23 protein-coding genes are annotated in these 43,805 nt (G+C 68.1%); 16 read left to right on the top strand and 7 right to left on the bottom strand.

Annotated elements, in window-relative coordinates; translation table 11 throughout:
* The 6 genes from RTO53_RS02110 to RTO53_RS02085 form a co-directional block, all read left to right on the top strand.
* Positions 1-424, top strand: a 424-nt coding sequence (locus RTO53_RS02110) for an ATP/GTP-binding protein (RefSeq protein ID WP_312236235.1), incomplete at its 5' end; no start/stop codon positions are given.
* A 31-nt stretch (positions 425-455) separates the two neighbouring features.
* The gene (locus RTO53_RS02105; protein ID WP_312236234.1) at positions 456-905 is read left to right on the top strand and encodes a roadblock/LC7 domain-containing protein; all 450 of its coding nucleotides are present in this window, start codon (positions 456-458) and stop codon (positions 903-905) included.
* Positions 881-1,240 carry a hypothetical protein gene (locus RTO53_RS02100; protein WP_256776593.1) on the top strand — a complete coding sequence of 120 codons (360 nt, stop codon included), beginning with the start codon at positions 881-883 and terminating at the stop codon, positions 1,238-1,240. Before RTO53_RS02105 ends, RTO53_RS02100 begins: the two co-directional genes overlap by 25 nt.
* Before the next feature lie 456 nt (positions 1,241-1,696).
* On the top strand, positions 1,697-3,418 hold the full coding sequence (gene aceK / locus RTO53_RS02095; protein ID WP_312236233.1) for a bifunctional isocitrate dehydrogenase kinase/phosphatase: 1,722 nt from the start codon (positions 1,697-1,699) through the stop codon (positions 3,416-3,418).
* Between the two features lie 56 nt (positions 3,419-3,474).
* Entirely contained in the window at positions 3,475-4,350 is an 876-nt protein-coding gene (locus RTO53_RS02090; RefSeq protein WP_312236232.1) for an energy transducer TonB, read from the top strand.
* Between the two features lie 59 nt (positions 4,351-4,409).
* Positions 4,410-4,814 carry a hypothetical protein gene (locus RTO53_RS02085; protein WP_312236231.1) on the top strand — a complete coding sequence of 135 codons (405 nt, stop codon included), beginning with the start codon at positions 4,410-4,412 and terminating at the stop codon, positions 4,812-4,814.
* Between the two features lie 64 nt (positions 4,815-4,878).
* Here the strand turns inward: RTO53_RS02085 and RTO53_RS02080 are convergent, their stop codons facing one another.
* The 3 genes from RTO53_RS02080 to RTO53_RS02070 form a co-directional block, all read right to left on the bottom strand.
* Positions 4,879-6,447 carry a sensor domain-containing diguanylate cyclase gene (locus RTO53_RS02080; protein ID WP_312236230.1) on the bottom strand — a complete coding sequence of 523 codons (1,569 nt, stop codon included), beginning with the start codon at positions 6,445-6,447 and terminating at the stop codon, positions 4,879-4,881.
* Between the two features lie 169 nt (positions 6,448-6,616).
* Complete coding sequence (locus tag RTO53_RS02075; protein ID WP_312236229.1) at positions 6,617-7,633, bottom strand: cupin-like domain-containing protein; 1,017 nt, start codon at positions 7,631-7,633, stop codon at positions 6,617-6,619.
* A 122-nt stretch (positions 7,634-7,755) separates the two neighbouring features.
* Positions 7,756-10,752 carry a TonB-dependent receptor gene (locus RTO53_RS02070; protein WP_312236228.1) on the bottom strand — a complete coding sequence of 999 codons (2,997 nt, stop codon included), beginning with the start codon at positions 10,750-10,752 and terminating at the stop codon, positions 7,756-7,758.
* Positions 10,753-11,176: 424 nt separating this feature from the next.
* On the opposite strand from RTO53_RS02070, the gene RTO53_RS02065 reads away from it, so the two are divergent.
* Positions 11,177-12,454: a sugar MFS transporter gene (locus RTO53_RS02065; protein ID WP_312236227.1), complete on the top strand. Its 1,278-nt coding sequence runs from the start codon at positions 11,177-11,179 to the stop codon at positions 12,452-12,454.
* A 15-nt stretch (positions 12,455-12,469) separates the two neighbouring features.
* On the opposite strand, the gene RTO53_RS02060 is transcribed toward RTO53_RS02065, so the two are convergent.
* Positions 12,470-13,477, bottom strand: coding sequence for a LacI family DNA-binding transcriptional regulator (locus RTO53_RS02060; protein WP_312236226.1), 1,008 nt, complete (start codon positions 13,475-13,477; stop codon positions 12,470-12,472).
* Between the two features lie 378 nt (positions 13,478-13,855).
* Between RTO53_RS02060 and RTO53_RS02055 the strand changes: the two genes are divergently transcribed.
* Positions 13,856-16,393 carry a glycoside hydrolase family 3 N-terminal domain-containing protein gene (locus RTO53_RS02055; protein ID WP_312236225.1) on the top strand — a complete coding sequence of 846 codons (2,538 nt, stop codon included), beginning with the start codon at positions 13,856-13,858 and terminating at the stop codon, positions 16,391-16,393.
* A 169-nt stretch (positions 16,394-16,562) separates the two neighbouring features.
* Here RTO53_RS02055 and rho read toward each other — a convergent pair whose 3' ends face one another.
* Positions 16,563-18,350, bottom strand: coding sequence for a transcription termination factor Rho (gene rho, locus RTO53_RS02050; RefSeq protein WP_312236224.1), 1,788 nt, complete (start codon positions 18,348-18,350; stop codon positions 16,563-16,565).
* Between the two features lie 221 nt (positions 18,351-18,571).
* The gene (trxA, locus tag RTO53_RS02045; protein ID WP_256776683.1) at positions 18,572-18,901 is read right to left on the bottom strand and encodes a thioredoxin; all 330 of its coding nucleotides are present in this window, start codon (positions 18,899-18,901) and stop codon (positions 18,572-18,574) included.
* Positions 18,902-19,467: 566 nt separating this feature from the next.
* Here trxA and rhlB point away from each other — a divergent pair.
* The 5 genes from rhlB to ung all read left to right on the top strand — a co-directional run bounded on the left by rhlB (position 19,468) and on the right by ung (position 24,572).
* Positions 19,468-21,177, top strand: a complete 1,710-nt coding sequence (gene rhlB, locus RTO53_RS02040; protein WP_312236223.1) for an ATP-dependent RNA helicase RhlB — start codon at positions 19,468-19,470, stop codon at positions 21,175-21,177.
* 207 nt (positions 21,178-21,384) lie between these two features.
* Positions 21,385-22,071: a cell division ATP-binding protein FtsE gene (gene ftsE / locus RTO53_RS02035; protein ID WP_256776681.1), complete on the top strand. Its 687-nt coding sequence runs from the start codon at positions 21,385-21,387 to the stop codon at positions 22,069-22,071.
* Positions 22,068-23,018 carry a permease-like cell division protein FtsX gene (ftsX, locus tag RTO53_RS02030; RefSeq protein ID WP_312236222.1) on the top strand — a complete coding sequence of 317 codons (951 nt, stop codon included), beginning with the start codon at positions 22,068-22,070 and terminating at the stop codon, positions 23,016-23,018. The genes ftsE and ftsX overlap by 4 nt, the downstream gene beginning before the upstream one ends.
* 7 nt (positions 23,019-23,025) lie before the next feature.
* On the top strand, positions 23,026-23,868 hold the full coding sequence (locus tag RTO53_RS02025) for a response regulator (RefSeq protein ID WP_312236221.1): 843 nt from the start codon (positions 23,026-23,028) through the stop codon (positions 23,866-23,868).
* Complete coding sequence (ung, locus tag RTO53_RS02020; RefSeq protein WP_312236220.1) at positions 23,865-24,572, top strand: uracil-DNA glycosylase; 708 nt, start codon at positions 23,865-23,867, stop codon at positions 24,570-24,572. Before RTO53_RS02025 ends, ung begins: the two co-directional genes overlap by 4 nt.
* Positions 24,573-24,625: 53 nt before the next feature.
* On the opposite strand, the gene RTO53_RS02015 is transcribed toward ung, so the two are convergent.
* A complete protein-coding gene (locus tag RTO53_RS02015) occupies positions 24,626-24,982 on the bottom strand; it encodes a helix-turn-helix transcriptional regulator (protein ID WP_312236238.1) in 357 nt (118 codons plus the stop codon).
* 376 nt (positions 24,983-25,358) lie between these two features.
* On the opposite strand from RTO53_RS02015, the gene RTO53_RS02010 reads away from it, so the two are divergent.
* From RTO53_RS02010 to RTO53_RS02000, 3 genes are all read left to right on the top strand, one after another.
* Positions 25,359-27,464: a hypothetical protein gene (locus RTO53_RS02010; protein WP_312236219.1), complete on the top strand. Its 2,106-nt coding sequence runs from the start codon at positions 25,359-25,361 to the stop codon at positions 27,462-27,464.
* A 116-nt stretch (positions 27,465-27,580) separates the two neighbouring features.
* Complete coding sequence (locus tag RTO53_RS02005; protein WP_312236218.1) at positions 27,581-39,901, top strand: Ig-like domain-containing protein; 12,321 nt, start codon at positions 27,581-27,583, stop codon at positions 39,899-39,901.
* A 3-nt stretch (positions 39,902-39,904) separates the two neighbouring features.
* The gene (locus RTO53_RS02000; RefSeq protein WP_312236217.1) at positions 39,905-43,594 is read left to right on the top strand and encodes a TonB-dependent receptor; all 3,690 of its coding nucleotides are present in this window, start codon (positions 39,905-39,907) and stop codon (positions 43,592-43,594) included.
* Positions 43,595-43,805: the final 211 nt, after the last annotated feature.

The raw sequence follows: 43,805 nt of genomic DNA, 5'->3' as shown, positions 1-43,805 counted from the left end.
CAAGGCGTCCACCACGGTGGCGATGGACTACGCCGACATCGACCTGCCCAACGGCGATCGCCTGCGGCTGTACGGCACGCCGGGTCAACAGCGCTTCGACTTTCTGTGGCCGATCCTGCTGCAGGGAGCCAGCGGCGTGGTGCTGCTGCTGGATGCCACCCGCGGCGGGGCGGTGGACGAGCTGACGGCGTACCTGGCGGTACTGCAGCAGCATGCGGCGCAGGTGCCGGCGGTGATCGGTGTGTCGCGGCTGGACCTGGCTCCGCAGTTCGACCTGGACGCCTGCGCGGCACAGGCCGGGCGCGAGGGCCGTTGGCTGCCGGTGGTGCCGGTGGATGCGCGTGATCGCGAACAGGGGCTGTGCCTGATGGACGTGCTGATGAGCGAAATGGAAACCGGTGCGCTGGTGGCCGCGCATGGCTGACGGACACGATGCGCGCCGCCTGGAGCCGGCAGTGCGCGAGCGCCTGGGGTTGCACCTGCGCGGTTTCGCCGATGACATCAACGGGGTGCGCAGCGTGGTGCTGGCCAGCGTGGACGGGTTCGCGCTGGTGCCGGCGGCCGGTACCCATGGCAACGGCGAACGACTCGCGGCAATGACCAGCGCGATGCTGGCGTTGGCGGCCGCGGTCGGGCGGGAGCTGGCGCTGGGCGAGCTGGAAGCACTGATGCTCGAAGCCGATGGCGGCAAGGTGTTGATGCTGGCGCTGCCCGCGACGCCGTCACCGCTGTTGCTGATGACCGCGTGCGACGCGCGCTGCGTGATCGGCAAGGTGCTGTGGAGTGCCAAGGAATGTGGCCGCAGGATCATGGCCGAACTCAGCGGATCACGAGCCGATCCGCAGGGGAAAACGGGGCTCGATAACCAACGGGGTGCAACATGGCAGGACTCGACGATACCTTGAACGCGCTGATGACCATCGACGGCGCCCAGGCAGTGGCGCTGGTCGATTACGAGAGCGGCATGCTGCTGGGGGAGGCCGGCTCGGGGATGGACATGGAGGTGGCGGCAGCAGGCAACACGGAGGTGATCCGGGCCAAGATGAAGACGGCGGCCTCGCTCAATCTCAACGACACCATCGAAGACATTCTCATCTCGCTGGGCAAGGCGTACCACATCCTGCGCCCGGTCTCGCGCAAGAAGGGGCTGTTCCTGTACCTGGTGCTGGATCGCAACAAGTCCAACCTTGCCCTGGCACGACGCAAGGTGCAGGACGTCGAGGCCGATCTGGCGCTGTAGATTCCCTCCGCCGCCGGTTGCGGTGTGGTGGCGACCGGCGGCACTTTTTTTTTGGTTCTTCTTCCATTGCAGGGAAGCGTCCTGCTGGCGGCCTCCTCCTTGATTTTGCCCAGGCGCCTACCGGCCGCTACGGCGCTCGGTTTGCGGTACGCAGGCAGAAGCCAGGCTTTTCTGGCGGGTCGGTGGATCGGGCGCTGGGCCCCCATGCCCTTGGAGGCGAAATAAAGGAGGAGGGGGCGGCCGCAGGCCGACGCCGGGGGCGTCGCCGGAAAGGGTATGGGGGCCCAGCGCCCGACCCACCGACAACCGCGCCAAAAGATCCACGGCGCTTCATGCTCGCCTCGCGGAGGGCAGAAGAACCTTTCCATTGACCCTGCCGCCGAATACCGGTTGGCGCTACCCGGGCTCGTGTGTGGTGTCGTATGGTTGAGACAGGTCTTTGATGGGTCTGCCTGCATGCGTGGTACCGAGTGCGATGCGGAAGTGCTGGCCGAACTCATCCGCGATGGGTTCGAGGCCTACCATGCGCGCTTTGCGGCAGTGACGCGGCGGGCGCGGGTGCGCTTTGAGACGCGTGACTGGGCCGGCGCGCGGGGCGACGCGGTCGAGCGGATCGGGTTGTATGACCAGTGCATCGCGCAGACCGTGGATGCGTTGCGGCGCGCCGCCGGCGATGCCGTGGGTACCCGCGCGTTGTGGCTGCGGATCCGCCAGGCGTACGCGCTGCTGCTCGACGGACTCATCGATGCCGAGCTCTACAAGACCTTCTACAACACTCTGGCGCGGCGTCTGTTCGCCACGCAGGGCGTGGACGCGGCCATCGAGTTCATGGCGATGGATGTGGAGCCCTCCGATGCGATCACCCATCCGGTGGCGCGGCACAGCTATACGGTGTCGGCCAGCCGCCCGGCCGAAGCCTTGCTGCGGGTGCTGGGCGACTATCGCTTCGATACGCCCTATGCGCACCAGCTGCGTTGCGCGGCGGCGATTGCGGTGCGGCTGCAGGATGACCTGGCTCACTGGGGCGATTACCCGGTGCGCAGCATCGAACTGCTCGATACCGTGTTTTACCGCGAGCGACGCGCCTACCTGGTCGGCCGCGTCTTCGGCGAGCACCGCTTCTCGCCGTGCGTGATCGCGCTGGTCAACGATGGAAAGGGCCTGCGGGCGGAGGCGGTGCTCACCGGTCGGCGTGACGTGGCCCATCTGTTCGGGGTCTCGCGCAGCTATTTCCAGGCCGACCTGGCCACGGTGGGCGACGCGGTGGTGTTCCTGCGCAGCCTGCTGCCGGCCAAGCCTATCGATGAGATCTACACCGTGCTGGGCCGCGCCAAGCAGGGCAAGACCGAGCGCTACCGGACCTTCTTCCGGCACTTCCAGGACCATCCTGCCGAGCAGCTGGTGCATGCCGACGGCACCCCGGGCATGGTCATGGCGGTGTTCACCCTGCCCAGCTATCCGCTGGTGTTCAAGCTGATCCGCGACCGTTTCGCCTGGCCCAAGACGATGACCCGCCACCAGGTGGAAGAGAAATACGCGCTGGTGTTCAATCTGGATCGCGTGGGTCGCCTGCTCGATGCGCAGCCTTATCGCTACCTGCGCTTTCCACGCGCGCGGTTTGCCCCGGCGCTGCTGGAGGAACTGCTGGGCCAGTGCAGCGCCAGCGTCAGCGAAGACGGCGACGAGCTGGTGATCGCGCTGTGCTACGTGCAGCGCCGATTCCGTCCGCTCAACCTGTACCTGCGTGAGCAGGGCAGCGATGGCCGCCGCAACGCCGCGCTGGACTATGCGCAGGCGATCACGGACATGGCGCGCAACAACATCTTCCCCGGCGACATGCTGCCCAAGAACTTTGGCGTGTCGCGGCATGGGCGCGCGGTGTTCTACGACTACGACGAACTGTGCCTGGTCAGCGACTGCAACTTCCGCGCGTGGCCCACGCCGCGCAACGAAGAGGAAGCCCTGGCCGACGAGCCGTGGTTCCAGATCGGGCCGCGCGATGTCTTCCCCGAGCGCTTCTGGATGTTCATGGGTTTGCCGGCAGCCGAGCTGGCCGCCGTGCGCGAGCGCTTCGGGCATCTGTTCGACCCGGCGTGGTGGCAGGGCCTGCAAGCGCGCTTCGCGACGGGCGACTTCCCCGATACGCCGCCTTATGCGGACAGCCATCGGCTGGCCTGATTGGAAGTGTGACCGGGCTGCGTTACGCTCTGGCGCATCCACAAGGAGCAGGTGCGATGCGTTCACTCCATATTCTTGCGCTGGCCCTCGCCGTTGGCGGTGTCGGTATGTCCATGGTTCCCGATGCAGCCGCGCAATCCCGGCGCGAGGTGCGCCAGCAGGCAGAGGCCAGCATGGTGCTTACCGGCCAGATCGATATCGGCACCGAAGGCCAGGTCGAAGGATTCCAGATCGACAAGCGCGGCCAGGTCAACGATGCCATCGCCCGGTTTGTCGAGGGCGCAGTGCAGGCATGGCGCTTCCAGCCGGTGCTGGTCGATGGGCGTGCGGTCAAGGCGCGCAGCCCGGTCAGTCTTCGCCTGGGCGGCAAGATCAATCCCGATGGCGGCCAGCAGGTGACGCTGCTTGCAGCCAGTTTCCAGCAGTACGACCCCGCCGCCACGGATGACGTGACCCGGCTGAAGATGCCCCCGCCGGCGTATCCGGAAGATGTCTATCGTGCCGGCGGACGCGGCGATGTGCTGTTGCTGGTACAGGTCGGCCGCGATGGCAAGGTCATGGACGTGGCGACGGAGCAGGTCAACCTGCGTGTGATTGCCAATGAAGCGGCCATGCGCCAGATGCGCGACAAGCTGTCCCGGGTCTCGATGGCGGCCGCGCGCAAATGGACCTTCAAGGCACCCACCACCGGCGAGCACAAGGAGGACGCGAGCTGGACCGTGCGCGTGCCGGTCACCTTCGCCTTCCACGGTGAAGAGATGCGCTACGGCAAGTGGGATGCCTATATTCCCGGGCCGCGCCAGCAGGCACCGTGGCGCGCGGACAAGGCGCTGGGCGCCGATGCCAATGCCGATCTGCTGCCGGCCGGCGGCGTGTTCATGGCCGATGCTGCCAGCAAGGGACCGCAACTGCTGACCCCGCTCGGCGGCTGATCCGACGGGCTGCGGTCGGCGGGGGGGGGCGCACCGCCGGTCGCGGTGCCGCTGCCGACGTGTTCCTGCTGATCCAGGTCGGGCGCGATGGCAAGGTGCGCAATGTTGCCGCCGAGCAGGTCAACCTGCGCGTGCTGGTGCCGCCGCGGCAGCTCGACACGGTCCGCAACGCGTTTGCCAACAGCGCCATCGAGGCGGTCCGCGACTGGCAGTTCCGCATCCCGATGCAGGGCCCGTTGGCCGATCGCGAGACCTGGGTGGTGCGGTTCCCCGTGCGCTACGCCGACCAGCCTCCCGCGGGTGACGCTCCTGCATGGGAACCGTACCTGCCTGGCCCGCGTCAGCGGGCGGCATGGCAGCAGCCCGAGCGCGTGACGGTAGCCCCGGACGCGCTGGGTGACGGCGTGTTTGTGGCCGGCGACACCCGTGGGCCGGTACTCAAGACGGTGCTCGGCCCGGGCTGAGCCGCCCTTGTCGGTGCCGCTGCGGATCCGCGGCGCCGAGGTGGGTTCGGCGCCGCCCGCAACCTCACGCTTGCGGGTACACCACCGTGCGGTTGCGGCCCTGTTCCTTGGCCATGTACAGCGCCTTGTCGGCCAGGCGCAGCGCCTGCAGCGGGTCGTCGTGATAGCTGGGGTAGTGGGCCACGCCTAGCGACACGGTGACCGAGCCGACCTCTTCGAACACTTCAGCGGCCACCTGCAGGCGCAGGCGCTCGGCGATGCGCGCCGAGGCGTCGGTGTCGATGCCCGGCAGCAGGATCAGGAATTCCTCGCCGCCGTTGCGGCACAGCAGGTCGGTATCGCGCGAGTCGTCGCGCATCAGCTGCGCGATGCGCAGGATCACCGCATCGCCCACCGCATGGCCGAAGCGGTCGTTGATGGTCTTGAAGCGGTCGATGTCCAGCGCGATGATCCCGAACGGCTGCCCGCGTGCCTGCCAGTCCTCCAGCCCCTGCTGCAGCCCGCGGCGGTTCTGCAGGCCGGTCAACGGGTCGGTCATGCTGGCGCGGTTGAGCTTGCCGATGCGGTCCTGCAGCAGGTTGAAGCTGTACAACAGCGCCTGCTTGAGCTGGGCCACTTCGTAGTACCACGCGCGGATGCCGCTGACATGGCGGATGGCGATGCCGGTGTCGCGGTTCTGCACGTTGCGCGCCAGCTGCCACAGCGGCAGCGAGATGCGCCGCGCGAACCACCAGGTGACCAGCAGTGACAGCACGCCCAGCGGGATGGCGTTCCAGATCACCGCCGACATCAGTTGGGACAGCGCCGACAGGGTCGCCTCGGCCGGGCGCTGGGCGACCACGCCCCAGCCGACGATCGGCACCGGCGCATACCCGGCCAGCATCTGCACGCCATGGCTGTTGCGTACCTGCCGGGCACCGGAGTGGCCTTTGCTGACCGCCTGCACCACCGGGTTTTCCATCGCGACCTGGCCGACCCGCGCCGGCTCGATGTGGTACAGGATGCGACCGTTGCGGTCGACCACGTACAGATAGGAACCGTCGCGGTAATAGTGCTTGCCCAGCAGGGTCTGCAGGATGCTGCGCTCGCGCAGGTAGATGGTGCCGCTGACGTAGCCCTGGTACTGACCCTGTGCACTGAAGATCGGGTGCGAGATCGCCACCAGCAGCCGACCGGTGGCGGACTGGTAGGGATCGCTGATGAAGGGCACGCGCCGCGCCAGTGCTTCCCTGTTGCCCGGGCTCTTGAGCACCACGCCCTGCAGGGCCAGGCTCTGCGGCGAGGTGGCCAGCACGGTGCCGGCCGGGTCCACGATCAGCACCGAATTGAAACTGTTGGTCTGCAGCTGCAGGCGGGCCGCCTCGGCCTCCAGTTCGCTGCGGTCGTGCGCCCGCTCGCCCAGCGTGGTGGCGCTGTAGGCCAGTTGCTGCTGCGCGGACTGGATGAAGTTCTGGGTGGTCTCGGCCAGCTTGCTGGCATACACCCGGTTGGCTTCCAGGGTGTTGTCGATCAACTGCTCGCGCTGCACCCGGTAACTGGCGTGCAGGGTATTGGCCAGCGCGATCAGTGCGCTGAGCAGGGCCAGGGCAAGGATCAGCTTGCCGAGGTTGAGGCGGGTCGAAAACGGGCGCATGGGGGCGTTCGGACTGGCAGGGTGCAGCGCCAGCCGCGGGACGGATGGAACGGCAGCGATGGAGCAATCAGGAGCGCACGACTTCCCCGCTCCCGGGCGGACTACGGTCACGGCGCGGATTATTGCGGATTCCGTGGCCGTGTGGGTGAAGCGGTGCGCGCGGCAACGCTCAGCGCTCCAGGCGCTTGCGCAGCACGCTGCGCACGTTGCCGGCCGTGGTGGCATCCAGCGGTGCCAGCACGCCGCGCGCGTGCGCGGGGATATGCGCGCGGGTTGCCTCGTCGGCCTCGAACACGTAGTGATCGAACAGCGCCCGCCAGTGCGCGCGCTGGGCGGGTGGCAGCTCGCGCAGGGCCAGCATGGCCAGCATCAGGGCATTCATCGGTGCATCCATCCACGCCGGCACCGGCCGCCACCAGGTATTGACCAGCACGTTGAAGGCCTCCAGGCCTTCCATGTGGTGCCACCACAACGAGGGAATGAACACGGCATCGCCCGGGCCGAGCTCGGCGACCTGGGCGTGTGCGAGTGCCTGGGGAAAGCGCGGGAAGCGCTGCAGGTCCGGCGCGGCGAAGTCCACCAGGCTGACCGCCTGGCCGGCGGGAGTGAAATCCAGCGGCCCGATGTACAGGTTGTCGATCTGCCCGGGCGGGAACAGCGTCACCCGGCGCCGGCCGGCTGCCACGCAGGCCAGGTTGTCCGGCACGTCCTGGTGGGCGGCGATGCGCGAGCGGTTGCCGATCCAGATGCTGGTCAGCGGTTCGTCCACGCCCAGCGCCAACGGGTTGGCGGCGGCGAAGCCGGGCAGGAAGCTGTCCAGCGTGGTCGAGGCCACGTAGATGGTGGGCGGTGCCGGTTCGGTCTGGTACTTCAGCAGTGTGTCGAGCACCACCTTCAGCGCGATCTGTTCGCGGCGGAAGTTGAAGCCGCTCATGTCGGCGTTGTAGAAGATCCGGCCCTGCGCCTGCGGTGCGGCGGTGGTGGCGGTGACCGGCATCTGGCCGTGGTCGAACTGCTTGAGGTGGGCCACCGCCGCCGCCGCCGAGTCACGTGCGGCGGCCACCATCGGCCAGTGGGCGACCACTCCGCGCAGTACTTTCGGGGTGGTCCACGACGGTAGCAGCGCAGGCAGCTGCGCCGGATCCAGATCCGGGATTTCGTCGATCGGGCCGGGCAGGGTGGACATGGACATCCCGAGGATGAAGTGGATGGCGCCTACCGTAGCGCACGGCAGGCGCGTGGAGCGACCGGTCCAGGCGGAGCGGCCGCTCTTGGCGAGCGACCGACCGACGCGCGAACCGGCTGGGATCAGAACTTGTAGCGCACGCCGAACATGTAACGCGGGCCGGTCTGGGTGGCGTAGCGCAGCATGTTGGTGTGGCGCGAGTAGGTGCGCATGGTTTCATCGGTGAGGTTGATCGCTTCCACGCTCAGGGTGAGCTGGTCGCTGACCGCGTAGCTGATGTTCAGGTCCAGCTGGCCGTAGGCATCGGTGTAGTTCGGGTTCGGGCCCTGGCCGCCGATGCCGTTGAGGAACTTGTCGCGCCAGTTGTAGGCCGCACGCACCTGCCAGTTGTACTTCTCGTAGAACAGCACCAGGTTGGCCGAATCGCTCAGGCCGATCATCGGGTACTGGTCGCCCAAGCTCAGGTTGTCGAAGGTCAGCCCGGACTTCACCTTGGTGTAGTTGGCAGCCAGGCCGAAACCGGTCTGCCCGAACAACTGCTGCACGCTCAGTTCCCAGCCGTCCAGGTGGTCCGAATGCTGGTTGGCCGGCACGGTGATGTCGAACCCGGCCACCGGGTCGCCCGGCTGGCCGACGATGGTGCCGGTGCGCTGCCCGGCCGAGTTGGTGCCGGTGGCGGTCACGCCCGGATCGCCGTCGTGGTTGGCGAAGATGTAATCGCGGATGCACGGCATGTCGGTGACGCCGCAGCCCGATGCCAACGCCTCGTTCCAGTAGGTGCCGCCCACCGGCGTATGCAGCCCGGCGCTGTTGTCGCGCACGATCGTGTTGCTGATGAAGTTCTTGATGTTCTTGCGGAAGAAGCCGACCGAGGCATAGCTGGACTCGCCGTAGTACCACTCCAGCGACAGGTCGAAGTTGTCCGACAGCAGCGGTTCCAGGCCCGGATTGCCGCGCGAACCGGTGCCGCCCTGGGTGCGCACGATGTTGTCGAAGCGCCGGCCGCTGTCGATCTGGGTCCAGCCGGGCCGCCCGATGCTGCGGCTGTAGCTGCCGCGCAGGGCGAGTGTCTCGGACAGGTCCAGCTTCAGGTCCACGTTGGGCAGCACGTAGTCGTACTTGCCCTTGCCGCCGATGAAGGTGCCCTCGGCGGCGTAGCCCAGGTTGAACTCATTGGCCGAGCCCCAGTTGATGCTGGTCGGTACGCGCACCAGCGCGCTCGATTCCACCTCGGTCTGCTCGTAGCGCACGCCGGCGGCCACATGCAGCGGCATCGTCCAGTCGAAGGTGGTGCGGTACTGCAGGTAGGCGCTCTTGGAGGTCTCGGTGGTGCGGATGTCTTCGGTGTACTCGGTGGGCGCCAGGTAGCAGGTCGGGCAGGGCGGCTCGCCGTTGGCGGCGACCTGGCCGGCGCGCTCGCGCAGCCGGTCGAAATCGAACACCAGGAACTGCCCGGTCAGGCGTGGATCGCTGTGGCCGGAGAATGCATCGAAGTACCTGGCCATGTCGTCGGCGTACCAGATGCTGTCGTCGTAGTCGGCCGGGCTGCCCAGGCCGCCCCAGGTGTCGCGCTGCATGATCGCCGAGGCCGAGCGGTTCTGCACCCTGGTGTGGCCCACGCCGAAGTCCAGCGCGGAATAGTCGGCGAACTTGAACGTGCCGCGGCCCTGGTACTGCTGCACCTTGGACTTGTTGTAGCTGTTCTGGAATACCGAGCCGGTGACCAGCGCATCGGAGGCCTGCACGCCGCCGGGCGGCAGCGCGATGTTGATGATCGGCAGGTCGCCGCTGTAATCCACCGTGGTCTTGCCACGCACGAAGGCAGCCACGCCGAGTACGCCGGCCGAGCCGTACGGGCCGTCCGGCTGCGACTCGGCGGTGGAGTTGTGGACGTCGAAGGACAGGTCCAGCGCGTCGTTCACTTCCCAGTCCACGTTGAAGCCCAGCGAGTCCATGGTGTTCTTGGTGGCCAGCTTCATGCCACCCATCGACACGTCCGAGTTGGTCATGTCCTCGCTGTAGATGATCGGCGCCGATATCGGGCCGTTGGTCCAGGTGCTGTCACCGGGCCCATAGTTGAACCACACCGACAGCTCGCTGCGTTGTTGCTGCACCTTGTTTTCCACGTAGGTGTAGTCCAGCGTGGTGGTGATGTTGTCGGCCGGCTTCCACTGGAACGTGGCCTGGCCGTTGGTGCGCTGGCGTTGCACGCCGTTGACGTTGTAGGCGGTGTTCTGCGGGCGCGCGTACACATCGGTCGGGCCGGGCCGGTTCTGGATGCGGTTGGAATAGCCCTGGCCCGGTTGCGGCAGGGCGCGCCAGTCGGTGCTCTCGTTGCCGTAGAACGTGGCCCAGCCTTCGGCCACGGTGGCCTGGTTGAAGCCCGAGTCGCGCTCCTGGTAGCTGCCGCTCAAGGTCACGCCGAAGCGGTCGTCGGCGTAGCGCTGGCTGAAGATGCCCGACAGTTCGCCGGTGACGCTGGCGCCCTGCAGCGTGCGCGGCAGGTTGTCGTTGGAACTGTCGTTGACCGCCTTCAGGCCGAGACTGATCACCGGCTCGGATTCCAGCGGGCGCATCGTCTTGATGTCGATGGTGGCGCCGATGCCGCCGGTGGGATTGTCGGCGCGGGTGGTCTTGTACACCTCCACTGCCGAGATCGACTCGGAGGCGATGTTGGCGAAGTCGAACGAGCGCGAGCCGGACAGTCCGCCACCGCCGTTGCCGAGGTTGGAGGACGGCATCTGGCGGCCGTTGAGCAGCACCAGGTTGAAGTCCGGGCCGATGCCGCGCACGGTCACCTTGGAGCCTTCGCCACTGGACGTGCGGTCGATCGATACGCCGCTGATGCGTTGCAGCGATTCGGCCAGGTTGGTATCGGGGAACTTGCCGATGTCCTCGGCGACGATGCCATCGACGACGCCCTGGCTGTCGCGCTTGAGGTTCATCGACGAGGTGAGGCTGCCACGGATGCCGGTGACCTGCACCGCATCGAGCGTGGTCGGGTCGGGGCTCTGCGCCGGCGGCGCGGCGGCATCCTGCGCCCATGCCGGGCTGGCCAGCACGGCGAGCAGCGCCGAGGTAAGCATCGCTTTGCGAGGTACAACCTTGTACGTCTTCATGAAAGCTCCCTCCCCAGGGAAATCGATAATGGCGGTCCGACGGCGTGATGGAACGGTTCGACTGCACACCCGGCCGGATTGGGAGCCATGGTTGACAGCGTTGTCAACAAACGGCCCGTCCACACGCCATGCCGCTCTGGTGCGCGCCATGTCCAGCGCTGTCGTCGGCGCGCCGGCCAGGGTGCGCAAACGCCTGCGGTGCAGGCCTTGCGGGGCGTTTTCTGCTGCACGCGGCGATGCGGATTCAGCTGCCCGGCAGCGTTGTGCAGTGCAGAACGAAACTGCGCGAACCGCATCCGGGCCTCGCATCAGCACACCGATGCGGCCCGTGACCGATTGGCTGACAGCGCTGGACAATCCATGCCGAAGCGGGTTCCATGTGTGGCCGCCGCGTGGCCGGCAACCCCTTCCGGAAGGACATGCAATGGACAACCCTGCTGCAGTTCGCGGGCAACACGTGCAAGGCAATGGCGTGGCGCTGGCGGTGGTGACCGCGATTTTCTTCATGTGGGGCTTTCTCACCTGCCTCAACGACATCCTGATTCCGCACCTGAAGGCGGCCTTCGCGCTGACCTGGGTGCAGGCGATGCTCGTGCAGTTCACCTTCTTCGGCGCGTACTTCCTGATGTCGCTGCCGGCCGGTCGGCTGGTGGCGGCGGTAGGCTACAAGCGCGGCATCGTCGCCGGGCTGGCCATCGCCGGGGTGGGGGCGCTGCTGTTCTGGCCGGCGGCGCACGCGCACGTTTACGGCCTGTTCCTCGGCGCGCTGTTCGTGCTGGCCACCGGCATCACCGTGCTGCAGGTGGCGGCCAATCCGTACGTGGCGCTGTTGGGCCCGGAGGCGACCAGTTCGAGCCGGCTGACCCTGGCGCAGTCGATGAACGCACTGGGCACCACCATCGCGCCGCTGTTTGGCGGGTTGCTGATCCTCTCGGCGGCGCCGCGTACGGCCGAAGAACTGGCGCTGTTGCCGCAGGCCGAGGCATTGGCGTATCGCGCTGCCGAAGCGCAGTCGGTGCAGGTGCCTTACTTCGGCCTGGCGGTGGCGCTGTTCGTGCTTGCCGTGGCGATCTGGATGTTCCGTCTGCCGACCATTCCCGGCGTGGAGGGCGCGTCGGCGAGCGGCCGTGGGCGCCTTGGCGATGCGTTGCGCCACCCGAACCTGCGCTATGGCGTACTGGCGATCTTCTTCTACGTCGGCGCGGAGGTCTCCATCGGCAGCGTGCTGGTGAACTACCTGTCGATGCCGGGGATTGGCGAGGGGCTGACCGAGCAGGAGGCCACGCGTTACGTGTCGTTGTACTGGGGCGGTGCGCTGGTCGGCCGTCTGCTTGGCGCTGCCCTGCTGACCCGCCTGGATCCGCGTCGCATGCTGGGGGTGTTTGCGGTGATCGTGATCGCGCTGCTCGCGGTGACGATGCTGGGCAGCGGCAACCTGGCCAAGTGGAGCGTGGTGAGCATCGGCCTGTTCAACTCGATCATGTTCCCGACCATCTTCGCGCTGGCCATCGCGCGCCTGGGCACGCTGACCGGGCAGGGGTCGAGCCTGCTGGTGATGGCCATCGTCGGGGGTGCCGTGGTGCCGCTGGCGATGGGCTGGCTGGCCGACCACCACGGCCTGCAGCTGTCGTTCCTGCTGCCGATGCTGTGCTACCTGTACATCGTGTTCTACGCGTGGCGCGGCTCGCGCCTTGCCACCTGAGCGCTGCCAGCTTGCTCAGCGGCGACGCGGTGCGTGGGTGGATTCACGCACCAGCACCGCATGGTCCACGGTGACCATGCGACCGCCGTCCGGGCTGCGGATGCGCTCGATCAGCTGTTCGGTGGCCAACGTGCCCATGCGTGAGGTGGGCTGCCGCACGGTGGTCAGCGCGGGGTAGATGTGCCCGGCAATGGGGGTGTCGTCGAAGCCGCACACCGACAGGTCCTTCGGTACGCGCAGCCCCCGTTGTCCGGCCACGCGGTAGACCGCGGCGGCCATGTCGTCGTTGGCGGCGAAGATCGCCGTTGGCGGTTGCGGCAGGTCGAGCAGCGCGTTGGCCGCCTCGATGCCGGATTCGAACGAGAACTGCCCGCTGGCCACCAGTGCCGGGTCGTAGGCGATGCCATGTGCGCGCAGTGCCTGACGGTAGCCCGCCAGGCGCCACTGGCAGGCACCGTGCGCGCGCGGCCCCTTGATATGGGCAATGCGGCGGTGACCTTGTGCAACCAGGTGGCCGATCAACTCGACCACGGCGGTGGTCTCGTCCATGCGCACGCCGATGCGGCCTTCCGGATGGCGCGGGGCGATGCTCGCGAACGGGATCTCGTGCTCTTCCAGGTAGGCCAGCACCACCGCATCGTCGGTCAGTGGCGGAATCAGCACCACGCCATCGGGGCGCGAGTTTTCGAACAGCGCGGCCAGGTCGGGCAGGGTGCTGCGACCCACGCCCACCGGCCCCAGGATCAGGTTGTAGTGGCTGGCGTGGCAGGCTTCCAGCATCCCGTTCTGGATTTCCATCAGGTAGTTGCGCGAGGGATTGTTGTAGACCAGCGCCAGTGCGTAGGAGCGCTGCCCGGCCAGGCTGCGCGCGGACAGGTTGGGCTTGTAGCCCAGCCGCGCCACGGCGGCGGCCACGCGCTCGCGCGTTTCGGTGCGCACATTCGGCTCGTTGTTGAGCACGCGGGACACGGTCTTGATCGAAACGCCCGCAACCGCGGCGACATCCTCGATTCGACTACGCATGGTGCGGTGGATCCTATGTGGGGGCAGGTCGGCAGATGCCGATGGTAGTGCGGCGGTGTCGAAACGGTATTGCCGATGCAGGCGGATGTTGCCATGCCGCGATGGCTTGTGGCGTCCCCGTCGATTCCGTGCGGCATCGCAACACTGGCAGCATGATCCACCCACGCATTTGAACGCCAGCCCCTGTCGTTGCGGGCCGGACGTCGCCACGTCGACGTTGCGCTGTTGACAGCGCCAGCCGGGCTTTGTATGACAGCGCTGTCAGACAGGGGCGTTGAACCGATCCAAATGTTGTCGGCATTCCGTGCTGCGCGCCGCGCCGTGCGGCCGACGGCGGCAGCGCCCACCCCGATCGCGCGTCATTCCCACCGGAGGTAGATGTCAGTGAACAGCCCCAACAAGACCATCCTTGGTACCTGCCTGCTGTTGGCCCTGGCTGCGCCGGTCGCCGCCGCGCCGGCCACCGGCGAGACGCTCAAGGACTGGCCGCGGGTGACCAGCGCGATCGCACCGGATGCCGCCATCGAAGCGCGCGTGCGGCAGATCGTGTCGCAGATGACCCTGGCGCAGAAGATCGGGCAGATGACCCAAGCCGAGATCAAGACCATCACCCCCGACCAGGTCCGCCAGTACTACATCGGCTCGGTGCTCAACGGCGGCGGGTCGTGGCCGGGCATGGACAAGCACGCCACGGTGGCGCAGTGGCTGCAGCTGGCCGATGCCTACCACGCGGCCTCGCTGGCCACCGACGCGCGCACGCCGGTTCCGGTGATCTGGGGCACCGATGCGGTGCACGGGCACAACAACGTGTATGGCGCGACGCTGTTCCCGCACAACATCGGCCTGGGCGCGGCCGGCGATGCCGAGCTTATCGAGCGCATCGGCCAGGCCACCGCGCGCGCCACCCGCGCCACCGGCATCGACTGGGTGTTCGCGCCCACCCTGGCCGTGGCCCACGATCCGCGCTGGGGCCGCACCTACGAGAGCTTCTCTTCCGATCCCGCCGTGGTGCGCGCGTACGCACGTGCGTACGTCAAGGGCGCGCAGGGCCGCTTCGCCGACGATGCCAACGTCGTGGCGACGGCCAAGCATTACATCGGCGATGGCGCCACCGACAACGGCCGCGACCAGGGCGAGGCGCTGCTCGACAAGGCCGCCATGATGAACGTGCACGGCCAGGGCTACTACGGTGCGCTTGGAGAAGGCGTGCAGACGGTGATGGCCTCGTTCAACAGCTGGAACGACCGCGCCGGCCGCGTCGACTACGGCAAGATGCACGGCAGCAAGGCGCTGCTCACCGATGCGTTGAAGGGCAAGATGGGCTTCGACGGGTTCGTGGTATCCGACTGGAACGGCATCGCCCAGGTGCCCGGCTGCCGCAACGACAGCTGCGCGCAGGCGATCAATGCCGGCATCGACATGGTGATGGTGCCCGACGACTGGAAGGCGTTCATCGCCAACACCACCGCACAGGTGCAGCGCGGTGAGATCCCGATGGCACGCATCGACGATGCGGTTACCCGCATCCTGCGGGTGAAGCTGCGCGCCGGACTGTTCGAGCACGGCCCGTCGGACAGCCGCCATGCCGGCGACGCCAATGCCGTGCAGGATCGCGCGTTGGCGCGCCGCGCGGTACGTGAGTCGCTGGTGCTGCTGAAGAACCAGGACAAGGTGCTGCCGCTGCGCCGCGATGCGCGGGTGCTGGTGGTCGGCAAAAGTGCCGACAGTCTGTCCGACCAGGCCGGTGGCTGGTCGCTGACCTGGCAGGGCACCGAGAACAGCAACGCCGATTTCCCGAATGCCGATTCGGTACTTGGCGCATTGCGTGCCGAGCTGGGCGCGCCGCAGGTGACCTACAGCGCCGATGGCAGCGGGCTGGATGCCGGGACGTTCGACGTCGTGGTGGCGGTGGTCGGGGAGACACCGTATGCCGAAACCAATGGTGACATCCTGTCCTCCGATTCGGTCAGCCACAGCCGCGCCTACCCGCAGGACCTGGCCGTGCTGCGCGCGGCCAAGGCGACCGGCAAGCCGGTGGTAACCGTGTATTTCTCCGGTCGCCCGATGTACACCAACGACCTGCTCAACCTGTCGCAGGCTTTCGTCGCGGCATGGCTGCCCGGCACCGAGGGCAAGGGCGTCACCGATGTGCTGGTGGCCGGCAAGGATGGCAAGGCGGCGCACGATTTCCGCGGCCGGCTGAGCTTCCCGTGGCCCGGCGTACCGTGCCCGGCACCGATCGATCGACCGGATCCGAAGCAGCCGCCGCTGTTCAAGCTGGGGTATGGTTTGAGTTACGGCGCGGCAGCGAACGTCGCGCACCTGCCCGAGGCCAACCCGGACAACTGCGGCGAAGTGACCACGCTGCCGATCTTCAACCGCGCCGACACGCCGCCGTTCTCGCTGCACGTCGCCGCCGCCGGCGCCACCCAGCCGCTGGGCAATGATCTCAACGCCACGCTGCGCTGGCCGACCGCCGCGCCGGTGGTGCAGGTGCGCACCGTGCAGGTGAACACCCAGCAGGACGCCAAGGAAGTCACCTGGCTGGCACCGGCGCAGCTCATCGCCCGCAGTACTTCGCGGCGCAACCTTGGTGCACTGGCGCGCAACCACGGGGCGCTGCAGTTCGATGTGCAACTGGTGCAGCGCCCGGCCTCGCCGGTGAAGGTCACCATGCAGTGCGGTACCGGCTGCGAGGGTGGGGTGGATATCGCGCCGCTGCTGGCCAAACTGACGCCGGGACAGAAACAGACGGTGACCGTGCCGCTGGCGTGCTTCGGCAAACAGGGCGTGGACCTCGGCGCGGTGGAAGCCCCGTTCGTGGTCAGTGCGGACACGCCGTTCGCTGCTGCGTTCACCCAGGTGCGGGTGTCGGTGGATGCGGACAAGGCCGAGGGCGTGGTCAGCTGCCCGTGAAGCAAGGGTAGAGCCGAGCCATGCTCGGCTGGCGGCCCAGGGTGGGCGTTGCACCCCCGGCGGTTCATGCCACGGACCGGAGAGAGCAGCCGAGCATGGCTCGGCTCTACCCCGGCAACAAAAAAGGCCCCGCGGTGCGGGGCCTTTTTCTATGTCGATGCAGCGCCGATCAGCGCTTCATCGAACCGAAGAACTCGTCGTTGGACTTGGTGTTCTTCATCTTGTCGAGCAGGAATTCCATCGCGGCCATTTCATCCATCGGATGCAGCAGCTTGCGAAGGATCCAGATCTTCTGCAGCAGTTCCGGTTCGATCAGCAGGTCTTCGCGACGGGTGCCCGAGCGGTTGATGTCGATCGCCGGGAACACGCGCTTTTCAGAGATGCGACGGCTCAGGTGCACTTCGCTGTTGCCGGTGCCCTTGAACTCTTCGTAGATCACCTCGTCCATCTTGCTGCCGGTATCGACCAGCGCGGTGGCGATGATGGTCAGGCTGCCGCCTTCCTCCACGTTGCGCGCGGCGCCGAAGAAGCGCTTCGGACGGTGCAGGGCATTGGCGTCCACACCACCGGTGAGCACCTTGCCGGAGCTGGGCACCACGTTGTTGTAGGCACGTGCCAGGCGGGTGATCGAGTCGAGCAGGATCACCACGTCCTTCTTGTGCTCGACCAGACGCTTGGCACGCTCGATCACCATTTCGGCGACCTGCACGTGACGGGCGGCCGGCTCGTCGAAGGTGGAGCTGATGACTTCGCCGCGCACGGTGCGCTGCATTTCGGTCACTTCTTCCGGGCGCTCATCGATCAGCAGCACGATCAGGTGCACGTCCGGATGATTGGTGGTGATCGCCGTGGCCACCTGCTGCATCATCATGGTCTTGCCGGCCTTGGGCTGGGAAACGATCAGCGAACGCTGACCCTTGCCCTGCGGTGCCATCAGATCGAGGATGCGGCCGGTGATGTCTTCGGACGAACCATTGCCACGTTCCAGGGTGAAGCGCTTGCGCGGGAACAGCGGAGTCAGGTTCTCGAACAGCACCTTGTTCTTGGACGCTTCCAGCGGCTCACCATTGATGGTGTCCACGATGGACAGCGCGAAGTAACGCTCGCCATCCTTCGGGAAGCGGATGCGGCCGGACAGGTGGTCGCCGGTGCGCAGGTTGAAGCGGCGGATCTGGCTGGGCGAAATGTAGGTATCGTCCGGGCCGGCCAGGTAGCTGGCTTCAGCCGCGCGCAGGAACCCGAAGCCGTCCGGCAGGATTTCCAGCACGCCGTCGGCGGCGACGCCGTCGCCGTGGCGGGTGAGCACCTTGAGCAGGGCGAAAATCACGTCCTGCTTGCGGGCACGCGCCACGCCTTCGGAGATCTGCAGCTGCTCGGCGATTTCCAGCAGCTTCTGCGCCGGCATGCGCTTGAGGTCGCTCAGCGAATAGACCGGGAAGCCTTCAGGCACGTTGGCCTGCTGGCTGCGCACGAACGGCTGCTGCGGTTCGTTGTTGTCCTGCGGCATGCCGTCATCGTTGTAGCGATCGCCACCGCGGTTGCGGTCGCGGCGATTGCGGAAACGATCGCGGCGGTTGCCCTGGCCTTGACCCTGGCCCTGGCCCTGGTTCTGACCTTGGCCTTGGCCCTGGTACGGGTTCTGCCCGCCCTTGGGCGCGTTGTTGCCGTTGCCGTTGTGGTTGCGCTGGCCACCGTCGCCGGTGTCCTGCTGCGCACCGCCCTGGGCAGGCGAAGACTCGCCAGCGTGGGGGGCGGGTGCCTGCGGTGGCGCCGACGGCGCGGCGGCCGGCGCCGGCGCGTCAGGCGCGGCAGCCAGGGGCAGGGCGGATTGATGCGTGGGGGAAGAACCGGTTTCGGCAGCGGTGTTGGCGGCGGCCTTGGCGACGCGCGGCTTGCGCACGCGCTTCTCGGCAGGCGCGTCGGCGCTCCCGGGTTCGGAAGTAGTGATATCGGACAAGTGCTGGATTCCTCGCTAGAAGGTGCGAGCGCCCGGCAGGGCGGCGAACGTTGGGAAAGGATCTGGAAGGAAACAACGTCCAGAAGGTGCGGCGCGCGAATGCGGCCGGATATGCCGACACTAACACCGGCTCGCGGCGACGCGCAAGCCGGGTGGGGCAGAGTCATTCATGCGGGCGCAGGCCCGCGTGGCAGCCGGTGGGTACCGGCTGCCTGCCGGGATCAGGCCAGGGCCTTGTCCAGCATGCCGGCCAGCTGGGCCTTGCCCACCGCGCCAACCTGCTGCGCCTGGACTTCGCCGTTCTTGAAGACCAGCAGCATCGGGATCGAACGCACGTGGTACTTGGCGGCCAGCTCGCGCTGTTCGTCGACGTTGACCTTGGCGATCTTGGCGCGCCCGTTGTAGGCGTCGGCCAGCTCGTCCAGCGCCGGGGCGATCATCTTGCAGGGGCCACACCATTCGGCCCAGAAATCGACCAGCACGGGCTCTTTGGAATCCAGTACTGCGCTTTGGAAGTCAGCGGTGCTGACATGTACAACCTTGTCGCTCATCTTGGTCTCTCGTCTGGAAATGCACCCGGCCGGGCCGGAGGAGGTTGAGGTTGGACGCCACCTGCCGGTGCCGTCCGCGTCTGCTGCCTCGTGACCGCAGGGGCGGTCAGCGGTGCGCCAGGTGGATGCCTGGTCGCTCACGGCGGGCAGTGTACCGCTAACGTCGCGGGCGGGCAGGGGTGGGGTGGAACCGAGCATCCTGTGATTGGCGTCCCGCTTTGATCGGGCAACTGAAGACGATATGCGGGCGCCCGGGCGGCGCTACCAGCGGCTGGCCCGGCACCGTTCAACTGGCGGCAGGCGCGGTGAAACCCGTGAAAAGAGCACCCGGCGACCTCCACGGCGATGGCCAGGGCCGGTCCCGCCGGGCTGTCTCGCCGCTGGCTGCGACGGCAGAGCCCGGTTTGACGCCGACATTGCGCTAAACTGCCCCACTGTGCGGCGCCCTTGGACCTGATGGTCCGGCCCCGCCGATCCCGGCGCAGGGCCCGCAATGGCGACGGTGCCCCCCAAGATTGCAAGCCTCCCGCGCACCACGGCCGGGCAGGCCTTACCAAGACGGACACATGAGCGACAAACCGCTGACCGATTTGACCTTTTCCTCCTTTGAGCTGCATCCGGCCCTGCAGGCCGGCCTTGAAGGAGCCGGATTCACCCGTTGCACGCCCATCCAGGCGCTGACCCTCCCGGTCGCACTGCCCGGCGGCGACGTCGCTGGCCAGGCCCAGACCGGTACCGGCAAGACGCTGGCCTTCCTGGTGGCGGTGGTGAACCGCCTGCTGACCCGCCCGGCCCTGGCCGACCGCAAGCCGGAAGACCCGCGCGCGCTGATCCTGGCCCCGACCCGCGAACTGGCCATCCAGATCCACAAGGATGCGGTGAAGTTCGGCTCGGACCTGGGCCTGCGCTTCGCGCTGGTCTACGGCGGCGTGGATTACGACAAGCAACGCGAGATCCTGCAGCAGGGCGTGGACGTGATCATCGCCACCCCGGGCCGCCTGATCGACTACGTCAAGCAGCACAAGGTGGTGTCGCTGCACGCCTGCGAAATCTGCGTGCTCGACGAAGCCGACCGCATGTTCGACCTGGGCTTCATCAAGGACATCCGCTTCCTGCTGCGCCGCATGCCCGAGCGTTCCACGCGGCAGACGCTGCTGTTCAGCGCCACGCTCAGCCACCGCGTGCTGGAGCTGGCCTACGAGCACATGAACGAGCCGCAGAAGCTGGTGGTGGAGAGCGAGTCGATCACCGCCGCCCGCGTGCGCCAGCGCATCTACTTCCCGGCCGACGAAGAGAAGATCCCGTTGCTGCTGGGCCTGCTGTCGCGCAGCGAAGGCGCGCGCACGATGGTCTTCGTCAACACCAAGGTGTTCGTCGAGCGTGTTGCCCGGTCGCTGGAAAAGGCCGGCTACCGCGTCGGCGTGCTGTCCGGCGATGTGCCGCAGAAGAAGCGTGAGAGCCTGCTCAACCGCTTCCAGAAGGGCCAATTGGAAATCCTGGTGGCCACCGACGTGGCCGCGCGCGGCCTGCACATCGACGGCATCAAGTACGTCTACAACTACGACCTGCCGTTCGACGCCGAAGACTACGTGCACCGCATCGGCCGTACCGCCCGCCTGGGCGAGGAAGGCGATGCGATCAGCTTCGCCTGCGAGCGCTACGCGATGGGGCTGCCGGACATCGAGGCCTACATCGAGCAGAAGATCCCGGTCGAGCCGGTTACCAGCGAGATCCTGACCGCGCTGCCGCGCCCGGAACGCGCCCCGGCCGCGCCGGGTGAGGAAGGCGATGACGAGAATGAGAGCGTCGGCCAGATCTTCCGCGAAGCGCGCGAAGCGCGTGCGGCGGAAGAACAGCGTCGTGGCGGTGGCAGCAGCAATGGTCGCGGCGGCAAGCCGGCCGCCGGCCGTGGCGAGCGTCGCGCGCCCGGTGAGCGCAGTGCCGATGGCAAGCCGCGCCGCGAGCGCAAGCCGCGCGTGGAAGGTGAGGCACCGGTCGTTGTGGCCGATGCCGCAGCCGCGCCGCAGGTTGCGCCGACCGCTGCCCCGACTGCTGAAGGCAGCCCGGCCGTGGAAGGCGAGCGCGCCCCGCGCAAGCGTCGTCGTCGTCGCCACGGCCGTCCGGTCGAAGGCGCCGAGGGTGCGGCAGCGACCGGCCCGGTGACCCCGGTGCAGGTGGCCGCCAAGCCGATGCGCGGCACCCCGGCCGCCGATCCGGGCGCGTCCTTCCTGACCCGCATCGGTCGCAAGATCCGCCGGATGCTGTCCGGTTCGTAAGACCTGACGCCTGCACCGCGCGCTCTCAGGGCCCGCCCCCTTGGCAAGGGGGCCGTCGCGAAGCGACGGGGGATCGGGTGCTGGTGAGTCCGGGCCCACGGTTGGCACTACCTTGGGGCGTTTGGATTTGCGTGGTTGCCGGCCAACGGCCGGCACTACCCGTGCCCCCACCTGCACGTTGTCACCCTCGTCCTGCATAATCAGGGGATGAGCGTCCTGCGTTTTGACAATGTCAGCAAACAGTATGCCGGCGGCCATCAGGCCCTGGTCGATGTCAGCTTTGATGTCGCCCCCGGCGAAATGCTTTTCGTCACCGGTCACTCCGGGGCGGGCAAAAGCACCCTGCTCAAGTTGATCCATCTCGACGAGCGGCCCAGCCGCGGCGCGGTGATCTTCGATGAGCGCAACCTGCTCAAAGTGCGCGGCGGCAATATTCCGCGGCACCGGCGGCAGGTGGGCGCGGTCTACCAGGACCACCGCCTGCTGATGGACCGCAGCATCGCCGAGAACGTGGCGTTGCCGCTGATCCTGCGTGGCACCCGGCGCGCCGACATCGGCAAGCGGGTGCGCTCTGTCCTCGAACGCATGGGCCTGGGCCACCGCGAAAAGGCATTGCCCTCGCAGCTGTCGGCCGGCGAGCAGCAGCGCGTCGGCATCGCCCGCGCGATCGTCAGCGAACCCAAGCTGCTGGTCGCCGACGAACCCACCGGCAATCTCGATCCCACCCTGGCGGCGGAAATCATGGCGCTGTTCGCCGAACTGCCCGATCGCGGCACCAGCGTGCTGGTGGTCAGCCACGACCTGGCGCTGCTGCGGCACATGCGCAAGCGCGTGCTGATCCTGGACCACGGCAAGCTGATCGACGACATCTCGCCGCAGGACCTGGCCGAATGAACGCACCCACCAACAAGGAAGCCGCAGCGCCATCGCGCCTGGGCGTGTGGCTGCACCACCACGGCCACAGCGTGGTGTTCAGCCTGGGCCGCGCCTGGCGCAAGCCGTGGGCCACGCTGCTGACCATCATGGTGATGGCGCTGGCCCTGGCACTGCCGCTGGGCCTGTCGATCGCGCTGGACAACCTCAAGCATTTCGCCGGCAGCGTGCAACAGTCGCGCGACATCAACCTGTTCCTGAAACCGGACATCGCCGCCGCCGCCGCGGGACAGCTGGCCGATACGCTGCGTGGCCGCGCCGACGTGGCCAACGTCACCGTGCAGACCCCCGAGCAGGGGCTGCAGGAACTGCGCGAAGGCGCCGGGCTGGGCGAGGCGATCGATGCGCTGCACGACAATCCGTTGCCCACCCTGCTGATCGTGACCCCGACCGCCGGCACCGATGATGCGCGCCTGGCCACGTCGCTGGAGGGCCTGCCGCAGGCCGACCTGGTCCAGCACGATGCACTGTGGCGCAAGCGCCTGGATGCGTGGCTGGGCTTCGGCACGCGACTGGTGCAGGTGCTGTCGGTGCTGCTGGGCCTGGGCGCGGCACTGGTGGTGGGCAACACCGTTCGGCTGGACATCCAGGCGCGTCGCGACGAGATCGGCGTGCTGCAGCTGCTGGGTGCCAGCGATGGCTTCATCCGCCGCCCGTTCCTGTACCTGGGCGCTTGGTACGGCCTGGGTGCCGGCGCGCTGGCGCTGGGCCTGATCGGCGTGGCCGGGCTGGCGCTGCGCCCGCCGCTGGCCGCGTTGTCGGAAAGTTATGCCAGCCCGTTCGTGCTGCATGGGTTGGACCTGCTGCATTCATCGTTCGTGCTGGTCGGCACCGTGGTGCTGGGCTGGCTGGGCGCGTGGCTGGTGACGGGGCATTTCCTGCGCCAGACCCGACCGACCGAAACCTGAGGCCCGCATGCGCCCGCAAGCCCTGAAACACCTGGTCGACGATGCACCGCGCGTGATGGTGGTCGATGGTTCCAGGCTGGTCCGCAAGTTGATTGCCGATGTGCTGCAACGCGAACTGCCGGATGTGGACGTGGTGGGCTGTGCGAGCATCGAAGAGGCGCGCAGCGCGCTGGCGGCCGGGCCGGTTAACCTGGTCACCACCTCGCTCACGCTCAGCGACGGCGATGGCCTGGCGTTGGCGCGGCTGGTGCGCGAAACCGCCGGCCAGGCCTATGTGCCGGTGATCGTGGTGTCCGGCGACGCGCAGCAGCACCTGGAGCAGCGCCGCTTCACCGAGTACGTCACCGACTATTTCGACAAGGCGCTGGGGCATGAGGCGCTGGCCACCTTCATTCGTGGCTACGTGCAGCCGGAGACCATTCCCGGCGCGACCATCCTGTATGTCGAGGACAGCCGCGTGGTCGCCGAAGCGACCAAGCGCATGCTCGAACGCCAGGGCCTGCGCGTGCTGCACGTGATGACCGCCGAAGAGGCCTTCGCGCTGCTCACCGCCGAATCGCTCGGGCGCAGCAGCCACCGCATCGACCTGGTGCTTACCGACGTCACCCTCAAGGGTGAGCTCAGTGGCCTGGATGTGGTCGAGCGCGTGCGCGTGGACTTCGGCTACGGCAAGCGCCGCCTGCCGGTGCTGGTAATGACCGGCGACGGCAATCCGCTCAACCAGTCCGGCCTGCTGCAGGCCGGTGCCAACGATCTGGTGCAGAAGCCCATCGAAGAACGCCTGTTGGTGACCAAGGTGCTGTTCCAGCTGCGCCTGGCCCGGCTCAACGACAAACCCATGGTGCGATGAACGACGAAGCAACCCCGAGCATCCAGCTCGAAGCGGGCTGGAAGGCCCGTATCGGGCAGTGGCTGCTGCGTCCGGAAATGCGTGAGCTGTCCAGCTTCCTGCGCCAGCGCAAGGCGGCCGGCGCACACGTGTTTCCGCCCGGTCCGCAGATCTTCGCCGCCTTCGACGCCACCCCGTTCGAGCAGGTCAAGGTGGTGATCCTCGGCCAGGATCCGTATCACGGCGCCGGGCAGGCCCACGGCCTGAGCTTCTCGGTGATGCCGGGCGTACCGGTGCCGCCGTCGCTGCTCAACATCTACAAGGAACTGGAAGCCGACCTGGGCATCCCACGCCCGGACCACGGCTGCCTGCTGCCGTGGGCACGCCAGGGGGTGCTGCTGCTCAATGCGGTGCTCACCGTGGAAGAGGGCCAGGCCGGTGCACACCAGAAGCGTGGCTGGGAAGGGTTCACCGACCACGTCGTGGACACCCTCAACCGCGAACGCGAGGGCCTGGTGTTCATGCTGTGGGGCAGTTATGCGCAGCAGAAGGGCAAGGTGATCGACACCGGCCGCCACCGCGTGCTCAAGGCGCCGCATCCGTCGCCGCTGTCCGCGCACCGCGGCTTCCTCGGCTGCCATCACTTCTCGATGGCCAACGAGTACCTGCAACGCCGCGGGCAGACCGCGATCGACTGGTCGCTGCCGCCGCGCGCGGCGCTGTAACCGCCCCGGCCGACGGCACGGATTCGCGGCGATACCCCGTCGCGACGATTATCTCAATCGGTCAGCATTTCCATGATCGCGCGCGCTACCTGGCGTTTGCGTGCGGGCATCCGTCGCAGCAGCGAGAGAATCTCGGTTTCCTGGACGGTGCGTGCCGCCTCCACCGGAACGGGTGCGGGCAGTGGCAGTTCGGCGCCGTCGTCGGGACGACCGGGACCGCGCCCCGTGGCCAGCCATTCAAAATGGACTTGCGTCACAATTGCGATGCATGAAAGATGTTGCACGCTCGGGAATGTTCCGCCTTCCCGTTCCCATTGCGCCACGGCGCTACGGCGTACGCCGGTTTCCAACGCCAACTGTGTCTGGGACAGGCCAGCCGTCAATCGGGCTCGCCGGATTCTGTCGCACATGGCCTGCATTTATTGCCCCCTTTCCCTGTTAGGTAAGCACGGCTTCCCTGAAAGCAATTCTTTTTTACGGTGTACAGAATGGCTTTCGCTTGCTGCTGCAGCAGGGGGATTGGCTGGACGCAGGCCCGCCGGCAAGCGTTGCTTCCCCCGTGTTTCACGCCGCCTTGATTTGACGGACTTTCAGTTGCCCCGCATTAATCACCCCGAACCGGAAATAAACGCATTCCCAAGCGGGAAACGGCACCGGCAGCGAACGATCAGAACGGCGACGGCATAAATCCATCGCCACGGTCGGCCGCTGCTTAAAATCGGCGGGGACGCAGGTATGGTTAATGTGAAAGGCGTGAAAGATTCGTCATTGCGATGGCAGGGATGGGTGCTGATCGCAATACTGGCGGTGCTTTCATGCCTAGGGCGTGCGCAGGCGCAATCGGCCTGTACGGCGGGCGCCTGCGTCAGTGCCGGCCCCCGCCTGGCCTCGGTCGATTCCACCCAGAGCCCCGTCCTCAATCTGTTGTTCGGCGCGCTGCTGCCAGGCACTACGGTCAACCTGAGCGTGGCCGACTGGAACAACCTGGCCGGGGCCAACATCAACCTCAACGCGCTGCTGACCCAGCTCAACGGCGGGGTGGTGGTCAGCGATCCCAGCCAGGTCCTCAACACCAGCATCACCCTGGGACAGTTGCGCGCGGCGATGGTGCAGGTGCTGCAGGCCGACGGCCAGACCGCGGCGGCCAACGTACTCAATGCGCTGCCGCTGGGCGTGGCCGGTACCTCCGGCAGCATCCGCCTGGCCGACCTGCTGCAGATCGCGCTGCCCACCGGCTCGCTGGCAACGGTCAATTTGAACGTGCTCGACCTGCTGACCGGCGGGGTGCAGCTGTACAACTTCCGCAACGTGTTGACCACGCCCACGCCGATCACCGTCAACACCGCCGCGCTCGGGCTCAACGGCGTGGCCAACGTGCGGTTGTGGCTGCAGGTGGTGGAGCCGCCGGTCTACACCTGCGGCGCGGTCGGCGCGGCATTCCACAGTGCGGCCATCCGCATCAAGCTCGATCTGGACCTGGTGCAGGGACTGAACACCGGCACCCTGAGCGCCGCGCTCAGCGGGCTCAACCTGCTGGGGGTGTCCTTGTCCAACACCAGCATCAGCGCCAGCGTGCTGCACCTGCAGGTGTACGCCGACGTGGCCCGCGCCGAAGGCTCGATCTCGGCGATCAACCTGGTGGGCAATGCGGTCACGCTGCAGGCGCGCCCCGGCCTGGTGAACCTGTATGTCGGCCAGATCAGCGATGCCACTTTCTTCAATCGCAGCACGGTGCTGACCTCCACCGCGCTGAGCGCGGCCACGCTGACGTCGCTGAGCGTGAGCGTGCGAGTGTCGGCCAACGTGCTCGGCGTCCTGACCCCCATTGCCGATGTGAGCGTGCCGCTGACGGTGACCATCAGCAGCTACGCCACCGCGACACCGGGCCTGCAGAGTGCGAGCTTCACCGGTCCGTACCCACAGACACGCACGCTCACCGCCGGTACGGTCAGCGCAGCAACGATGGTGTCCACGCTGGTCAACTCGCTGAGCATCCAGGTCACCAGCGGCAATCCGACGGTGACGCTGCTGGCCGGCATCCCCCTGCCGCTGCCGGTGGCCAGCCTGGTCAATGGCATCGTCAACGCGCTGCTGACGCCGATCCGCACCCAGGTCAACGCCGTGGTCACACCCGTGCTGACGGCATTGCTGGGCGGCCTGGTGGACAACCTGCTGGCGCTGCTGGGCATCCGCATCGGCCAGGCGGTATTCACCGTGGAAGGCATCACCCAGGCGTGTGCGGCGACGCTGCAACTGGTCAAGGACCTGCAGCCGACCAGTGACAGCGGGCGCTTCAACCTGTCCATCACCTACAACGGCAGCACCGTCGGCACGGCCAGCAACGTCGGCAACAACGGCGCCACCGCTGCGGTGATCACCGTGCCCGGTGGCAGTTATGCGCTGGCCGAGGCGGCGGCGGCCGGCACCACGCTCACGCGCTACGCCAGCAGCTGGCAGTGCCTGGACCAGAACAATGCGGTGGTGTCCTCCGGTACGGGCGGCAGTTTCACCCTGCAGGCGCCGGCGATGACCGCGACCGCGGTCACCCTGGTGTGCCGCATCACCAATCGAACGCGACAGGCCGATCTGTCGATCACCAAGAGCGATGGCAGCGGCAGCTACACGCCCGGCGGCACGGCGACGTACACGCTGCTGGTGAGTAATGGCGGTCCCGATGCGGTCACCAATGCGGTGGTCACCGACACCCTGCCCAACGGCACCACATTGCGAGGCGCGTGGACCTGCAGTGCGTCCACCGGCAGCGCGTGCGCGGTGGCGACGGGTGGGGCGGTGGGTGATGGCGCGGTCAATGTCGGGGTGAATCTGATCAATGGCGGGCAGGCAACGATCAGCGTGCCGGTGAGTTTCAGCAGCAATCCGGGCGCGTACTGACGCGCACGGCGGTAATGCAGTGGGCGCGGGGATGACCTCGCGTCGGGGATGGACAGCAATCACTGCAGCCGTATCGCCCCGCGCAGGGGCGTCGGCTGTTCTTCGAGGATGAGCGCATGGCAGCAACCGGCAAGCAGAGCAGGGCAGGCAGGGCATCGGCCCGCATCGCATGCGCGATGGCCCTGTTGATGATGCTGCTGCTGCCACCGCCGCTGCTCGCGCAGGGGTACCCCAATCCGCTCAACAACACCGCCACCGTCGCCGCGCCGACGGATGTGTCCGATCCCACGCCGGGCAACAACAGCGCCACCGATACCAACGCGCTGGCGCTGCAGGCGCAGTTGAGCGTGACCAAGACACTGCTCGGCGCCAGCCCGGTCGCCGCGGGCGGGGCCGTGCAGTACCGCATCCAGGTCAACAACTCGGGACCGTCGGCGGCGTCGGCCGTAGGCGTGGTCGACAGCGTGTCCGCGCTGCTCACCAACGTGAGCTGGACCTGCCAGGGCACCACCGCCGCCTCCTCGTGCGCGCAGTCCAGCGGTACCGGCAATGCGATCAACGTGCAGGTCAACGTGGCCGTGGGTGACAGCGTGGTGCTGCTGATCAATGCCACCGCACCGACTGCCACGCCGGCCACGGTCCCGGCCAACACCGTGGCGCTGGTACTGCCGCCGGGCACCACCGATCCAACCCCGGGCGACAACACCGCCACCACGCCGGCGGTACCGGTGCAGCCCAATGCGCTGGTGGCCAACAACGATGCGTTCGCCACGCCGATCTCCTCGACCACCGGCGGCAACACCCCGACGGTGCTGGCCAACGACACGCTCAATGGTGCGCCGGTGAACGGGGCCAACCTGATCATCGCGCTGCAGAATGCGCCGGCCGGCTTCACCATCAACGGCACCGGTGTGATTGCGGTACCGGCCGGCGCGACGGCCGGTGCCACCAACCTGACCTACCAGATCTGCGAGAACGCCTCGCCCACCAACTGCGCCACTGCCATTGCCAGCGTCATCATCGGTCCCACGGCGGTGAACGACAGCTTCAATGCCACCGGTGGCGCGCCTTCGTTGAGCGGCAGCGTGGCCGGCAACGACAACGCACCGGCCGGTGCGCAGTTCAGCCTGACCGGTACGCCGCCGACCGGGCTGACCCTCAACAGCGACGGCAGCTTCACCTATGCGCCCGCGGGTGGTATCGCCGCGGCAACCTCCTTCCAGTACCAGGTCTGCCTGCCGGCACCGAATGGCAGCGTGTGCGCGACGGCGACCGCATCGATCGTGGTCAATGCCAATGCGCTGGTCGCGGTCGATGACACCTTCGCCACGCCGATTCCACCCGGCACCGGTGGGCTCACCCCGAGCGTGCTCGGCAACGACACCTTCAACGGCGGCGCGGTACCCACCGCCCAGGTCACGCTGAGCCTGGTCGGTGCGCCGGCCGGCGTTGCGATCAACCCCAACGGCACCATCCAGGTGCCGGCCACGGCGGCCGCCGGTGCCCTGGCGCTGACCTACCGCTTCTGCGAGATCGCGCTGCCGGCCAACTGCGCCACCGCCACCGCCACCCTGGTGGTCAGTCCCGATGCGGTGAACGACACCGTCACCACGCCCGGTGGCGGTCAGCCGGCGACCGGCAGCCTGGCCGGCAACGACACCATCGCCAGCGGTTCCACCTACACCCTCGGCATTGCCCCGACGCGCGGCACGGCGGTGGTCAATGCCGATGGCACCTTCATCTATACCCCCACCAACGCCAACACCGGGCCGGACAGCTTCACCTACCAGGTGTGTCTGCCGGCGCCGAACGACGGCGTGTGCGACACCGCCACGGTCAGCGTCAACGTGCAGGGCAACGTGATCGTCGCGGCGAACGATACCTTCGCCACGCCGCTGCAGCCGGGTGCGACCAGCCCGGCCAGCCTGCTCGCCAATGACACCCTCAACGGTGCGGCGGTGGTGCCCGGCACGGTCAGCCTGGTGCTTACCGGTGCGCCAGCCGGCTATGCCGTCAACGCTGCTGGCCAGGTCGTGATTCCGGCCGGCGCGGCGGCCGGCGCGGTGAATTTCAGCTACCAGCTCTGCGAACAGGCCACGCCGGGCAACTGCGCCACGGCCAATGTGCAGCTGGTGATCGCCCCCGATGCGATCGATGACACCTTCCCGGCCACGGCGGGCATCGCGTTGAACGCCACCGTGGCCGGCAACGACAACGTTCCCGTCGGCGCGCAGTTCAGCCTGCTGGCCGGGGCCGCGCACGGCAGCGTGGGCGTCAACGCCGATGGCAGCTTCAGCTATACCGCCCAGGCCGCCTACACCGGGCCGGACAGCTTCCGTTACCAGGTGTGCCTGCCGGCACCGAACGCGTCGGTCTGCGATGCCGCGACGGTGACGATCAACGTCAGTCCCGGCGCGATCGTCGCCGGCAACGATGACTTCAGCGGCGCGCCACTGACCAGTGCCGGCGGCCTGACCGCCAGCGTGCTGGCCAACGACACCCTCAACGGTGTCGCCATCCTGCCGGCACAGGCCACGCTGTCGTTGATCAATGCGCCGCCGGCCGGTTACACGCTTGAACCCAACGGCCAGCTGCAGGTGCCCGCCGGTGCGCCGGCCGGCCCGCTCGGCCTGACCTACCAGCTGTGCCAGGCCGGCACGAGCAACTGCACCACCGCGACCATCGCCGTGGTGATCGCCCCTGATGCGGTGGCCGATGCGTTCACCACGCGGGTGGCCACGCCGGTCGACGGCAACGTGGCGGTCAACGACAACGTCGCGGCCGGTACCACGTTCGCCACCACCGGCGCGGTGCCGCCGGGGCTGGTGTTCAACAGCGATGGCAGCTTCCTCTATACGCCGCCGGCGCAGTACACCGGCACCAGCACGTTCACCTACCAGGCGTGCCTGGCCGCGCCGCTGGCGGGTGTCTGCGATAGCGCCACGGTCACCCTCAACGTCAACGCCGGCACCTTGGTGGCCAACGATGACGATTTCCGCGCCGCGATCATCAACCCGGCCAGCGGCGGTACCACCAACAGCGTGCTGGGCAACGACACCCTCAATGGCGCGATTCCGCCTGCGCCTGCCGATGTGATCCTGTCTCTCATCGGTGCGCCGGCGGGGTATGTGCTCAACAGCAACGGCACGATTTCGGTACCGGGTGGTGCGGCGGCCGGCGCGGTCGGCTTCTCCTACCAGTTGTGCGAAGCCGCGCTGCCCGGCAACTGCACCACGGCGGCGGTGCGCCTGCTGCTGGCGCCGGTGGCAGTCAACGACACCTTCAGCACGCCGGTCGGCGTCGCACTTGCCGGCAGCGTTGCCGGCAACGACAACGTGCCGGCCAATGCCACCTTCAGCCTCAGTGGTACCGCGCCGGCCGGGCTGGTGTTCAACCCCGCCGGTGGCTTCACCTACACGCCGCCGGCCGGCACCCAGGGCGCGGTCACCTTCGCCTACCAGGCCTGCCTGCCGGCACCTGACACCACCGTATGCGCCGGAGCCACGGCCACCGTCAACGTCAACGCGGGCACCCTGGTCGCCGACGACGATGACTTCCGCGCCACGCCGATCAATCCCGCCACCGGCGGCAGTACCGCCTCGGTGCTCAACAACGACAGCCTCAACGGCAGCGTGCCGCCGGCGTCGGCCGACGTGCTGCTGAGCCTGGTCGGGGGCCCGTCGGGCTACACCCTGGCGGCCGATGGCACGTTGACGATCGCCAGCGGCGTGCCGGCCGGTGGGGTCACGCTGACCTATCAGCTGTGCGAGGCCGCGTTGCCGACCAATTGCGATTCGGCGCAGATCCGCCTGGTGGTGTCCCCGTTGGCCGCGGCCGATGTGTTCTCCACGCCGGCCGGGCAGTTGCTGGCCGGCAATGTCGGCAGCAACGACAACGCGCCGGCCGGTGCGGTGTTCAGCATTACCGGGGCTGCTCCGGGCGGTCTGCAGTTCGGCCCGGATGGCACCTTCCTGTACACCCCGCCGGTGGGTTTCACCGGGCCGGTCGGTTTCACCTACCAGGTGTGCCTGCCTGCGCCGGACAGCGCCCAGTGCAGCACCGCCAGCGCCACCATCAACGTCAATGCCGGCACCCTGGTGGCACGGGACGATGACTTCACCGCCACCCCGCTCACGCCGGGCAGCAGCAGCGGCACCAGCGTGCTGCTCAACGACACCCTCGATGGCGTCTCCCCGCCGGCGGCCAGCAGCGTCATCCTGAGTCTGGTCGGTGCGCCGGCAGGCTACGCGCTCGATGCCAACGGCCTGCTGCAGGTGCCCGCCGGTGCGGTCGGCGGCGCTACCGTGCTGACCTACCAGGTCTGCGAAAGCGTGCTGCCGAGCAACTGCGCCAGCGCGACCATCCGCCTGGTGGTGACGCCGTCGGCGAGCAACGATACCTATTCCACCGCTGCCGGGCAGGCTCTCAACGGCAACGTGGGCGACAACGACAACGTGCCCGCCGGCGCGCTGTTCACCGTGACCAGCGCCGTGCCGTCCGGGCTCACCTTCAGTGGGTCGGGCAGCTTCAGCTATGTGCCACCGGTCGGCACCACCGGCGCGGTGGGCTTCGATTACCAGGTCTGCCTGCCGGCACCGTATGCGGCGCTGTGCGCGACCGCGCGCGCCACCCTCAATGTCACCGCCGGCACGCTCGCCGCGATCAACGATGACTTCAGCAGTACCCCGATCAATCCGGTCGGCGGTGGCAGCACCACCTCGGTGCTGGCCAACGATTCGCTCAATGGCATCACCCCGCCGGCGGTGGCCGATGTGCTGCTGACGCTGCAGGGTGCGCCGGCCGGGCTGGGCATCACCGCCGAAGGCGCGGTGACGGTGGCGGCCGGTACCGCCGCCGGGGTGAAGTCGCTGATCTACCAGCTGTGCGAAGCCGCGGCACCGACCAACTGCACCACCGCCACGATCCGTCTGCTGGTCGCCCCGTCGGCAGTGGACGATGCGCTGTCCACGCCCGCCGGACAGGTGCTCAACAGTTCTGTGGCCACCAACGACAACGCACCGGTCGGCGCGCGCTTCGAGGTGGTGGGCACCGCGCCCGCCGGGCTGGTGCTGGCCACCGACGGCACGCTGACCTATACGCCGCCGGCCGGCTTCAGCGGCGCGTTGAGCTTCACCTACCAGGTCTGCCTGCCAGCGCCGGATGCGGGCGTATGCGCCACCGTGACGGCTACGCTCAACGTCAACAGCGGCACGCTGGTGGCCGTCGATGACGCCTTCGCCACGCCGATCGCGCCGGGCGCGCCCTCCCCGAGCGTGCTTGGCAACGACACCCTCAACGGCACCACGCCGCTGGCCACCGAGGTGGTGCTGTCGCTGGTCGGCGCGCCGACCGGTTTCAGCATCGCCGGCGATGGCACGGTGAGCGTGTCTGCCGGTACCGCCGCTGGTGCGACCACGCTCACCTACCAGATCTGCGAGGCGGCCGCCTCGACCAACTGCGATACCGCCAGCATCGCGCTGATCGTCGCCCCGGCGCCGGTCAACGATGCCTTCGCCGTGCAGGCCGGGCAGACCGTCAGTGGCAACGTCGCCGCCAACGACAACATGCCGATCGGCGCGCTCTACTCGGCGCAGGGCACCTTGCCGCCCGGGCTGACGCTCAATGGCGATGGCAGCTTCAGCTATACGCCGCCGGCCGGCACCACCAGCCCGGCCAGCTTCGTCTACCGCGCCTGCCTGCCCGCACCGAACGCTGCCGTCTGCGGTACGGCGACGGTCACCCTGAACATCAACAACGGTACGCTGGTCGCCAACGACGACAGTTTCGGACCGGTCGCGCCTGGCAGCAGCACGCCCAGCGTGCTCGGCAATGACGCGCTCAATGGTGTGAGCCCCCCGGCGCCGGCGAGCGTGTCGCTGTCGCTGGTGGGTGCGCCGACCGGCTTCGCGATCAATCCCAACGGCACGGTATCGGTGGCCGCCACCGCGCCCACCGGTGCGATTACGCTGAACTACCAGCTGTGCGAAGCGGCGGCGGCCAACAACTGCGACACCGCCAGCATCGCGCTGGTGGTGCGTCCCGCCCCGGTGGACGATGTGATCGCCGTGCAGGCGGGGCAGACCACTGCCGGCAACGTGTCCGGCAACGACAACATGCCGGCCGGTTCGACCTGGAGCGTGGCATCGCCGCCGCAGGGACTGGCCTTCAACAACAATGGCAGCTTCACCTACACCCCGCCGGCGGGCACCGTCGGCCCCGTCACTTTCACCTACCAGGCCTGCCTGCCGGCACCGGACACGACCGTGTGCGGCACGGCCACCGCAACCTTGAACATCGCCGTCACCGCCATCGTGGCCAACGACGATACATTCGCCACGCCGATCTCCACCGGCTCGGCCACACCCAGTGTGCTGGCCAACGATGCGCTCAATGGCGTGACCCCGCCGGCGGCGGCGAGCGTACAGCTGCTGCTGGTGGGCGCACCGGCCGGCTTCGTGATCAACAACGATGGCACCGTGCAGGTGCCGGCCGGGGTCATGGCCGGCGCCACCACGCTGACCTATCAGCTGTGCGAGGCCGCGTCGCCGATCAACTGCGCCACGGCCACGATCCGGCTGGTGGTCACGCCCGCGCCGCAGAACGACGCGTTTGCCGTGCAGGCCGGTGGCACTCTCGCCAACGGCAGCGTGGCCGGCAACGACAGCATGCCGGCCGGGTCGAGCTGGGCGGTGCAGGGCACTCCGCCGGCCGGGTTGCTGTTCAACGCCAATGGCACCTTCAGCTACACGCCGCCGGTGAACACCACCGGGGCGGTCACCTTCACCTACCAGACCTGCCTGCCCGCACCGAACGCCGGTGTCTGTGGCACCGCGACGGCGACGTTGAACGTCAACCTGGGCACGCTGACCGCCGGCGATGACAGCTTCACCGGCATCGCACCCGGTGGCACCACGCCCAGCGTGCTCGGCAACGATGCGCTCAACGGCGTCAGCCCGCCGACGCCGGCCAGCGTGCAGCTCACGCTGGTCGGTGCGCCGGCTGGCTACGCCATCGCCGCCGATGGCACGATCAACGTGCCGACCGGCGTGACGGCGGGTGCGACCACGCTCACCTATCAAATCTGCGAGACCGCCGCGTCGACCAACTGCGATACCGCCACGGTCGCGCTGGTGATCACCCCGGCACCGCAGAACGATGCGTATTCGGTGCAGGCCGGCGGCACGATCAGCAATGGCAACGTTGCGGCCAATGACAGCATGCCTGCCGGTTCCACCTGGACCGTGCAGGGCACCGCGCCGGCGGGGCTGACCTTCAACGCCGATGGCACCTTCACCTATACCCCACCGGTGGGCACGACCAGCCCGGTGGGCTTCAGCTACCAGGCCTGCCTGCCGGCGCCGAACGCGGCGCTGTGCGGTGTTGCCGGCGTTATCCTCAACATCAACGCCGGCACGCTGGTGGCGGTCGATGACATCATCAGCGGCGTTGCCGCCGGTACCACTTCGGCAGCCAGTGTGCTCACCAACGACACGCTCAACGGCACCAGTCCGCCGCTGCCCGGCGAAGTGGTGCTCAGCCTGGTCGGCGCGCCGGCCGGCTTCGCCATCACCACCACCGGCACGATCAGTGTCGCCGCCGGCGTGGTCGCCGGCCCCACCGCGATCACCTACCAGATCTGCGAAGCGGCCGCGCCAACCAACTGCGATACCGCCACGGTCACCGTCGTCGTGAGCCCGACGCCGCAGAACGATGCCTTCACCGTGCAGGCCGGGCAGACCCTGAGCAACAGCGTGGCCGCCAACGACAGCATGCCGGCCGGTTCGGTTTACACGCTGCAGGGCACGGTGCCCGCCGGCCTGGCCTTCACCGGCAGCGGTGCATTCACCTACACACCGCCGAGCGGCACGGCCAGCCCGGTCAACTTCACCTACCAGGCCTGCCTGCCGGCGCCGAACGCGGCGCAGTGCGGCACCGCCAGCGTGACCATCAGCATTGGCACCGGCGCGCTGCTGGCCGGCAACGACACGCTCAGCGGCGTCGCCCCCGGGACCACCTCGGCGGCCAGCGTGCTGGCCAACGACAGCCTCAACGGCGTGTCGCCGCCGGACGCCGGCAGCGTGCTGCTGACCCTGGTGGGTGCACCGGGTGGCTTTGCGATCACGCCCAACGGCACGATCAGCGTGTCCACCGGCGTCAACGCCGGTCCCACCACGCTCACCTACCAGATCTGCGAAGCCGCCGCGCCGGGCAACTGCACGACCGCCACGGTGACGGTGATCGTCAGCCCGACGCCGCAGAACGACGCGTTCGCGGTGCAGGCCGGGCAGACCCTGAGCAACAGCGTGGCCGCCAACGACAGCATGCCGGCCGGGTCGAGCTGGGCCGTGCAGGGCATGCCCCCGGCGGGGCTGTCGTTCAATCCCGATGGCAGCTTCACCTATACGCCGCCCATCGGCACCGCCAGCCCGGTCGCCTTCATCTACCGCGCGTGCCTGCCGGCACCCAACAACAACCTGTGCGGCACCGCCACGGTCACCCTGAACATCAACAACGGCACTCTGAGTGCGGGCGATGACACGCTGACCGGGGTGCTGCCGGGCGCCACCACCGGCGCCAGCGTGCTCGCCAACGACAGCCTCAATGGCGTGTCGCCGCCGGCCGCGGCCGACGTGCTGCTGAGCCTGGTCGGTGCGCCGGGCGGCTTCACCCTCAACCCGGACGGCACCGTCAGCGTGGGCAGCGGCGTCACCTCCAGTGCCACCACCATCACCTACCAGATCTGCGAAGCCGCGGCGCCGGGCAACTGCGATACCGCGAGCGTCACCGTGGTGGTCACCCCGGCACCGCAGAACGACGCCTTCGCCGTGCAGGCGGGGCAGACCGTGTCCAACACCGTCGCAGCCAACGACAACACACCGGTCGGTGCGGTCTTCACCCTGCAGGACACTGCGCCGGCAGGGCTGGCCTTCAACAGCAACGGCATGTTCACCTATACGCCGGCCACCGGCGTGGTGGGCGCGGTCAGCGTCGCCTACCAGGTGTGCCTGCCGGCGCCGAATGCCAGCCTGTGCGGCCGCGCGATCCTCACCCTCAACATCAACAACGGCCTGCTGGTGGCCGGCGACGACACGCTTACCGGGGTCGCCCCCGGCACCACCTCCGCTGCCAGCGTGCTGGCCAACGACAGCCTCAACGGCGTGTCCCCGCCCGCAGCGGCCGACGTGCTGCTCACGCTGGTCGGTGCACCGGCCGGTTTCAGCATCAACCCGGCCGGCACCATCAGCGTGGCCAGCGGGGTCACCTCCGGCGCTACCCCGCTCACCTACCAGATCTGCGAAGCGGCCGCGCCCGCCAACTGCGATACCGCCAGCGTTACCGTGGTGGTGAGTCCGGCCCCGCAGAACGACGCCTACACCGTGCAGGTCGGACAGACGCTGAGCAACAGCGTGGCCAGCAACGACCGCATGCCCGCCGGGGCGGTCTACACGGTGCAGGGCACCGCACCGGCCGGGCTGGCCTTCACCAGCAGCGGTGCGTTCACCTATACACCGCCAGCCGCCACGCCCAGTCCCGTCGGCTTCACCTACCAGGCGTGCCTGCCCGCCCCGTATGCGGCGGTGTGCGGCACAGCCACGGTGACCATCAACATCAACAACGGCACGCTGGTGGCCGGCGATGACGTACTGACCGGCGTGGCCACCGGCTCGACGTCCAGCGTCAGCGTGCTGGCCAACGACCGCCTCAACGGGGTCAGCCCGCCGCTACCGGCCACCGTGCTGCTCAGCCTGGTCGGTGCGCCATCCGGCTTCAGCATCAACACCGATGGCACCATCACCGTGGGCACCGGCGTGATCTCCGGCGCCACCGTGCTCACCTACCAGATCTGCGAAGCCGCCGCGCCCGCCAACTGCGCTACGGCCAGCGCCACCGTGGTGGTTACCCCGGCACCGCAGAACGACAGCTACACGATCCCCGCCGGCCAGCCGGGCAGCGGCAACGTGTCGCTCAACGACAACGTCCCGCCCGGCGCGCTTTACGCGCTGACCAGCGGTGCGGTTGCCGGGCTGGTGTTCAACGCCGATGGCAGCTTCAGTTACACCCCGCCGTCGGGCACCACCGGGCCGGTGGGCTTCACCTATCGGGTCTGCCTGCCGGCGCCGTATGCCACGCAGTGCGGCGATGCCAGCGTCACCCTGACCCTGTCCGGCTCGGCCAACGTGGTGCTGGCGGTCAACGACGACTTCACCAGTACGCCGGTGGACCCGGCGGTGGGCGGCACCATCGCCCGCTCGGTTTTGGACAACGACAGCTACAACACCGTGTCGCCGCCACCGGTGGGCAGCGTGGTTGCCAGCCTCACCGGCAGCACGCCGGGCTACACCATGAACAACCTGGGCCAGATCATGGTCGCCGCCGGGGTGCAGCCGGGCCAGGTGCAACTGGCCTACCAGTTGTGCGAGAACGGCGTGCCCACCAACTGCACCACCGCCATTGCCACCGTGCGCGTGCAGGGTGCGGTCGGTGCACTGCTGGCGGTGGACGACAGCGGCGGTCCGGTCGGCCCTGCGGGTCAGGCGCGCCTGTTGAACGTGTTCACCAACGATACGTTCAACACCGCGCCGCTGGACCCGACGCAGGTCAGCTTCGCCCCGGTGGCCACCAACGCGCTGAGCTTCAGCGCCGATGGCTGGGTGGATGTGGCCGCCGGCCTGGCCGCCGGGAGCTACAGCACCGTCTACACGATCTGCCTGCTCAACCAGCCCACCGTCTGTGATACCGCGACGGTGAGCGTCACCGTCCTCGCCGCCGCGCCGGGCGTGGATGCGGAAGACGACCGCGTTGAACTGCCGCAGGACGGCGTGATCGAAATCGACGTGCTGGGCAACGACCGCGTCAACGGCACTCCGATCGACCCCGGTACGGTCACCGTCACCATCACCGCACCACCGCCATACGGCACCGCCACGGTGCTGCCGCGTGCGCGCATCCGCTTCGCCGCGCTGGCCAACTTCTCCGGCGTGCAGGCCTTCGACTACCAGGTCTGCGACATCGCCGATCCGGCCATGTGCGCCTCGGCCACGGTGACCGTCACCGTCGACCCGAACGTGCTGACGTTGGGGGACGACGCGGTGACCGCACAGACCCCCGGGCCACTGACGATCGATGTGCTGGCCAACGACACGGCCCGCACCGCCGTGCTTGACCGGGGCTCGTTGCAGGTGATCACCGCCCCCGCGCACGGCAGCGCGCAGTGCGCCAACGGCGTGTGCGTCTACACGCCGGCCGCGAACTTCGCCGGCACCGACAGCTTCCGCTACCGCGTCTGCGATGTGTCCATCCCCACCGCGCTGTGCGCCGAGGCCAACGTCGCGGTCACCGTCGCCGGGCAGCAGGCGGTGCTGCGCCTGACCAAGGTGGCGGCCAAGCGCAGCGCGCAGATCGGCGACCTGGTGCGTTACACCGTCACCATCGACAACGTCGGTGAGGTCGATGCCAACGGGGCCACGCTGCTGGATACGCTGCCGCCGGGCTTCACCTTCGTCAGCGGCGGCTTCGCGGTGCAGGACGCCGACAACGCTGCGCGCACCAGTGGCGTGCAGCCGCTGCGCATCGATGGCATCGACGTGCCGGTGGGCGAGCGCGCCATCGTGGTGTACTACCTGCGCGTCGGCGCGGGTACCGGCACCGGTGTGCACACCAACCGCATCACCGCCATCGACGGTGAAAACCGCAGCATCGGCAACGTCGCCTCGGCCGAGGTGGATGTCACCACCGATCCGCTGCTGGATGAAAGCCTGATCGTCGGCAGCGTGTTCGATGACCGCAACGGCAATGGCATCCAGGATGCAGGCGAACGTGGCATCCCCGGCGTGCGCGTGGCGGCGGTGGAAGGCCTGCTGATGGAAACCGATGCGTTCGGCCGCTACCACCTGGTCGGCATCCCCGGCGGTCAGGCACGCGGGCGCAACTTCATCCTCAAGGTCGATCCGTCCACGCTGCCGGCCGGGGCGATGTTCACCACGCCCAACCCGCTGGTGCGCCGCATCACCCCCGGACTGCCGGCGCGCTTCGACTTCGGCGTGCGCATGCCCGATGGCGGGCTGAGCACGGCGGCACCGTCCCGGACGGCAACGCCACGACCGGCACGGATCGAACTGGGCCAGGCGTTGTTCGCCCCGGGCAGTGCGCAGCTGGCGGCCGACCGTGCGCCGGTGCTGGACACCGCCGCACAGGCCCTGGTCGCACGCGGTGGCGGTCGTCTGCTGCTCACCGCCGCACGCGGTGAGGAAGCCCTGGCGGGCCAACGCGCCCACGCGCTGCAGGCAGCACTCGCCCCGCGCGTGCCGGCGACGGTGGCCCATGCGACCCGCATCGAGGTGCTGACTGCTGACGGCAGCGTGCTGCAGCAACTGCGACTGGACGATCCTCCCGAGCCACCTGCCAGCACCAACCCCACCCGTAGGGAGGGCCGCTGACCCATGGACATGACCCTGAGCCAGACACCGCTTCGTACTCCCGTGCTCCGTCGTGTCGGCGCCGTCGTGGCCGCCGCGTTGCTGCTGACCATTGCCCCGACGATGGCGCAGCCGGCCCCGCCGCCTGCCAGCATCCAGTGCGACGCCGACAACTGCCGCAACGCCGACGGGCTGCTGCTGCGCATCGATGACGACGCCGAGGCTCCCGTCCTGCCGTTGCCCGGTCGGGTTGTTCCGGCGCCTGCCGAAGCGGTGCCGATGACGCCAGCGACCACGCCCGATGTGGCGGCACCCGGCGGGCAGTTCATGGCCGAGCTGCCCAACGGTGGCGTGGTGTGGGCCACTGAAGATCCCACCATGGTCCCGCCCAGCCTGAGCGTGCAGGCAGCAGCGACGGTGCCGTTCGAAAACGGCCGGGTGATCCGCCCGCTGCGTTTCCACAGCTACAACAACTACGCCTCCTTCATCCAGAAGCTGGAGGTCACGCTGTACCGCGGCACCGATACCGACCTGGTCACGCCGCTGGCGCGCGTCGCGCTGCCGGCGGACTACGTCGGCGATGCCGAGTGGAACGGCGAGATGCCGGCCAACATCAAACTGCGTACCGGCGATGAGCTGATCTACGTCGCGCGCGCCTATGGCGCCGGTGGTTCGTTCGATGAAACCCGCCTCCAGCGCATCCAGCTGGTGACCCCGGCCGACTTCGACCGTGGCCTGCAGATCACCCGCGAGAACGTGCAGAAGACCCTGGGCCAGTCCCTGGATGGCGACAGTGCGCAGGACCTGCAGCTGAGCAACAGCATCTACGGACAGAGCACGCTGCGCCTGCAGAACATCCCCATCCACGGCTCGCGCGTGCGCCTGTACGGCCGCAACCTGGAACCCAACAGCCGCGTGCGCATCAACGGCCAGGATTTCCCGGTCGACCTGGAGCAGAAGTTCGCCGCCGAGTTCCTCGAACCGGTCGGCCAGCACCGTTACGACGTCAGTGTGGAATCGCGCGACGCACCGTCGGCGCAGCGCCAGCTGGACGTGGATGTCACCGGGCGCTATCTGTTCCTGGTCGCCATCGCCGATGTCACCGTGTCCAAAAACAGCGCCAGCGGCAATCTGCAGCCCCTGGCCGTCGACGATCGCGACGACGACGGCTTCCTCAGCGAAGGGCGTCTTGCGTTCTACCTCAAGGGCAAGATGCGCGGCAAATACCTGGTGACCGCACAGGCCGACACCCAGGACCGCGAACTGAAGTACCTGTTCCGTGATTTCACCCAGGCCGATGCGCAGGATGTGTTCCGCCGCCTCGACCCGGACCTCTACTACCCCGTGTATGGCGATGATTCCACCACCTACCGCGACGTGGACACGCAGGGGCGGCTGTACCTGCGCGTGGACTGGGACCAGAGCCAGGCGCTGTGGGGCAACTACGCCACCGGCATCACCGGCACCGAATATGGCCAGTACGTGCGTTCGCTGTACGGTGGTGCGTTGAACTGGCGCTCGCTGGCCGCCACCCCGCTTGGCGATGCGCGCTCGCAGCTGAAGCTGTTCGGCTCCGAAGCACAATCCGCGCCGGGCCACAGCGAATTCCTCGGCACCGGCGGCAGCCTCTACTACCTGCGCCATACCGACGTGCTGCCCGGCTCGGAGCAGGTGGTGCTGGAAGTGCGCGACCGCACGACCGGCCGCACCGAGACCCGCGCCACGCTGCAGGAAGGCGTGGATTACGAGATCGACAACCTGCAGGGCCGGCTGATCCTGACCCGCCCGCTGGCCCAGCTCACCCGAGAAAACGTCCGCAGCATCACCCGCGACATGCCGCTGGATGGCTACGACCAGCTGCTGCTGGTGGATTACGAATACGTGCCGCTGGGCTTCAGCAGCGACGACGTCACCTACGGTGCGCGCGGCCGGCAGTGGATCGGCGACCACGTGGCCATCGGCGGCACCTGGATCGACGAGAACCGCAGCGGCGAAAACTACAGCCTCAAGGGGGCCGACCTGACCCTGCAGGCGGGGCGCGGCACCTACCTGAAGGTCGAGCAGACCCGCACCGACGCCACCGCCGCCCCGGTGTTCTATTCGGACAACGGCGGCCTGAGCTTCATCCGCCGCAACCCGTACGAAGGGCGGCGCTCGGGCACGGCCAGCGCGGTGGAAGCGCGCGCCAACCTGCGCGAGCTGGGCTGGACCGCCCGCGACTGGAGCCTGGGGGCCTGGTGGCGTGACGTGGATGCCGGCTTCTCGGTGGCCCGTCAGGACACCGGCCAGCCGATCCAGGAATACGGTGCGGAATTCCTCGGCTACCTCACCGACGATCTCAGCCTGTACGGCCGGCATACCCGCACCGAGCAGGGCGAGCTTGCGCTGGAGCAGAGCCAGCTCACTGCCGAGTGGCGGCTGGGCAACGACGGCCAGCTCACCGGCGAACTGCGCCGCGTGCGCGAGGAGCAGGAACGGCAGGACGTGTCTGCGCTGCTCGCGGCGATCGGGTATCGGCAGCGCTTCGGCTCGTCATGGGAGTTATACGGCACCGGCCAGGTGACCCTGGACGACGATGGCGGCGCGTACGAGAAGAACGACCTGCTCACCCTCGGCGCGCGCTATCTGTTCGGCGATCGCAGCAGCGTCGGTGCCGAAGTGAGCGGCGGCAGCCGCGGCCACGGCGCCAAGGTCGACGGCGAATACCGCATGGCCCCGGACCACAGCCTGTACGGCAGTTACAGCTACAGCACCGACCGCACCGGCACCGACCCGTTGTTCGACACTGGCCTGCAGAGCGGCTGGACACTGGGCCAGCGTTGGCGCCTGAGCAACCAGGTCAACGTCTACAACGAAAGCCAGTACCTCAAGGATCGCCGCCAGGACAACGCCGGGCTGGTGCATACCTTCGGCATGGACTTCTATCCTGCGCAGGGCTGGAACCTGGGCTTCACCGTCATGGACGGCGAACTGGATTCCACCGTCGGCCGCATCGACCGCCGTGCCTACAGCGTCAGTGGCGGGCGTACCGATGCGGTGGCGCAGTGGAGCAGCAAGCTGGAATACCGGCGCGACAGCGGCGCCGAGCAACGCGAGCAGTGGGTGACCACCAACCGCCTGCTGTACAAACTCAACGAGGACTGGCGTTTCGCGCTGCGGGCCAACTATGCCGACACCGACGACCGCATCAATCCACTGGCCGATGCCAAGCTGGTGGAAACCAACGTGGGCTTTGCCTGGCGTCCGCACGACAGCACCGGCTGGGCAGGCTTCGGCAAGTTCACCTATCTCTACGATGTGGCCTCGCTCGGCCAGGAAGGCGGCAACCTGTACGACCAGCGCTCGCAGGTGCTGTCGCTGGAAGGCATCCGCCAGCTCGGCGCGCGCTGGGAACTGGCCGGCAAGCTGGCCTCGCGCTGGGGCGACTACCGCACCGGTCGCGGTGAGGGCGCCTGGCTGGACAGCCGTGCCGACTTCGCTGCCCTTCAGCTGCGCTATCGCCTGTTCGAGAAGTGGGAAGGGTTGGCCGAACACCGCTGGTTGAAGGTGCGCGACGGTGGCGTGCGCAAGGGCTGGCTGGTGGGGCTGGATCGACGGGTAGGGGAGAACTTCAAGGTCGGAGTGGGCTACAACTTCACCGAGTTCAGCGACGACATGACCGAGCTGCGGTATGACCAGAAGGGGTTCTTCTTGAATATGGCGGGGTATTACTAGGCGTTGGTGGTGATCGGCCTGCCACGCTCTATCTTCGGCATTGACTGGCTTGCCACGCATCCATCTTCGTCATTGGCTGGCCTGCCACGCGGCTGTCTTCGTCATTGTCTGGCCTGCCACGCATGGCGTGGCACTACCGGAGATGGCGGCTTCGACGGTTGGCTTCGGTGGGTTTTTGGTAGAGCCGGGCCATGCCCGGCTGGGCCGCCGA

This window comes from Stenotrophomonas sp. (genome assembly GCF_031995405.1).
GTDB lineage: Bacteria > Pseudomonadota > Gammaproteobacteria > Xanthomonadales > Xanthomonadaceae > Stenotrophomonas.
The sequence above is the reverse complement of the archived record's forward strand: the minus strand, read 5'-3'. Positions and strand labels throughout refer to the sequence as shown.

Bases quoted from the DNA above. Each gene is read 5' to 3' on its own strand.
- RTO53_RS02100 (WP_256776593.1), top strand. From the start codon at position 881: ATGGCAGGACTCGACGATACCTTGAACGCGCTGATGACCATCGACGGC.
- aceK (WP_312236233.1), top strand. From the start codon at position 1,697: ATGCGTGGTACCGAGTGCGATGCGGAAGTGCTGGCCGAACTCATCCGC.
- RTO53_RS02090 (WP_312236232.1), top strand. From the start codon at position 3,475: ATGCGTTCACTCCATATTCTTGCGCTGGCCCTCGCCGTTGGCGGTGTC.
- RTO53_RS02080 (WP_312236230.1), bottom strand. From the start codon at position 6,447: ATGCGCCCGTTTTCGACCCGCCTCAACCTCGGCAAGCTGATCCTTGCC.
- RTO53_RS02075 (WP_312236229.1), bottom strand. From the start codon at position 7,633: ATGTCCACCCTGCCCGGCCCGATCGACGAAATCCCGGATCTGGATCCG.
- RTO53_RS02070 (WP_312236228.1), bottom strand. From the start codon at position 10,752: ATGAAGACGTACAAGGTTGTACCTCGCAAAGCGATGCTTACCTCGGCG.
- RTO53_RS02065 (WP_312236227.1), top strand. From the start codon at position 11,177: ATGGACAACCCTGCTGCAGTTCGCGGGCAACACGTGCAAGGCAATGGC.
- RTO53_RS02060 (WP_312236226.1), bottom strand. From the start codon at position 13,477: ATGCGTAGTCGAATCGAGGATGTCGCCGCGGTTGCGGGCGTTTCGATC.
- RTO53_RS02055 (WP_312236225.1), top strand. From the start codon at position 13,856: ATGTCAGTGAACAGCCCCAACAAGACCATCCTTGGTACCTGCCTGCTG.
- trxA (WP_256776683.1), bottom strand. From the start codon at position 18,901: ATGAGCGACAAGGTTGTACATGTCAGCACCGCTGACTTCCAAAGCGCA.
- rhlB (WP_312236223.1), top strand. From the start codon at position 19,468: ATGAGCGACAAACCGCTGACCGATTTGACCTTTTCCTCCTTTGAGCTG.
- ftsE (WP_256776681.1), top strand. From the start codon at position 21,385: ATGAGCGTCCTGCGTTTTGACAATGTCAGCAAACAGTATGCCGGCGGC.
- ftsX (WP_312236222.1), top strand. From the start codon at position 22,068: ATGAACGCACCCACCAACAAGGAAGCCGCAGCGCCATCGCGCCTGGGC.
- RTO53_RS02025 (WP_312236221.1), top strand. From the start codon at position 23,026: ATGCGCCCGCAAGCCCTGAAACACCTGGTCGACGATGCACCGCGCGTG.
- ung (WP_312236220.1), top strand. From the start codon at position 23,865: ATGAACGACGAAGCAACCCCGAGCATCCAGCTCGAAGCGGGCTGGAAG.
- RTO53_RS02015 (WP_312236238.1), bottom strand. From the start codon at position 24,982: ATGTGCGACAGAATCCGGCGAGCCCGATTGACGGCTGGCCTGTCCCAG.
- RTO53_RS02005 (WP_312236218.1), top strand. From the start codon at position 27,581: ATGGCAGCAACCGGCAAGCAGAGCAGGGCAGGCAGGGCATCGGCCCGC.
- RTO53_RS02000 (WP_312236217.1), top strand. From the start codon at position 39,905: ATGGACATGACCCTGAGCCAGACACCGCTTCGTACTCCCGTGCTCCGT.